General features: G+C 74.0%; 34 protein-coding genes, 3 tRNA genes and 2 pseudogenes. 15 read left to right on the top strand and 24 right to left on the bottom strand.

Annotated elements, in window-relative coordinates; all coding sequences use genetic code 11:
• The 3 genes from ACGF12_RS30260 to ACGF12_RS30250 all read right to left on the bottom strand — a co-directional run.
• A partial coding sequence (locus ACGF12_RS30260) for an AraC family transcriptional regulator (protein WP_393036903.1) occupies positions 1-671 on the bottom strand: 671 nt, incomplete at its 3' end.
• Positions 672-829: 158 nt separating this feature from the next.
• Positions 830-903: transfer RNA gene (locus ACGF12_RS30255), tRNA-Lys, on the bottom strand.
• A 70-nt stretch (positions 904-973) separates the two neighbouring features.
• On the bottom strand, positions 974-1,882 hold the full coding sequence (locus tag ACGF12_RS30250; RefSeq protein WP_393036900.1) for an NADP-dependent oxidoreductase: 909 nt from the start codon (positions 1,880-1,882) through the stop codon (positions 974-976).
• A 162-nt stretch (positions 1,883-2,044) separates the two neighbouring features.
• Between ACGF12_RS30250 and ACGF12_RS30245 the strand changes: the two genes are divergently transcribed.
• Entirely contained in the window at positions 2,045-3,628 is a 1,584-nt protein-coding gene (locus tag ACGF12_RS30245; protein WP_393036896.1) for a Na+/H+ antiporter, read from the top strand.
• 176 nt (positions 3,629-3,804) lie between these two features.
• Positions 3,805-5,466 (top strand): glucose-6-phosphate isomerase, encoded by a 1,662-nt coding sequence (gene pgi / locus ACGF12_RS30240; protein WP_393036893.1) that lies wholly within the window; start codon positions 3,805-3,807, stop codon positions 5,464-5,466.
• Between the two features lie 149 nt (positions 5,467-5,615).
• Here pgi and ACGF12_RS30235 read toward each other — a convergent pair.
• The 3 genes from ACGF12_RS30235 to ACGF12_RS30225 all read right to left on the bottom strand — a co-directional run bounded on the left by ACGF12_RS30235 (position 5,616) and on the right by ACGF12_RS30225 (position 6,787).
• A tRNA-Lys gene (locus tag ACGF12_RS30235) sits at positions 5,616-5,689 on the bottom strand.
• 68 nt (positions 5,690-5,757) lie between these two features.
• Positions 5,758-6,315, bottom strand: coding sequence for a bifunctional DNA primase/polymerase (locus ACGF12_RS30230; RefSeq protein ID WP_393036890.1), 558 nt, complete (start codon positions 6,313-6,315; stop codon positions 5,758-5,760).
• Between the two features lie 115 nt (positions 6,316-6,430).
• Positions 6,431-6,787 (bottom strand): hypothetical protein, encoded by a 357-nt coding sequence (locus ACGF12_RS30225; protein ID WP_393036887.1) that lies wholly within the window; start codon positions 6,785-6,787, stop codon positions 6,431-6,433.
• Between the two features lie 246 nt (positions 6,788-7,033).
• Here ACGF12_RS30225 and ACGF12_RS30220 point away from each other — a divergent pair, with 246 nt between their 5' ends.
• Positions 7,034-7,354 carry a hypothetical protein gene (locus ACGF12_RS30220; RefSeq protein WP_393036884.1) on the top strand — a complete coding sequence of 107 codons (321 nt, stop codon included), beginning with the start codon at positions 7,034-7,036 and terminating at the stop codon, positions 7,352-7,354.
• A gap of 4 nt (positions 7,355-7,358) precedes the next feature.
• Here the strand turns inward: ACGF12_RS30220 and ACGF12_RS30215 are convergent, their stop codons facing one another.
• The 3 genes from ACGF12_RS30215 to ACGF12_RS30205 form a co-directional block, all read right to left on the bottom strand.
• On the bottom strand, positions 7,359-8,732 hold the full coding sequence (locus ACGF12_RS30215) for an AAA family ATPase (protein ID WP_393036881.1): 1,374 nt from the start codon (positions 8,730-8,732) through the stop codon (positions 7,359-7,361).
• On the bottom strand, positions 8,732-10,330 hold the full coding sequence (locus ACGF12_RS30210) for a hypothetical protein (RefSeq protein ID WP_393036878.1): 1,599 nt from the start codon (positions 10,328-10,330) through the stop codon (positions 8,732-8,734). Before ACGF12_RS30210 ends, ACGF12_RS30215 begins: the two co-directional genes overlap by 1 nt.
• 67 nt (positions 10,331-10,397) lie before the next feature.
• Complete coding sequence (locus ACGF12_RS30205) at positions 10,398-11,642, bottom strand: hypothetical protein (RefSeq protein ID WP_393036875.1); 1,245 nt, start codon at positions 11,640-11,642, stop codon at positions 10,398-10,400.
• Between the two features lie 197 nt (positions 11,643-11,839).
• Here ACGF12_RS30205 and ACGF12_RS30200 point away from each other — a divergent pair, with 197 nt between their 5' ends.
• Positions 11,840-12,496 (top strand): histidine phosphatase family protein, encoded by a 657-nt coding sequence (locus tag ACGF12_RS30200; protein ID WP_393036872.1) that lies wholly within the window; start codon positions 11,840-11,842, stop codon positions 12,494-12,496.
• A 54-nt stretch (positions 12,497-12,550) separates the two neighbouring features.
• Here the strand turns inward: ACGF12_RS30200 and ACGF12_RS30195 are convergent, their stop codons facing one another.
• On the bottom strand, positions 12,551-14,197 hold the full coding sequence (locus ACGF12_RS30195; RefSeq protein ID WP_393036870.1) for a tetratricopeptide repeat protein: 1,647 nt from the start codon (positions 14,195-14,197) through the stop codon (positions 12,551-12,553).
• Positions 14,198-14,459: 262 nt separating this feature from the next.
• Between ACGF12_RS30195 and ACGF12_RS30190 the strand changes: the two genes are divergently transcribed.
• The 3 genes from ACGF12_RS30190 (at position 14,460) to ACGF12_RS30180 (ending at position 16,590) form a co-directional block, all read left to right on the top strand.
• Positions 14,460-14,975, top strand: coding sequence for a hypothetical protein (locus ACGF12_RS30190; RefSeq protein WP_393036867.1), 516 nt, complete (start codon positions 14,460-14,462; stop codon positions 14,973-14,975).
• 105 nt (positions 14,976-15,080) lie between these two features.
• Positions 15,081-15,986 carry a spermidine synthase gene (locus ACGF12_RS30185; RefSeq protein WP_393036864.1) on the top strand — a complete coding sequence of 302 codons (906 nt, stop codon included), beginning with the start codon at positions 15,081-15,083 and terminating at the stop codon, positions 15,984-15,986.
• Between the two features lie 136 nt (positions 15,987-16,122).
• Positions 16,123-16,590 carry a GNAT family N-acetyltransferase gene (locus tag ACGF12_RS30180; RefSeq protein ID WP_393036861.1) on the top strand — a complete coding sequence of 156 codons (468 nt, stop codon included), beginning with the start codon at positions 16,123-16,125 and terminating at the stop codon, positions 16,588-16,590.
• An 89-nt stretch (positions 16,591-16,679) separates the two neighbouring features.
• On the opposite strand, the gene ACGF12_RS30175 is transcribed toward ACGF12_RS30180, so the two are convergent.
• From ACGF12_RS30175 to ACGF12_RS30155, 5 genes and pseudogenes are all read right to left on the bottom strand, one after another.
• Positions 16,680-17,540 carry a hypothetical protein gene (locus tag ACGF12_RS30175; protein WP_393036858.1) on the bottom strand — a complete coding sequence of 287 codons (861 nt, stop codon included), beginning with the start codon at positions 17,538-17,540 and terminating at the stop codon, positions 16,680-16,682.
• 110 nt (positions 17,541-17,650) lie between these two features.
• Positions 17,651-18,097: a DUF4442 domain-containing protein gene (locus ACGF12_RS30170; protein WP_033353998.1), complete on the bottom strand. Its 447-nt coding sequence runs from the start codon at positions 18,095-18,097 to the stop codon at positions 17,651-17,653.
• A 145-nt stretch (positions 18,098-18,242) separates the two neighbouring features.
• A tRNA-His gene (locus tag ACGF12_RS30165) sits at positions 18,243-18,318 on the bottom strand.
• Positions 18,319-18,493: 175 nt separating this feature from the next.
• Entirely contained in the window at positions 18,494-19,096 is a 603-nt protein-coding gene (gene orn, locus ACGF12_RS30160; RefSeq protein WP_393036854.1) for an oligoribonuclease, read from the bottom strand.
• An 853-nt stretch (positions 19,097-19,949) separates the two neighbouring features.
• Positions 19,950-20,961: pseudogene (locus ACGF12_RS30155) on the bottom strand (helix-turn-helix domain-containing protein); the annotation flags it as partial.
• Between the two features lie 968 nt (positions 20,962-21,929).
• On the opposite strand from ACGF12_RS30155, the gene ACGF12_RS30150 reads away from it, so the two are divergent.
• Complete coding sequence (locus ACGF12_RS30150; RefSeq protein WP_393036851.1) at positions 21,930-22,730, top strand: GNAT family N-acetyltransferase; 801 nt, start codon at positions 21,930-21,932, stop codon at positions 22,728-22,730.
• A 111-nt stretch (positions 22,731-22,841) separates the two neighbouring features.
• Here the strand turns inward: ACGF12_RS30150 and ACGF12_RS30145 are convergent, their stop codons facing one another.
• A complete protein-coding gene (locus ACGF12_RS30145) occupies positions 22,842-24,071 on the bottom strand; it encodes an HAD family hydrolase (RefSeq protein WP_393036848.1) in 1,230 nt (409 codons plus the stop codon).
• A gap of 434 nt (positions 24,072-24,505) precedes the next feature.
• Positions 24,506-24,871 (bottom strand): hypothetical protein, encoded by a 366-nt coding sequence (locus ACGF12_RS30140; RefSeq protein WP_393036845.1) that lies wholly within the window; start codon positions 24,869-24,871, stop codon positions 24,506-24,508.
• A gap of 303 nt (positions 24,872-25,174) precedes the next feature.
• Between ACGF12_RS30140 and ACGF12_RS30135 the strand changes: the two are divergent.
• A pseudogene (locus tag ACGF12_RS30135) lies at positions 25,175-25,627 on the top strand (universal stress protein); the annotation flags it as partial.
• Between the two features lie 211 nt (positions 25,628-25,838).
• On the opposite strand, the gene ACGF12_RS30130 reads toward ACGF12_RS30135, so the two are convergent.
• From ACGF12_RS30130 to ACGF12_RS30115, 4 genes are all read right to left on the bottom strand, one after another.
• Positions 25,839-27,029: an acyl-CoA dehydrogenase family protein gene (locus tag ACGF12_RS30130; protein ID WP_393036843.1), complete on the bottom strand. Its 1,191-nt coding sequence runs from the start codon at positions 27,027-27,029 to the stop codon at positions 25,839-25,841.
• A gap of 168 nt (positions 27,030-27,197) precedes the next feature.
• Entirely contained in the window at positions 27,198-28,193 is a 996-nt protein-coding gene (locus ACGF12_RS30125; protein WP_393036840.1) for a hydroxymethylglutaryl-CoA lyase, read from the bottom strand.
• On the bottom strand, positions 28,190-30,460 hold the full coding sequence (locus ACGF12_RS30120) for a biotin carboxylase N-terminal domain-containing protein (protein WP_393036837.1): 2,271 nt from the start codon (positions 30,458-30,460) through the stop codon (positions 28,190-28,192). The genes ACGF12_RS30125 and ACGF12_RS30120 overlap by 4 nt, the downstream gene beginning before the upstream one ends.
• Before the next feature lie 171 nt (positions 30,461-30,631).
• Positions 30,632-32,344, bottom strand: a complete 1,713-nt coding sequence (locus ACGF12_RS30115; protein ID WP_393036834.1) for a carboxyl transferase domain-containing protein — start codon at positions 32,342-32,344, stop codon at positions 30,632-30,634.
• Between the two features lie 134 nt (positions 32,345-32,478).
• On the opposite strand from ACGF12_RS30115, the gene ACGF12_RS30110 reads away from it, so the two are divergent.
• Together ACGF12_RS30110 and ACGF12_RS30105 are read left to right on the top strand one after the other, a co-directional pair.
• Positions 32,479-33,132 carry a TetR/AcrR family transcriptional regulator gene (locus ACGF12_RS30110; RefSeq protein WP_393036831.1) on the top strand — a complete coding sequence of 218 codons (654 nt, stop codon included), beginning with the start codon at positions 32,479-32,481 and terminating at the stop codon, positions 33,130-33,132.
• A gap of 371 nt (positions 33,133-33,503) precedes the next feature.
• On the top strand, positions 33,504-37,529 hold the full coding sequence (locus tag ACGF12_RS30105; protein WP_393036828.1) for an ABC transporter ATP-binding protein: 4,026 nt from the start codon (positions 33,504-33,506) through the stop codon (positions 37,527-37,529).
• A gap of 105 nt (positions 37,530-37,634) precedes the next feature.
• Here ACGF12_RS30105 and ACGF12_RS30100 read toward each other — a convergent pair whose 3' ends face one another.
• Positions 37,635-38,591, bottom strand: a complete 957-nt coding sequence (locus tag ACGF12_RS30100; RefSeq protein ID WP_393036825.1) for an ATP-grasp domain-containing protein — start codon at positions 38,589-38,591, stop codon at positions 37,635-37,637.
• Between the two features lie 153 nt (positions 38,592-38,744).
• On the opposite strand from ACGF12_RS30100, the gene ACGF12_RS30095 reads away from it, so the two are divergent.
• Positions 38,745-39,278, top strand: coding sequence for an NUDIX hydrolase (locus ACGF12_RS30095; protein WP_393036822.1), 534 nt, complete (start codon positions 38,745-38,747; stop codon positions 39,276-39,278).
• 23 nt (positions 39,279-39,301) lie between these two features.
• On the opposite strand, the gene ACGF12_RS30090 is transcribed toward ACGF12_RS30095, so the two are convergent.
• Together ACGF12_RS30090 and ACGF12_RS30085 are read right to left on the bottom strand one after the other, a co-directional pair.
• Positions 39,302-40,570 carry a hypothetical protein gene (locus ACGF12_RS30090; protein WP_393036819.1) on the bottom strand — a complete coding sequence of 423 codons (1,269 nt, stop codon included), beginning with the start codon at positions 40,568-40,570 and terminating at the stop codon, positions 39,302-39,304.
• 127 nt (positions 40,571-40,697) lie between these two features.
• Positions 40,698-41,807 (bottom strand): ABC transporter substrate-binding protein, encoded by a 1,110-nt coding sequence (locus ACGF12_RS30085; RefSeq protein WP_393036816.1) that lies wholly within the window; start codon positions 41,805-41,807, stop codon positions 40,698-40,700.
• Between the two features lie 362 nt (positions 41,808-42,169).
• On the opposite strand from ACGF12_RS30085, the gene trpS reads away from it, so the two are divergent.
• The 3 genes from trpS (at position 42,170) to ACGF12_RS30070 (ending at position 45,138) form a co-directional block, all read left to right on the top strand.
• Positions 42,170-43,216, top strand: a complete 1,047-nt coding sequence (trpS, locus tag ACGF12_RS30080) for a tryptophan--tRNA ligase (RefSeq protein ID WP_393036813.1) — start codon at positions 42,170-42,172, stop codon at positions 43,214-43,216.
• A gap of 195 nt (positions 43,217-43,411) precedes the next feature.
• A complete protein-coding gene (locus ACGF12_RS30075; protein WP_393036810.1) occupies positions 43,412-44,362 on the top strand; it encodes an LD-carboxypeptidase in 951 nt (316 codons plus the stop codon).
• A gap of 101 nt (positions 44,363-44,463) precedes the next feature.
• Entirely contained in the window at positions 44,464-45,138 is a 675-nt protein-coding gene (locus tag ACGF12_RS30070; RefSeq protein ID WP_393036807.1) for a nucleoside/nucleotide kinase family protein, read from the top strand.
• The last annotated feature ends 369 nt before the right edge of the window (positions 45,139-45,507 follow it).

The raw sequence follows: 45,507 nt of genomic DNA, 5'->3' as shown, positions 1-45,507 counted from the left end.
CGATCTCCACGGCCAGGCCGAGCGCGGTCAGGGTGCCCACTCCGCGCAGGCACGACAGCCGGGCGACCACGGGCGCCCACGCGTCCTGGCGGGCGCAGGAAGACCACCAGGTGACGGGCGATCAGCAGCGCGGCGTCCCGGCCGAGGTCCTCCTCGACCAGGGCCAGTGCCAGGTCGATCCCGGCGGTGACCCCGGCCGAGGTGGCGATGTGCCCGTCTCGGACGTGGATCGGGTCCGGGACCACCTCGACGTCCGGGAACCGCCGGGCCAGTGCCTCGCAGTACGCCCAGTGCGTGGTCGCCCGGCGGCCGGCCAGCAGTCCTGCCTCGGCGAGCAGGAAGGCGCCGGTGCACACCGACACCACCCGCTCGGCCCGACCGGCCAGCTCCCGGATCCGCGCCACCAGCGCGCCGTCCGGCCGTTCGGTGCCCTCCCCGCCGGGGACCAGCAGGGTGTGCACCGGCCCGACGTCGGCCAGGTCGGCGTCCGGCAGCAGCCGCAGCCCGCTGCAGCCGCGCACCGGTCCGCCGCCGAGGGAGGCGGTGGTCACCCGGTACGCGCCCGGCTGCCCGGCGGCCGCGCCCGCTCCCGCGAACACCTCCACGGGGCCGGTCACGTCCAGGCTCTGCACGCCCTCGTAGAGGACGACGACCACGCTGCGCGCTCTCATGCGGCCAGCCTGTCAGCGGGCCGAGGTGGCAGCAATGACCGGTTTCCCACCTTTCCTGCCACCGCGCGTGGGGCCCGCCCCTTCGGCTCGGAGGCGAGTAGCGGCCGCCGAAACGCCGGAAGGCCCTTCGCTCTCGCGAAGGGCCTTCCGGCTGTCTGTGCGCCGCCAGGGACTCGAACCCCGGACCCGCTGATTAAGAGTCAGCTGCTCTAACCAACTGAGCTAGCGGCGCTTGCTGACGTGGAGAACATTACCTGGTCAGCGGCCGAAACACACAATCGGCCCGGACGGCCCCCGCCCGCTCAGGCGGTCAGTACCACCTTGCCCCGGACGTGCCCGGTGGCGACCAGCCGGTGGGCCTGCGCGGCCTTCTCCAGCGGCAGCGCCTCGGCGACCTCCAGCCGCAGCCCGCCCGCCTCCCACAGCCGTACCAGCTCGGCCAGCCGCTCGGCCGTCCGCGGCGCCCGCAGCCCCCGCACGCCCAGCCGCTCGGCCTCCGGGTAGTCGACCACGGTGCCGATCCGGTCCTTGTCGGTGACCAGTTCGACCGAGGCCGCCAGCGCGCCCCGTCCGGCCGCGTCGAAGGCCGCGGTCACCCCCTGCGGCGCCGCCGCCCGGACCCGCTCGGCCAGCCCCTCGCCGTACGCGACCGGGATCGCGCCCAGCTCGCGCAGGTACTCGTGGTTGCGCTCGCTCGCGGTGCCGATGACGGTGGCGCCCCAGGCCCGGGCGAGCTGGACGGCGACGGTGCCGACCCCGCCGGAGGCGCCGTGCACCAGCAGGGTGTCGCCGGGGCCGACCCCGAGCTGGGCGAGCGCCATGTGCGCGGTCTGGCCGGAGGCGGAGAGCGAGCCGGCCTGCTCCCAGGGCATCGCGGCGGGCTTGGCCACCAGCTGGGCGGCGTCCACCGTGACCAGCTCGGCCTGGCAGCCCAGCACCCGGAAGCCCAGCACCTCGTCGCCGACCCGCCAGCCCCCGGTGCCCGGGCCCAGCCGGTCCACCACTCCGGCGAACTCGTTGCCGAGCGTGAACGGCGGCTCGAGCGCCAGTCCCGGCGGCCGGAACCCCTCCCGGATCGCGAGGTCCACCGGCTGCACCCCGGCGGCGTGGACCCGCACCCGGACCTCGCCCGGTCCGGGCTCCGGGTCGGGCACCCGGGTGACCCGCAGGACCTCGGGACCGCCGGACCGCACCACGGTGACCGCCTTCACGGGGACACTCCTCTCGCCAGCTCGCCGTTCGAACGTCCCCGATCTTCGAACGTGAAGTCCGCTTGAGGTCAAGCCATCGTTCGGCGCGCCTTCACGTATGGGCGCATTGTCAGATTTATCCTGGTCGGCGCTCAGCCGTCCGCCGTCGAGAGGAACCGCCCCGTGGGCCAGCTGCCCCTGTTCTTCCTGGTGCTGCTCGCTTCCGTGGTGACCATGCCACTCGCCCGCAGGACGGGGGTGCCGCAACCGGTCCTGATGACCCTGCTCGGCATCGCGATGGCGCTCGTCCCGCAGATCCCGGACGTCTCGCTCGAACCCGAGCTGATCCTCCCGCTGGTCCTGCCGCCGCTGATCTTCGCCGTCGCCCGGCGCTCCTCGGTCCGCTACTTCAAGGCCAACATCCGCTCGATCCTGCTGCTGGCCGTCGCCCTCGTCGTGGTCACCACGATCGCGGTCGCCGGCACGGTGCACTGGCTGCTGCCGGCGCTGCCGCTGGCCGCCGCCATCGCGGTGGGTGCGCTGGTCTCCCCGCCCGACCCGGTCGCCGCCGTCGCGGTGGCCGGCAGTGTCGGCCTGCCCCGGCGCCTGGTGGCGATCCTGGAGAGCGAGGGCCTGTTCAACGACGTCACCGCGATCGTCATCTACTCGCTGGCCATCGAGGCCATGGTCAGCGGCGACTTCTCGGTCGGCAACGCGGCGCTGCGCTTCGTCCTGTCCGCCGTGCTCGCCGTGGTCGTGGGCGTCGCCCTCGGCTGGATGAACGCCAAGCTCGCCGAACGCCTGGACGACCCGACCCAGCAGGTCGCGCTCAACCTGCTCGTGCCCTTCGCCGCCTACGCCCTCGCCGAGGAGATCCACGGCTCCGGCGTGCTCGCCGTCGTGGTCTGCGCGCTCTACCTCGCCGAACGGGCGTCCGACGCCGACGCCGTGTCCTACCGGCTGGTCGGCAACGCCTTCTGGGAGGTCGTCGAGATCCTGATCACCGGCGTCGCCTTCGGCCTGATCGGCCTGGAGCTGGCCACGGTGCTCAAGGAGGCCGGCAAGGGCTGGACCGGCTTCATCGGCGACGCCGCCGTGGTCATCGCGGTGGTCGTGGTGGTCCGGCTGCTCTGGCTGCTGCCGGCCGGCTGGGTGTCCCGGAAGCTGCGCCGCGGCGACGACGAGGACACCCCGTTCAGCTGGAAGGAGAGCGTGATCCTCTGGTGGTCCGGCATGCGCGGCGTGGCCACCGTCGCCCTGGCCCTCGCCATCCCGCTCACCCTGCACTCCGGCGCGGACTTCCCCGAGCGCGGCCGACTGGTCTTCATCGCCTTCAGCGTGGTGCTGTTCACCCTGCTGGTCCAGGGCCTGAGCCTGCCCTGGCTGGCCAAGCGGCTGGAGCTGGACATCGACCAGGACAAGCACGAGCAGGCCGTGCGTCAGCTCTGGTGGCGGGCCGCCAGGGCCGGGCTCAGCCGGCTCGGCGAACTGGAGGAGCAGGACAAGCTGCCCGCCGAGGTCGCCGACCGGCTGCGGGACCGTCAGCACGACCGGCTGGCCCGGCTCTGCCCGGAGGAGTACGCCGAGGAGGACGCCGCCGAGGCCAAGCTGCGCCTCGCCCAGTGGCGGGCCGCCCGGGACGTCGAACAGGAGATGATCGCCGCCTCCCGGCGCGAGATGCTCGTCGCCCGCAGCGAACTCGGCGCCGACCCGGAGCTGGTCGACCAGGTGCTGCGCGGGCTGGACCTGAGGACGGAACGGAAGTGACGGGCAGTCCGCGCGCGCCGGGCGGAATGTGCGCGACCGCCCCCGGGGTTGCATAGGCTGATCCCGGGCAGGCCGTCAACGGAGTCGGCGCACCACCAGTACCCGCACGACCTCGCGAAGAACCCTCACGCCTGGCCCTGCCGGTTTCTGCACCCAGATGAATCGAGGACCCACCGATGTCGGAGACCCGCGCCGACGCCCGCACCCCGCTCGACCGCACCCCGCAGTGGGCCGCCCTGGCCAAGCACCGGGACGAGCTCGGCGAGACCCACCTGCGCGAGCTGTTCGCCGCCGACCCGGAGCGCGGCAGCCGCTACACCCTGCAGGTCGGCGACCTGCACGTGGACTACGCCAAGCAGCTGGTCACCGACGAGACGCTGGAGCTGCTGCGCGAGCTCGCCGCCGCCACCGGCGTCGCCGAGCTGCGGGACGCCATGTTCCGCGGCGAGAAGATCAACAACACCGAGCAGCGCGCCGTCCTGCACACCGCGCTGCGCGCCCCGCGGGACGCCGTCGTCGAGGTCGACGGCGTCAACGTCGTCCCCGGCGTGCACGCCGTCCTGGACAAGATGGCCGCCTTCGCCGACCGGGTCCGCAGCGGCGAGTGGAAGGGCCACACCGGCAAGCCGATCCGCGCCGTCGTCAACATCGGCATCGGCGGCTCCGACCTCGGCCCCGCGATGGCCTACGAGGTGCTCCGCTCGTACGCCAAGCGCGACCTGGACGTCCGCTTCGTCTCCAACGTGGACGGCGCCGACCTGCACGAGGCGGTCCGCGACCTCGACCCGGCCGAGACGCTGTTCATCGTGGCCTCGAAGACCTTCACCACCATCGAGACCATCACCAACGCGATCTCCGCCCGCGACTGGCTGCTCACCGGCCTGGGCGCCGGCACCGAGGCGGTGGCCAAGCACTTCGTGGCGCTGTCCACCAACGCCCAGGGCGTGCAGGACTTCGGCATCGACACCGCCAACATGTTCGAGTTCTGGGACTGGGTCGGCGGCCGCTACTCCTACGACTCGGCGATCGGCCTCTCGCTGATGATCGCCATCGGCCCGGACGCCTTCCGCGAGATGCTGGACGGCTTCCACCTGGTCGACGAGCACTTCCGCACCGCCCCGGCGGAGCAGAACGTCCCGCTGCTGCTCGGTCTGCTCGGGGTCTGGTACGGCGCGTTCTTCGACGCCCAGGCGCACGCGGTGCTGCCGTACTCGCACTACCTGTCCAAGTTCACCGCCTACCTGCAGCAGCTGGACATGGAGTCCAACGGCAAGTCGGTGACCCGCGACGGCACCCCGGTCAACTGGCAGACCGGCCCGGTGGTCTGGGGCACCCCCGGCACCAACGGCCAGCACGCCTACTACCAGCTGCTCCACCAGGGCACCAAGGTGATCCCGGCCGACTTCATCGGCTTCGCCCGGCCGGTCGCCGACCTGCTGCCGGGCCTGGTCGCCCAGCACGACCTGCTGCTGGCCAACTTCTTCGCCCAGACCCAGGCGCTGGCCTTCGGCAAGACCCCGGAGGAGGTCGCCGCCGAGGGCGTGCCGGCCGATCTGGTCCCGCACAAGACCTTCCGGGGCAACCACCCGACCACCACCATCCTGGCCGGCGAGCTGACCCCGTCCGTGCTCGGCCAGCTGGTCGCGCTGTACGAGCACAAGGTGTTCGTCCAGGGCGCGATCTGGAACATCGACTCCTTCGACCAGTGGGGCGTCGAGCTGGGCAAGGTGCTCGCCAAGCGGATCGAGCCGGTGCTGCTCACCGGCGAGGGCGGCGAGCAGTTGGACAGCTCCACCGCGGCGCTGGTCGCCCGCTACCGCGCGCTGCGCGGCCGCTGAGCCCCGGCCGGGCCGTCCGCTCCGGCGGGCGGCCCGGCCCGCCGGCTCTCGCACCGGACGCGTCGGACGCGTCGGACGCACCGGAAACGTCTTGCGACGGGAAACGCCGGAAGGCCCCTTGCTTTCGCAAGGGGCCTTCCGGCTGTCTGTGCGCCGCCAGGGACTCGAACCCCGGACCCGCTGATTAAGAGTCAGCTGCTCTAACCAACTGAGCTAGCGGCGCCTGCTGACAGAGAAGACTCTAGCAGCGGCCGGCGGCCGAGCCAAAATCGAATACCGGTCGCTCTCCGTTCACCCTCCGGTCACGACGGCGGGCTCCGCCGGGGCGGGCGCGCCGGGCTCGCGCGCCGCCCGTACGCAGGCCCAGAGGACCACCGAGGCGCCGGGCAGCCAGGGCTCCCGCTCCTCCGGGGCGACGATCCAGCGGCCGGAGCCCCGGCCGGAGGACTCCGGGCCGTGCACCATCCGCTGGAGCGGCGGCACGGTCACCGCGTCGCCCCTGCCGTGGCACAGCAGTGGCGGCACGTCCCGGGCCCACTCCTCCCAGGCCAGCAGCCGACGCAGCCGGGGTGCCGCGCCGGGCCGGACGAACAGCAGGATGCGCCCCCGGTAGCTCGCGACCGGTCCGCAGCCCGGGCCGGAGGCCCGCAGCTCGTCCAGCACCCGGCGGCCGAACAGCGACGGCATGCTGATCACGTCGAAGGCCCGTCCGCAGGGCAGTACCGAGGGCGCCCACGGACGGGACTCCCAGAGGGCGCGCATGCTGCGCGGGTACTCGCTGGCGGAGGCGAGCCAGGCCTCTCCGGCCACGGTGAGGTACTCCACCGACTGATACGTCCAGATGTCCACGCCCAGCAGCCTGTGCCGTGCGCGGCCCCGGTGTGGCGGAAAGCGCCGTTTGCCGGACAGGGTCGCGGGGCGCCGCGTACCCTTCCGCTTCTGGCATATGCCAGGGGTCAGCCGGTCAGTCCTCGTGGCGTCGCGGCTGGAGCAGGTCGCGGCCGTACTCGATCATCTTGCCGGCGTAGTCGGGGGTCCAGTCCGCCCGCTCGGCGATCTCGGTGTTCGACAGCGCGTCGAACCGGCGCGGGTCGGCCAGCTGCGCGGCGGCGACCGCCTGGAAGTCGGTGGCCCGCTCGGCGGCCGCCCGGAAGGCCAGGGCCAGTTCGGTGGAGCGGCGCAGCAGCTCCGCGGGGTCGTCGATGGACTCCAGGTCGAAGAAACGTTCCGGCTCCGGTTCGGCGGACTGCGGCTCGAACAGCAGCTGCGCGGGGCGCTTGCGCCGGGTGGGCTCGGGCGCCTCGGCGGGGGAGTCGGGCATGGACGGACACCTCCGGGGTCTCGGGGGGAGGGGGCGGACGGTCTGCTGCGGGCCGCACCGCCCGGTTGTGGCCGTCGTCCATTGTCTCGCGGCGGCGGCCGGTAACGGAACGGTGCGCGTGCGGGCGCTATTCCCCCGCGCGCGCCGGGGGCGTACCTCGGGCGCCGTGTATCCGCCGGGTATCCGGATCGGATGCGAACCGGTTGTTCCCGGCACAGGAGTCGCCCACCGAATCGGGAGTACCCCATGCGCGCACCGAAGGCCCTGTCCGCCTCCGTCCTGTTCGCCGCCGCCGTCCTCGCCCCGGCCCTACCGGGGACCCCGGTGGCGCCCGCCTTCGCCGCCGAGACGGCGAAAGTGGTCGCCGGCCCGCCCAGCGCCCCCGGCGGCGTCTCGACCGCGACCTGCCCGGCCGGCACCCACCTGACCGGCGGCGGCTACCGGCTCCAGCCCGATGCGGCCGGCCCGGTGCGCGCCAACGGGCCGACCGCCGACGCGGCCGGCTGGAGCGCCCAGGCGGAGCGCGGCTCGGTGGTGGCCTTCGCGGTGTGCGAGACCGAGGACTGACGAGCTACCGCAGGTGGACCCGGTGGCCGCTGAGGTGCTGGAGGACCTGGTGGTTGGCCTCCCAGCCGTCCGGGAAGGCCACCGGGACGCCCAACTGGACCGGCTCGGTGGACGGGTGTTCGTCCAGCAGCTCGGCGATCCCGGCCCGGGCCACCACGATGCAGGCATGCCGGTGCCGGGAGGCGAGCACGCAGAGCCGGCCGGTCTCCAGGTGGAAGGCGGTCGCGTCCGGGCGTCCGGAGAGCGGGTGCAGCACCACCGTGACGTCGTACTCCCGGCCCTGGAGCCGGTTGGCGGTGTCCACGGTGACGGCCGGACCGGCCGCGCCGTCCACCGGCACGCCCGCCCTGAGCAGGGCCGCCCGCACCGCCGCCGCCTGGTCCCGGTGGGCGGTGCCGACGGCGATCCGGTCCGCGGTGAGCGGGGCCTCGCCCTGCTCGGAGTGGGCGGTCAGGCCGCGCTCCAGCAGCCGCCGGACGGTGGCCGCCACGGCCGCCACCGCCTGCGGGTCGGTCCGTACGGTGTGCCGGGCGGGCAGTTCCAGCAGTGCCCAGCCGTGCTCGGCCGCCCGGTCGATCACGGCGTCCAGCGCCGAGCCGTCGGGGCGGACCGCGGCGGTCAGCCGGCGGTCGTCCGGGCCGGTGCCGGAACGGAACGGCGTGTACGGGTAGAACGCCCGCGAGATCAGCGGCGCCGCGCTGGCGGGCAGCCGCCAGGAGACCGGCAGCCGGTGCGGCTCGATCTGCGGGTTGTGCGCCAGCATGGTGACCACGGCGCTGCTGGACGGGTCGTAGGACAGGCCCGCCCACTGCTCGGTGCCGACCACGGTGAACGGGTCCAGCTGGCCCGGATCGCCGACGAACAGCGCCCGCTCGAACAGCCGGGCCACCGCGAGCAGGGCGTCCGAGCGCATCTGGTACGCCTCGTCGACGATCGCGTGCCGCCACGGCGCCTCGGCCCGGACCCACTGCCACTTGGCGGACGTGGAGATCACCACGTCCTGCTCGACCAGGTCGGCGACCTTGTCGGAGGGCGTGACGTTGGCGTGCCTGAGCACCTCCGGGCCGGGCCTGGAGTCCGCCGCGTGCAACCGGCCGATCGTCAACTCCGGGGCCTTCTCGGCCAGCCGGCCGACCAGGTCGTCCACCTGCCCGTTGGTCTGGGCGACGATCATCAACCGCTCGCCGGCCGCCACCAGCTCCCGGGCGGCCCGCACCACCAGGGTGGACTTCCCGGCGCCGGGCGGGGAGTCCACCACCACACCGCGCGGGGCGCCGGCCAGTGGGTGGACGGTGGCCGTCAGGATGCGGGCCACGGCGGCGTCGGCGGCCGCGCCCGGGGACTGCTCGGGACCCGACTCGGGGGCCGGTTCGGCCATCACTCCCACTCCTCGGAGGCGGACGGGGCGGTTACGGGCGCGGCGCCGGGCGGGCCGCCGTGGGTCCACGGGGTGTCGTCCGGCTCGGGCAGCGGCGCGGACTGGCGGACCGTCAACTCGAACAGGGTGAAGGTGACCGGCTCGCCGGGCTCGGGCAGGCTGCCCGGCTCCGGTTCCTTCTTGCGGCCCATGCCGGACAGCACCCGCAGGGTGATGGTGCCCTCGGCGGGCTCGACCGCGACGATCTCGGCCTTCTGCGTCGACGGGCCGTGCACCCGGTGCACCTCCCGGCCGAGGTCCGCGTGCGGGCGGTCGGCGGTGCGCAGGGTGAGCAGCGGGCGGGGCTTGGGGGAGCGGCCGGTGGTGTCCCAGTCCGGTACCACCGCGGTCACCACCCCGCTGAACGCCTCGCCGGACAGCCGGTGTTCGGCCATCGCCAGCGGGTCGTCCAGCGCCTCCTGGACGTCGAGGCGGGCCTGCTCGCGCTCGCGCTGGGCGAGCTTGCGGGCGGCGGTGACGGCGTCGTCCTGCCGGGGCTGCGGGGGCTCGCCGGCCGCGAGGCGGTCCCGGTGGCCGGTGTAGGACCAGCGGTCGCCGGTCCAGCGCTCCTCCAGGTGGCCGGCCGGCGGCAGGGCGCGCAGCAGGTCCAGGCCCCGCCAGACGTCCCGCCAGGTGGGCAGCAGGACGGCGGTCAGCACCTCCGTCAGCTGGTCGACCGCCGAGCGGACGGCCGCCCGGGCGCGCTCAGCGGCGGCCTCGTCCCGCTGCTCGGCGCTGTGTCGTAGGGCAGTGGTGGCGGTGTCGTAGCGGGCGATCGCCGGGGCGAGCACGAACTCGTCGAAGCGCGGGTCGGTGGCCGGACCGGCCGGCGGGTGCAGCAGCTGGCCGTGCTCGTCCCGGCCGCTCTCGGCCAGCTCGGCCGCCCGCGCACCGGTCAGCCCCGGCGGCGGGTCGTGCCAGGCCAGCCGGGCGGCCAGGTGCTGGTCCTCCAGGTGGCTCTGTCCGGTGGCCCAGTGCCGGGCGAGCAGGCCGGTCATCGGCAGCAGCAGGCTGGAGCCGGGCACCTGGGCGCGGTCGGTCAGATGGGTCAGCCAGCGGCCGAGCAGCGGCACCCGCAGCGGCGCCGGGTAGGGGCCGGGCTCGGCGTCCTCGACGGTGCGGCGGAACCGGGTGGAGCGGCCGATCAGGGCGAGGTGGTGCACGCCGGCGCCGTTGGGCACGATCAGCTGCGGCGCGTCGGAGCACAGCTCGCGGAATACCTGGGTCTTCTCGCCGGTCTCCGGGTCCTTCTCGGAGCCCTCGATCTGCTCGACGTCGTCGGCGAAGGACTCCAGGTACGGCAGCAGGTCGGCGGCCAGCTCGGCCAGGAAGTCGAAGCGCAGGGTGCGGTTGAGTGGCTGCGGCACCAGGTGCAGCCGGGGCGCGTCCCGGTCGGTGCCCAGCATCACGGCCAGCGGCGCACCGGACTCACCGGCGGCGGTCAGCGGGATCAGCACCATCGGGCGCTCGGACAGGTGCCGATGCCGGACGGTGGCCAGCGGTTCGGCCCGCCCACTGCGGACGGCCTCCAGCCGGGCGAGGGTGGTCAACAAGCTCATGCGCCCGTGCACCTCTCGACGATTCGCTCTCCCCCAGCCTTCGGCCGGGGGTACCCCCATCGCTCGCTCATGCGCCCACACCCAGTGCTTCCGCGCGCAGGGCGGCCGCGTAGGCCAGGCGCTCGGCCGCGTCGTCCACGGCGTCGTCGCCGTCGTCCGTGCCGCCGCTGTCCGTGCCGCCGCCGTTCGAGCCGCCGCCGTTCGAGCCGGAGGCGGCGGCCAGTGCCTCGGTGACCGTGCGGATGCTGCCCAGCTCGCCGCGCACGCCCCGGCCGAGCTGCTCGACCCGGTCGCCGCAGCGGGCCTGGGCACGGCAGTGGAAGCCGAGTTCGCAGGAGGAGAGGCAGTCCGGGCTGTACGCGGCGGGCACCGACTCGACCGCGGCGGTCAGCTGCTCGGAGGTCCGGGCCGGGGCGCCGTTCCGGTCGGCGGCCAGGTCGAAGTCGGTGCCCGGTGGCAGGGTGTCCAGCAACCGGTCGATGCCGGTCATCCGGCTCAGCTGGCGGCGGGTGACGGCCAGCTCGCGGCGGACGTCGACGGCGACCGCGGTCGGCCGGTTGCCGAAGTCCTTCGGGCAGACCAGCAGCACGCTGGTGCGGGGGCTGCCCGGCAGCCGCTGCTCGGTGTACGGGTCGTCGGTCGGCGCCTGCCCGGCGGCCGTGGCGGCGGTCCGCTGGAGCGCCAGCACGTACACGGCGGCCTGGCGGGCGGCGGCGCCGACCTTGGCAGGGTCCGCGCTGCCGTCCAGCACCGGGAAGGACTTGATCTCGACCACCGTGCACCGCCCGCCGTGCACCACCAGCGCGTCCGGCTCCAGATAGGCGGTGCTGCCCGCCACCTCCAGGCGCAGCATCGGGTGGTCCAGCAGCGTCCAGGCCTCCGGCTCGGCGGCGGCCAGGGCCAGCGCCTCGGCCGTCCGGTCGGCGCGGACGGCCGGGCCGGAGCGGTGCAGCAGGTCGGGCACCAGCAGCGGGGCGCGGTCGTCCGCGGGGACGCCGAGGTGGGCGCGCAGCGGCTCCAGCAGCACGGAGTAGTCGTCCGCCTTGAGCCGGGACTCGAAGATCACGCCGCGGGCGATCGCGAACGGGGACTGGCCGAAGGGGGCGGGGCGGCCGAGCCGGGCGGCCAGCGCGGACTTGTCGACCCCGGCCGCGTCCAGCACGGCGCGGCGGTGACAGCCCGGATTGGCGGCGAGCGCGGCGAGGGCGCGGGCGTTCAGACTGCGTTGCGGGGCCGGTCCGCGCAGCTCGGCGAGCCGCAGGGCGAGCGGCTCAGCGGGCCCGCTGAGCGGGACGTTCGTCGAGACGTTCATGGTGCCGTTCAGTGTCGCATCCGGGTCCGACACTGCGGTGCGGACCGGCTGGTTCCGGCCGGTTCCGGCCGGAACCGGCGGGCACCACGGCCCGCGATCGTGGTCGCCGTCCGGGTGGGGGATCATGGAGCCCGGTGCTCAAGGGTGAGACCGACCGTTGACCGCCCCGCTGACCGCCCCGCTGCGAGGAGCCCCCCATGCCCGCCCGAATCGTGCTGGTCCGCCACGGTGAGACCGAGTGGTCGGCCACCGGCCAACACACCGGCCGCACCGACATCCCGCTGACCGAGGAGGGCCGCGCGATGGCCCGGGCGCTCGGCGCCCGGCTCGCCAAGGCCCCCTGGAACGGACTGCCGGACGCGCTCGTCTACACCAGCCCGCTCGGCCGCGCCAAGGAGACCTGCGAACTGGCCGGCTTCGGCGACCGCGCGGTGGAGCGCCCGGAGCTCATGGAGTGGGACTACGGCCAGTACGAGGGCCGCACCGGCGCGGACATCCGGGCCACCGACCACCCCGGCTGGCTGATCTGGCGCGACGGGGTGCCCGGCGGCGAGAAGCTCTCCGAGGTGGCCGCCCGGGTGGACGCCTTCCTCGCCGGCCTCCACGAGGAGCACGGCGTCCCGGATTCGGACACCACGGTCATGCACTGCGCCGATCGGGACGTCGTCCTGTTCGCGCACGGCCACGTGCTGCGCATCCTGACCGCCCGCTGGCTGGGCCTGCCGCCCGAGTTCGCCCAGCGGTTCAAGCTCGGTACGGCGGCGCTGTGCGTGCTGTCCTGGGAGTACGGCGCCCCGGCGGTGGAGGTGTGGAACGACCTGTCCCACCTGGAGGAGCTGAACTCCGGCCACTGACTCCGGCCACTGACTCCGGCCACTGACTCCGGTCGGCGGCCCGGCCGCGGCTGCTCAGGCCGCCGCGGCCTGGTCGTACCCGGCCAGGAAGCAGCGGACCTCGGGCACCGCGGCGTGCCGGCGCAGCCGGCCGGCGGTGTCCGCCAGCATGCTGCGGATCCGGGCCGAGCGGACCTCGCCGAACAGTGCGACGGCGGCCGAGCCGTGGTGCGCCGCCCCCGCCAAGTCCCCCCGGCTGAGCCGGTCGTGGGCCAGCTCGGCGGTGTACAGCACCCGGTTGCGTACGAAGTGCGGCTCCTGCAGCGCTATGGCCAGCGCGGCCTGCTCGCTGGCGCGGTCCCAGTCGCCGAGCGCGGACCAGCACTGCGACTGCAGGCCGACGAACTCCGCCTCGCCGAAGAAGGACATCCACTCCGGGTCGCCCTCGGACGGCCCCCGGTCGAACAGCGCGTACGCCCGGCTGATCGCGCGTTCGCAGGAGGATCGGTCCCGCAGCACGGCCCAGGCGCCGGCCTCGCGCATGACCAGCAGGGCGAGCAGCCGGTCGGAGTCCAACTGCCGGGCGGCGGACTGCCCGGCCTGTGCGGCACGCAGTGCCTCGCGGGGGCGTCCGGCGTCCCGGGCGAGGAAGGCGCTGTTGCAGAAGACGTGCGCCTCCAGGGCGGGGTCCCCGGCCATCCGGGCGGTGGCGAGCGCCTCGGCGTAGAACGAGCGGGCGTCCGCGAGACGGTTCGAGTCGTGTGCCAACCAGCCTACGGAGATGGCGAGTTCACCCGCTCCGGCCTGGAGCCTGCGCTCTGTCTCGGCGGTGTACTCGCCCTCGTTGAGCAGCACGTAGGCGGTGCGCAGCGACTGTCCGGCGAGGTCGTACAGGGCGTCCGCGCCGTGCGCGTCGTCGGCCAGTCTGATCTCCCGGACGGCCTGTTCGACGCCGAGCACCTCGGCGGCGCCGACCTTGCGCGGCGGCGGTACCGGCCCGGGGCGGCCGGGCACCACCGGGTCCAGGTCGAGCAGTGATGGTGCGGTGAACTCCGCACCGGGGACGGCACCGGGGACGGCACCGGGGACGGCGCCGGGGACGGAGCCTTGGCCGTCCGCCGGGCCGAAGCCGGCACCGGCTGCGGGAGCGGCAGCGGCCGGGCGGTCGATGCCGATCACGGTGGCCAGCGCGGTCGAGCCGCCGGCCAGGAACGTACGGCGACGCACGTCGTCGTTCTCCTCGTCGAGATAGGGCGATCCATCGGGCCCCCTGGGCACCGCGCCGGCCCTCGGCCACGGGGGCCCGTCCGGCGCGGCTGGATCCGCGTACGGCGAGGCAGCGTACGGGAGTTGGGTGGAGAGCGGTGAGCGCGGGGAGGGCAGGGGCGGGAACGGCGGGTGGAGCGGGGGCACCCCGGCCGCACCGCCGCTCCCCGCCTGGCGGCGGCGGACGGTGGTGCGGGGGGCGAAGCCGAGGTCGGTGAGCGTGCGGTCCGGCCACATGTGCCGGAAGACCCGCTCGTAGGCGTAGTTGGGGCAGCGGATCTCACCGGACTCGACCCGTCCGACGTAGCGGGCGTCGCAGGACACGTGCTCGCCGATCTCGCGGGCGGCCCGGCGGACGGCCATGGCGAACTCGCCGGGTGAGCGGTCGCCGCGCAGTGCGCGCATCGCGGTGTTGGGGGACGGTCGGTTCGGCTCGGCCGGTGGGGTGGCTGCCATGGCGCCGAGAGTACTCGGAGTCACCGATCGGCCACAGTCGGTTTGCGGGATATATGCCGTCAATATGGGGCAAAGCAGGCGTTCTTGCGGGATATCCGCCATGAAATGCCATGCCTTGCTGTAATGCGCCCCGTGGCCTCGGGTACCACCGCGGCGTTGTCCTGATACGTGGAAGCCCAGGCCGTCCCCCCGGCCCGTCCCCGCCCCGGCGCCCCACCCGCGGGCGACTGGGCTTCCGACCCGACGAGGTACAGGAGGGCCCATGATGGCCACCGGACTGCCGCAGTACCGACCCGTCGTCGGGGGTGTGCTCGCCGGCGCCGCCCCCGCCCTGCTCCCCGACCCCGCCGACGAGCGGTTCCCCGGCCGGGGCCCGGTCGACGGCGGCCGCGGCTCCTGCGGCGGCCTGCGCCGGGACGCCGCCGTCCCTGAGGAGGGCACCCTGGTCGCCGGTTGCGACACCGTGACGGTCGCCTTGCGGCACGGCCTGGAGGCCGTCGACATCCTGCGGCTGCGCCGCGCCTGCGGAGCCGTCCTCCAGAGCCGCAACGGCAGCACCGTCTCCTTCCTCGTCCCGGCCGGCACCTGGGAGACCTGGCACCTGCCCGGCAGCTCCTGTACGGCCGGCGCCCTGGTGCCCGGCGCCACCGACCCGCGCTGGGTGATCCCACCCTCCGGCGCCGGCCGCGCGGCCCGCCCCACCGACGCCTGGGTGCTCCGCTCCGCCCTCTGCGAGGCCGCCTGCACGCTCACCGCGGGCGGCCTCGGCCCGTTCTAGCGGGCGTGCCGCGAGGATTCCGCCGGGCCCGAAACCCTCCGGCCGGATCCCCACAGCACGCCCCTGACCTGTGGGTGTCCCCTCTCGGCGGCGATAATGGCCGCCATGGGACGAAGCAGCAGAGCCGCGCGCACCCCGGAGCCGGAAGCCACCACCGGGCCGGGCGGGCGCACCCACGCCCAGGGCCCGCTCAGCCGTCCCGTCGGCTCCGGCCTGGCCGAACTGCGTCCCGACCGCGACCGTCCCGCCGCCTGGACCCTGCTGATCGACGGTGCCCCGCAGTCCCTGGTCGACCTCGCCGACCCGACCCACCTCGGCTTCGAGTACCAGCGCCGGCTCGGCCACCTGATCGACCTGGCCGCCCCGCCCGGCCGCCCGCTGACCGTCCTGCACCTGGGCGGCGGCGCCCTCACCCTGGCCCGCTACGTGGCGGCCACCCGGCCGCGCTCCCGCCAGCAGGTCGCCGAGATCGACACCGAGCTCACCGAACTCGTCCGCGCCGAGCTCCCGTTGGAGCGCGGCTGGCAGATCAAGGTGCGCGGCGCGGACGCCCGCAGCGTGCTGGAGCGCACCCCCGAGGCCAGCGTCGACCTGGTCATCACCGACGTCTTCTCCGGCGCCCGCACCCCGGCCCACTGCACCACCGTCGAGTTCGCCACGCTCGCCGCCCGCGCCCTCGTCCCCGGGGGCTGGTACACCGCCAACATCGCCGACGGCGCCGCCCTGCCCTTCGCCCGTTCCCAGGTCGCCACCCTCGCCGCGGTCTTCCCCGAACTCTGCCTGGTCGCCGACCCCGCCGTCCTGCGTGGCAAGCGCTTCGGCAACCTCATCCTCGCCGCCGCCCACACCCCCCTGCCCGTCCCCGACCTCACCCGCCGCGTCGCCTCCGACTCCTCCCACGGCCGCGTCGAACACGGCCGCGCCCTCAGCGACTTCACCGCGGGGGCCGTTCCCGCCACGGACGCCACCGCCGCGCCGTCCCCGGCCCCGCCGCCGGGCGTCTTCCGCTGACGGCCGCGCTCGCCGCGGCCCGCCTCGGCGCGGTAAATCCGTTTGAGGGCGACCGAGTTACGCCGGACAATGGCCCTGTTGCCCGACCGCCCTGTTGCCCTGCCGCCCTGTCCTGCCGCCGACCCGAGGGGGCGCCATGCTCATACGACCCGCCCGCTCGGACGAGGCCGAGCTGCTCACCGGCATCGCCCTGCGAGCCAAGGCGTACTGGGGCTACGACGAGGCGTTCATGGCCGCCTGCCGGGAGGAGCTGACCGTGGACGCCGCCGTGATCGAGCGGGCGTCGACGTTCACGGTGGTGGCCGAGGACGACGGCCGGGTGCGGGGGTTCGCCGTACTGGCCGCCGCTCCGCCGTCCGGGGAGCTGGCCATGCTCTTCGTCGAGCCCGACCGGATCGGCCGCGGCATCGGCCGGGCGCTGTTCCGGCACGTCCGAGACGTTGCCCGGGCTCGCGGCCTGCGCCGCCTCATCATCGACTCCGACCCGCACGCCGAGCCGTTCTACCTGGCGATGGGTGCCACCCGCATCGGCAGCACGCCGTCCCTCTCGATCCCCGGGCGTGAACTCCCGCTGATGGAACTGGAGCTGAACCCCGGGGTCTAGGCCGTGTCTTGGGCCGTGTCTTGCGCTGTGTTCTGGGTCGTTTCCTGGGCTGCGCCCCGGACCGTGTCGCGGGTCGCGTCGTGAGCCGTTCAGTGCCCGCGCGGCAGTCCGCGGTGCTTGCACATGGCCGCGCCGGTGAGCAGCAGTCCGGCGGCGATGGGGGCGAGCACCGCGGTGGCCGTCGCGGAGCCGTCGGCCACGGCCGTTACGGCCGCCGTGTCGGCGAGGGCGAGCGCCTCGGGCGTCTCGCTGTCCGTCGGTGCGGCGGGCGGCGAGGAGGGGGCCGCGACGCCTGCCGCACCGACGGGTTCCACCGTGCTCAGTCCTTCAAGGGCCGTGGCCTCCCGCACCGCGGGAGTCTCCGCCGTCTCGGGCCGTGGCCGGGGCGCCTGCCGGGGAGCGCGCGGCTGGGGCGCGGTGGGCGGTTCGGCGGGCTCGTCCTCGCGGGAGGTGCGGGTCTCGGCCGGGCGGGCCCGGGTGGGGGCGGCGTCGAGCAGTCCGGAGGCGAGCGCGAAGGCGTCGGGGACGGCGGCGCGCTGCCCGGGCAGGGGGAGCCCGCCGGCCCGGATGCGCTCCTGGAGTACGCCACCGACCCCGCTGGTGGTCGCGTACAGCGGCGCGTCGCTGGTCGGTTCCCCGACGCGCCCGGGGGAGTGGGCGGCTTCCGGGGCCGTCGGCCGCCCCGGTTCCGGGGGGCGGGCGGCTGACTGCCCGTCGAGTGCGGGGACGCCGTGTACGGCTCGGCGGACGGCGGGCTGGGCCTGCCCGGGCAGCGGCTCGGCGGAGGCCGCGTACACGCCGGGTGCGCCGACGCCCCAGAGCTGTGCGAGCAGGGCCCCTCCGACGGCGACGGTGCGCGGGTGGGGCAGCCACCGGGCGAGCGCCCGCCGCGCTCCGGCGACGCCGCGCCGGGCGGGTTCCTGGGGCTTGGTCGCGTGATTGGCTCGCACGTGAGTTGAGAACGAGCGGACGGCCGGTGAGGTCACGCTCGCCGTCACGGACAGTCATCGCGCACGTGGCCCCGGGGCGGTCCGCCCGGGGGCCACCGACCGCGCGGCGGTCAGGAGTTGGGACGCAGGGTCCAGGTGACCGTCATCACACCGGTGACGGCGCCGTCGGCGCGGGTGATCTCGACGGTGACGGGGAACTCGGGGCGGCCGCCGGCATCCAGCTCGGCGACGACCTCGGTGGCCGGGCGGCCGAGCACGGCGGTGGCGGTGACCTCGCCCATGGCGAGCTTCTTGTACGCGATCTCGGCGTTCACGGCGAGCGGCACGGCCCGGGACAGCTGGTCCCCGAAGGCGGCGAGCACGATGCAGCCGCTGGCGGACTCGGCGAGCGTGAACATCGCGCCGGCGTGCGGGCCGCCGACGTGGTTGTGGTACGCGGGCTGGTCGGGCAGCCGGAGCACGGCGCGCTCCGGGGTGGTCTCCAGGTACTCGAGCTTCAGGGTGTGCGCCATCGGCACGGTGGCGTCGAGCATCTGGCCGATCGAAGGAGTGGTCATGACGACGATGTTACTAGCCGGTAGATTCTCGCGGCAGGGGCCGGTCGGAAAAGCCGACCGGAAAAGCCGGACCGGCGTGCACAACTGAGGCAACGCGAAAACGCCCGAGGGGCCGACCTCTTGAAGAGATCGGCCCCTCGGGCTCTGGGGTGAGTGACGGGACTCGAACCCGCGGCCACCTGGACCACAACCAGGTGCTCTACCAACTGAGCTACACCCACCATCTGTCCGGCTCGTTCCCGCTCTCGCGTTCCCGTTCCGACAGGAAGAACTCTACAGGATCCGAGAGGGTGCTCGCGCCAGGGTTTCGTTCCGGCGGACGCGGGCACCCCCTCCGCCCTTCCGAGGGCCGTCCGGGCGCCCCCGCCGCGCCGGTCGCGCCGGGGGCTCGCCGGGTCAGCCTGCCGGGGCCTGGTACTTCTCGGCGATGGCGCGGGCGGTCTCGGCGTCCGGACCGGGCTGCGGCACGAACACCGCCTCGCGGTAGTACCGCAGTTCGTCGATGCTCTCGCGGATGTCGGCGAGCGCCCGGTGGTTCCCACCCTTCTGCGGGCTGTTGTAGTACGCCTTGGGGTACCAGCGGCGGGCCAGCTCCTTGATCGAGGAGACGTCCACGATCCGGTAGTGCAGGTGCTTCTCCAGGGCCGGCATGTCCCGGGCCAGGAAGCCGCGGTCGGTGGCCACCGAGTTGCCGCACAGCGGCGTCTTCCCGGCCTCCGGCACGTGCTGGCGCACGTACGCGAGGACGAGCTCCTCGGCCTCGGCCAGGGTCACGCCCTGCTCCAGCTCCTCCAGCAGGCCGGAGGAGGTGTGCATCTCGCGCACCACCTCGGGCATGTTCGCCAGCGCCTCCGCCGGCGGGCGGATGATGACGTCCACGCCCTCGCCGAGGATGTTCAGCTCGGAGTCCGTCACCAACACCGCGACCTCGACCAGGGCGTCCCGGTCGAGGTCGAGGCCGGTCATTTCACAGTCGATCCATACCAAACGGTCATTCACACAACTCACCCTACGGCGCGATCACGCGCCGCGGGCACCGGTGGAGCCGAGAGGGGTGCCGGAGCGACGCCCTCGGCCTGGTGCTCCTCCGCCCCGCCGTGCGGCCCGCGGCCCTCCGGGTGCTCGCCCTCCCGGCCGGTGCGGACCGCATGCCCGTCCCGTCCGGGACGGGCCTCGCGCGCCGCCCGTCCGCCGTCCGCCGCCCCGGCCCGGCCCGCCTGGGTGCGGACCTGTGGCGCCCGGGCCTGCCGGCCCCGGAGCTCGCCCGCCCCGGCCGCCGGCTGCCCGGCGGCGGCCGGCACCCGGCCGCCCGGCACACCGTGCGCGCGACCGCCCGCACCCGGCTCGTCGCCGGGCCGCTCGACCGCGCTTCGGTGCCCCTGGCCCTGGCCGCGCGCCCCCGGCTGGGGGTGGCCGTCCTCGGCCGCCGCGTGCTCGGCGGTGCGCGACGGACGCCCCGCACCCGGCCCGGCCTGCGGCGGCACCAGCGGCGGCCGCACCGGACCGCGCGCCGCACCCTGCTGCCCGGGGTGCGGCTGCTGCGCGGCCTGCTGGTGCGGGTACGGCTGGCCCGCGCGGGCGTGGAAACCCTGGGCGGCCGGCGTCCCGGCCTGCCCCGGACCGTACGGACCGGCATGGCCGTGCGGCACCGGCTGGCCGTGTGCCCCCGCCTGGCCGACCGGCACCTGCGCCCCGGGCCCCGCCGGGAACGGGTGGGCCGGCTGCGCACCGGGCGCCGCCCCGCCGAACAGCGCCCCGCCCGCCGAGGCGGCCGCGGTGGCCGCCGGGTGCGGCAGTGCGCCGGGCAGCCGCAGGTCGCCGCCGAGCGCCCCGGCCGTGGCGGGCGACTGCTGCCCGGGCCGACGGGCCCGGTAGCTGGTCCGGTACGCGGCCGGCGAGACCCCGAGCTGACGGCGGAAGTGCCCGCGCAGTGCCACCGGCGAACGGAACCCGCACCGGCGCGCGACGTCGTCCACCGACAGCTCCGAGGTCTCCAGCAGCCGCTGGGCCTGGAGCACCCGTTGGGTGATCAGCCACTGCAGCGGCGCACTGCCGGTGAGCGTGCGGAAACGGCGGTCGAAGGTGCGGCGGCTCATGTATGCGCGGGCGGCCAGCACCTCGACGTCGAACTGCTGGTTGAGGTTCTCCAGCGCCCAGGTGACCACCTCGGCCAGCGGGTCGTTGCCGATCTCCTCCGGTAAAGACTGATCGATGTACTGGGCCTGTCCTCCGCCACTGCGGCGGCTGGGCACCACCAGTCGGCGGGCCAGCGCGTTGGCCGCCTCGGCGCCGTGGTCGCTGCGCACCACGTGCAGGCACAGGTCGATCCCGGCGGCGGTGCCGGCCGAGGTGAGCACGTCGCCGTCGTCCACGAAGAGCTCGCGCGGGTCGACGTGCACCCGGGGGTAGCGCTTGGCCAGGGTCGGCGCGTACATCCAGTGGGTGGTCGCCGGGCGGCCGTCCAGCAGGCCGGCGGCGGCGAGCACGAAGGCGCCGGTGCACAGGCCGATGATCCGCGCGCCCTCGTGGTGGGCCTTGCGCAGGGCGGTGATCGCCTCGACCGGCGGGGGCTGGGAGATCGAGCGCCAGGCCGGTACGACGATCGTGCCGGCCCGGGCGAGGGCCTCCAGGCCGTACGGCGCGGAGAGGGTCAGGCCGCCGGTGGTCGCGAGCGGGCCCTCCTCCCCGGCGCAGACCAGCAGTCGGTAGCGGGGGACCCCGGCGTCCTGGCGGTCCACGCCGAAGACGGAGAGCGGGATGGAGCTCTCGAAGATCGGGGCGCCGCCGAAGATCAGCACCGCGACGGTCTCCCTGCGGCGTCGGCCGGACAGCTTGCGCGGGGCGCCGGCCGTCAGCGGGCCCACCGGGGAGCCGTTGGCGCCCGGTCCGCCGCCGTGGCCCAGCGGGCCGTGGCCGGGGGCGGTGCCCAGAGCCAGGCCGCCGAGCGGGCCGCCGACGCCGTTCGCGCCCGGGGTCGAGCCGCCGGCGGGGTAGGCCGGGTGGCCGTTGTAGCCGGAGTACTCGCCGGTGAAGGGCTGGGCGGGGCTGCCGTAGGACTGCGGCGGGCTGACGGGGCCTCGGCTGACGGGTTGTCCGCCGTAGATCGGGCTACCGCCCTGGGGCGACTGGACCCCGTAGGGGGCCGGTCCGCCGTGGGACTGGCCGCCGTGGCCACCGTGGGCTTGGCCGCCGTACGCCGGACCGCAGTGCTCGGCCGGGGCGGGGCCGGCGGCGGACGGCGCCGGGGGATAGGGGGAGTGCGAGGCGGGGCCCGAGATGCTCGGGGTGCCGGAGGTACGGGTGGTGGCGGCGGTCGCGGAGGTGCCGGTGCTTCTCGCGGGCCGACCCGCGGTGCCGGTCGGCGCCTGGCCGCTGTCAGGACCCGCGTCGCTCCTGCTCACCCTGCTCAAGGCGCTCAAGCCCCCTCGGTGGTGTGGTGTGGGTGGTGCGGCACTGCTAGCCAAGATCGAAATCTATCGGGTGGACCATTGCCGTTGTGACAAGTTCACCATCCGACGCTATGTCGACATGGCAATTTGGCGTGATGCATTCGATCACGAAGCGTGGCACCCGTCGACCCTTCTGGGAAGAGGGCCGGGGCAACGGTGGCTGGTTGTCGCGGGGCGGTTCCTGGGGCGTCAGGCTTCCGGGCACTCGGCCGGCGGGTCTGGGCTGCGGATTTGCCGAAGGGGGAGAGAGCGGCGCGAAATTGACTGAAAATCGGCGGTGCACGTGAGGGCGCACGTGCGCAGGCCGTGCGCCTCCCAGGCTTCATCCGGCCAGTGTCGGGGCGGTCGAACCGGGGCCGGGGTGGCCGGGCTACGGTCCTGCAATGAACACCAACAGCCGGCTCGAACAGGCCAACGACAATGCAGCCGCTTTCTGGCTCGCCCAAGCCGGCGCGCACGGCTGGCAGTCCCGCGTCCAACCGGAGCTGACGGCGGTCCGCTGTGCGCGCACCCCGGACGACTCGCAGCGTTTCGTGGTTACCCGTCCGTACGCCGAACCCGGCGTTGTGGAAAAGGAGTTGGCGGAGCTCCTGGACGAGTGGGAGACCATCCGTTTCACCCTGGAGGACCCGTACGGCGGGCTCGACCTGTCCCGCTTCGGGGCCACCCGGATGCCGATCATGCCGGTGATGGCGCGTGAGCCCGGTCCGGTGGAGGGCGTGCCGACCGAGCTGCCCGCCGTCTCCCCGGCGCGCGGCGGCGGCTCCCTGCCGGTGGATGAGGCGTTGGACGGCGACACCTTCGCGCAGGTCGAGCGGGTCATCGTGGACGGCTTCCCGCTGCCCGCCCGTCAGCCCTGGACCCGCAACGAGGCGCTCCCGGAGCAGTTGTTGCGCCAACCCGGCTGCCGGGCCTGGCTGGGCCGGGTCGACGGCGCCCCGGCGGGTGCCTGCCTCAGTTACGACGACGGCCGGGCCACCGGGGTGTACTGGGTCGCCACCCTGCCTGACCAGCGCGGCCAGGGGGTGGCCCGCGCCGTGCTGCGGACCGCCCTGGCCCACGCGCACCCGGACCGTCCGGCCACCCTGGTCGCCACCTCGGTCGGCGAACCGCTCTACCGCACCCTCGGGTTCACCGAACTGGCTCCGACCTGCTGGTGGACCCGTACCTCGCTGGGCGGCTGACCAGGGCCTTCGACGCGGGGCGCGGCGGTGCGGTGCGGTGCGGTGCGGTGCGGCGGTGCGGTGTCCGGTTTCGAACGGGGCCCTTTGTGTGAGCGGAACCCGGCCTCGGTGCTACTGGGCGGCCGCCGCCGCGACCGTGGCCGTGACCGGCGCCGAGGCGAAGACGGTCTGGGCGGGTGCGGCGCCGTCGACCGCCGCGCGAGTGTCATCGACCGCCGCACGAAGGGGCGTTGGGCGCACCATCGGAACGGCCCGACCGCCCTCCGCGCCCGGTTCCACCCCGGCGCCCGGCCCCGCGCCCGGTCCTGCGCCCGCCCCGATCCTGGACTCCGCCTGCACTCCCGCGCCCGGGCGGCCGTCGGCGATGACGGCAAACTCACCTGATCGGTTTCGGACACCGGCCCCTGTTCCCGAGCCCGAGGTGCTGACCGTCCCGGCGTTCACGGCAACGGGCGCACTGGGGCCCTCCGGGGCGGTCCCCGTCGGGTGTGCGCCGGACCGCGCGCCGAGCAGCGCCGTCGCGCGCGCCGGGCCCCGCACAGCGGCCCCGACGGCCTGCCGGCGCACCGGCCCGCCGACCTGGACGCCCGACCGAGTTTCCGAGCGGGCGTCCGCTCGGACCTCCGAGCGGACGTTCGGCCGGGTGTCCGAGTGGGCGTCCGGGCGGGCCGAGGGCGCGTTGCGCGCCGCCAGCACGAGGCCGACAGCCTCCGGCAGACCGGCCGCCTTCAGCGTCGGCCGGTAGCCGCTCTCCGCCCACGGCCGGTCGTGGTGCAGCCAGACGCTGCGCAGCCCGGCCAGTTCGGCGCCGGCGATGTCGGCGGGCGCGTGGTCCCCGACCATCCAGGTGTGCGCCGTCCAGTCCCCGGTCGGCCGGACGCCGCACCGCTGGGCGGCTATCTCGAAGATCAGCGGATCCGGCTTGACACAGTCGGCCTCCTCCGAGATCACCCAGCCGTCGACCAGAGGCCCCAGCCCGGTCCGCCGGATCTTCTCCAACTGCGGCCGGGTGCCGCCGTTGGAGACGATCCCGAGTGTCCACCCCGCCGCCCTTGCCGCCCGCAGTGCCTCGATGTTCCGGGGCGGGCAGTGGATGTGCGAGTTGATGCCGCGTCGGAAGTGCGCGAGCAGGAACTCGACGGAGGCGTCCAAGCCGTAGCGGCGCCGGACGGCGGACAGTACGGTGCTGCGCGGCACGTAGCCGCCCCCGTCGAGGGTGACGAACCAGTCGAGGTCGCCGGGCGGCAGGTGGTGTTCGGACAGGAAGTCCTGCGCCCAGGCCCGGAAGGCGGCGTCCCGGGGTAGTAGCGTGTTGTCGAGGTCGAACAGGAGCAGGGCCATGTCGAGCATGGTGCCAGCGCCCGTGCCTATGCACTTGGCAAATGCCAGACCGCGTCGCGAAGCCGTACGAAGTGGCCGAAACGGGCCTGGCACGTGATGGACGGAGGGCGTCCGGACGGGTCGACGGGGCCGGTTTGGGCTCCTGGGGCGTAACGGTTCGCGACATCCCGCAACGGATCGTCGCCAATCCATGACAGTCCGGTCACGGTGTCCGGTGGGCCTGTTGCGCCTTCCGGTCCGCTCAGTCAAGCTCCAGGGAACCTCTTTTCCGGAGGGGCGCGATCGCCTGCGGGCAGGGCGCACTGTTTCGGCGTGCGCATCCCCCTTTCGCGGGAACAACATCGTTCCAGGGCTTCGCCGCTGGGCTGGGCCCCATGCCCGTCGTACTCTGAAAGGAACAGGTCACATACGGTGCTGCTCGGCGTAGATCGACGTCATCCCGTTGGCGGGCCTGCCACCCGGGCAGCGTTGTCCTCTCCTGTCGGCCCCTCTCCCTTGAAGAGCCGTGAGCCATGGCTGTTTCTGAGCCTTCCCGACCGGTCGAACCCGATGCGCCCCGCAGTGCGGGCGCAGGGCCCGGGGGAGACGGCGCCCGCACGAACCTCGACCCGGTCGACGGGCGCCGAGACGAGCGCGCCGACGGAGGCGCGGACGGGCGCGCCGAAGGGCGCCTCGAAGGGGGCCTGGGTGAGGGCGCCGAAGACCATGGCGACGACGGTGCCGGTGGCCGTGCCGAGGGGCCTGCCGGCCCACATGTCGAGCGCGCCGAGCGCGCTGAGCCGGCTGAGTCCGCCGGCCACCTGCCGAGCGACGCCCGGGAGGCTTCGGACGCCCCGGACCGCGTTCCGGCCGATGCACCCGGCGACGAGGTCCGGCCCGCAGTCGCGAGCGCTGAGCGGGGTGAACCCCGAGGCCTCGCGCGCGCTCTGCGCAGACTCACCCGCCGTGGCAGCCTCGCCCGGCGAGACCGCCCGGGGCCCCGCCAGCGCCGTGGCGAGCCCCCGCGTGGTCCTGTGGAGCCCCCGGTGACGGGCCGCCCCGGACCGGGCGCCGAGCGTCCGGAGACGGTTCCCGGCGCCACCGGCGGGCACACCGAGCCGTCGGCACAGGAAGCGCCCGGACGCTCCCTGGACCCGGTGTTCCAGCACGGTGTCGTGGTCGGTTTCGACGGCTCGCTGTCGAGCGAGCGGGCCCTCGCCTACGCGGTCGGTATGGCCCGCCGATCGCAATGCGGCCTGGTGATCGTGCATGTCGCCAACCGCCTGCCGGCCACGGTTTGGGCGGGCTGCGAGCCGCCCGTCTTCGTCGATCTCCCCGACCACCGGACCGAGGTCCTCGGCCTGGAGCTCGCCTGCGCGGACTTCCTCACCGGGGTGCCGTGGATCCTGATCGAGCGGGGCGGCGACATCTGCCACGAGATCGAGGAGGTCGGCCGCGAGTACGCCGCCGACGCGATCGTCGTCGGCACGACGCACGGCCTGCTCGGCAAGCTCTTCGGCTCGGTCTCCGGACGGCTGGCGCGGCGGGCCAACCGCCCGGTGATCGTGATCCCTTGAGGACTTCCCGAGGAGCCCTGCGGAGCCGCTACAGACCCCCGCGCGGACTTTCGCGGGCTCTCGCGGACGTTCTCCCCTTCTCGCCTTTGCGGGTCGTCGCCTGATACCCCCTGATGCCTCCTCCACCATCGGCCACTCCTCAACACCATTTGCGGAGCGGTGTGTTGGCCCGGTGGACTCGGCTCAGGAGGTGACCATCAGGAAGTGATCGTCACGACGTGACGCCGAGCTCCCGGGCGATGAGCATGCGCTGAACCTCAGACGTGCCCTCCCCGATCTCGAGAATCTTGCAGTCGCGCCAGAAGCGGGCGACCGGGAACTCGTTCATGAAGCCGTACCCGCCGTGGATCTGGGTCGCCTCGCGGGCGTTGTCGACGGCAGCCTCGGACGAGTACAGCTTCGCGATCGCGGCCTCCTTCTTGAACGGTTCGCCGTGCAGCAGCCGGGAGGCGGCGTCCCGCCAGGCCAGGCGGGAGGTGTGGGCGCGCAGCTCCATGTCGGCAAGCTTGAACTGGATGGCCTGGTTGGCGCCGATCGGCCGGCCGAAGGCCCGGCGCTCGCCGGCGTACTTGACGGACTCGTCCACGCACCCCTGGGCCAGGCCGGTGGCCAGGGCCGCGATCGCGATGCGGCCCTCGTCGAGGATCCGCAGGAACTGGGCGTAACCTCGGCCACGCTCGCCCAGCAGGTTGGCCGCGGGGACGCGGCAGTCGGTAAAGGACAATTCGCGGGTGTCGGATGCGTTCCACCCGACCTTCGAGTACTTCTTCGAGACCTGGAACCCCGGGGTCCCGGTGGGCACGATGATGGAGGAGATCTCCCGTACAGGCGAGCGGAATTCGCCCTCTTCACTCGAACGAGCGAGCGGTTCGGTGAGCGCGGTGACGGTGACCAGTCCGGTGATGTCGGTGCCGGAGTTGGTGATGAAGCACTTGGTCCCGTTGATGACCCACTCGTCGGTGGTCTCGTCGTACCGCGCGGTCGTGCGGGTGGCGCCGGCGTCCGACCCGCCCTCCGGCTCGGTGAGGCCGAAGGCGCCGAGGAGCTCGCCGGAGGTCAGCCGGGGCAGCCACTCGCGCTTCTGCTCCTCGGTGCCGAACCGGTAGATCGGCATCGCGCCGAGCGAGACGGCGGCCTCCAGGGTGATCGCGACCGAGGAGTCGACGCGGGCGAGTTCCTCCAGCGCGAGGCCGAGCGCGAAGTAGTCGCCGCCCATGCCGCCGTACTCCTCCGGGAAGGGCAGGCCGAACAGGCCCATCCGCCCCATCTCCCGGACGATCTCGTAGGGGAACTCCTCCCGCTCGTAGAACTCGCCGATCTTCGGCGCCACCACGTCCTGGGCGAACTCGGCGACGGTGCGCCGCAGTTCCTCGTACTCGCTGCTGAGCCGGTGGTCGAGCATCTGATCCTCCTGGTGCCCGGCCGGGGTGGCCGCGGGCGTGAACGGGATGACCGCCGCCCGTCTGATGGTGTGACGGTCGCACGGTGTGGTTGAGGGATGAACGTGGTCCGTGGGGGGCGCCGGCCGGGCCGAACGGGCGGCCGGTGCCCGTCGATCGGGCCGGGCGGGTCAGCCCCGGGCGGCGCCGAGCAGCGCCTGGACGGTGCGGGACGGGCTCGGGCGGCCGAGGCGCTCGGCCATCCAGCCGCTGGTCGCGACCAGCGCGCGCAGGTCGACGCCGGTCCGGATGCCGAGCCCGTGCAGCATCCACACCAGGTCCTCGGTGGCCAGGTTGCCGGTGGCGCTCTTCGCGTACGGGCAGCCGCCCAGGCCGCCGGCCGAGGCGTCCACCGTGGTGACGCCCTCGCGCAGCGCCGCCAGGGTGTTGCTGAGCGCCTGGCCGTAGGTGTCGTGGAAGTGCACGGCGAGCCGGTCGGCCGTCACGCCGGCCTTCGCGAAGCCGGTCAGCAGGGCGCTGACCTGCCCGGGGGTGGCCACGCCGATGGTGTCGCCGAGGCTCAGCTCCGCGCAGCCCATCTCCAGCAGCTGCACGCCGTACCGGACCACCTGCTCGACCGGGACGGGCCCCTCCCAGGGGTCGCCGAAGCACATCGAGAGGTAGCCGCGGACCGCGACCCCGGCCTCGGCGGCCCCGGTCACGACCGGGCGGAACATCGCCATGGCCTCGTCCGCCGAGCGGTTGAGGTTGCGCCGGGCGAAGGTCTCGGTGGCGCTGGCGAAGACCGCGATGTCGGCGGAGTGGTGGGCGAGCGCCCGGTCGAGGCCGCGCTCGTTGGGCACCAGCACCGGCAGCCGCAGGCCGGGGTGACGCTCCGGCAGGTCGGCGAGCCGGGGCATCAGCTCCTCGGCGTCGGCGAGCTGGGGTACCCATTTCGGGTGAACGAAGCTGGTGGCCTCGACGGTCCGCAGCCCCGCGGCCGCGAGCCGGGCGATGAACTCCGCCTTGACCTCGACGGGCACCAGCGAGCTCTCGTTCTGCAGGCCGTCGCGCGGGCCGACCTCGTGGATCCGGACCTCCTCGGGCAGGCCGGGGGCTCGGACCGGGTCGGGCAGGCCCAGGTCGAGGGCGTCGGGGTCGTGGGCGACGGACTCCTGGGTGGTCACGACAGCACCTCCGCGGGCTCGGCGGCCTCCTCGGCCGGGGTGACCACGACCAGCAGGTCCTCCATCGCGACGGTGGCGCCGGCGGCGGCCCGCAGCTCGGCCACCACGCCGTCGTGCGGGGCGGCGATCACGTGTTCCATCTTCATGGCCTCCAGCACGAGCAGGGGCTGGCCCTTGCGGACGGTCTCGCCCGCCGTGGTCTTCACGACGGTGACGGTGCCGGGCATCGGGGCGGTCAGGGCGCCGTGGTGCGCGCCGGCCCCGGCGGCGCTCTCGACGGCCGGGTCGTAGGCGTGCAGCGGCCAGGCGTCGCCCTCGATGCCGAGCCAGGTCACCGGTCCGGCCGCCAGGCCGGGGGTGGTGTCGGTGGCCAGCGCGAAGGCGGTCTGCAGGCCGTCGACGGTCAGGTGCAGCCGCTCGCCGGCCAGGGTGGCGCGGGCGCGGTGGACAGGCCCGGCGTCGAGTCGGAGCTCCACCTCGCGGGTGAGCCCGGCGGAATTGTCAGTGGCGTCGGCTACGTTGCCCGCAGTGATCGAACGGATGCGCACCGACACCGGGTCCTGGCCGAGGGCACGGAGTCGGTGGGTGGTCCAGGCGGGGGCGCCGCCCAGGCGCCAGCCGGAGGGAAGGGAGAACGGGTCGGTCCAGCCGCCGGGGTCGGCGGCCGGGGTGAGTTCCAGGTGCCGTGCCAGCGCAGCCGCGTAGTAGAGGAGGTGGGCCGGTGTCGGCGGTTCGGCCGTTGGGGCGTCGGTTCCGTCTACGGGGCGGGTGGCGTCCGCGGCCCCGGTCGTGGCGGTCGCGTTCGACGGGACCGCGTTCGACGGGGAGTACGGCGCGGCCAGCAGGGCCGGCTGCTGCTGGGCCGTCTGTTCCACCAGGCCGGTGTCCAGTCGGCCGGCGACGACGTCGGGGTGGGCGAGCAGTCGGCGCAGGAAGCCGGTGTTGGTGGTGACACCCAGGATGCGGGTGTCGGCCAGCGCGGCGCGGAGCCGGCGCAGCGCGGTCGGGCGGTCGGGCCCGTACGCGATGACCTTGGCGAGCATGGGGTCGTAGGCGCTGGTGACGACGGTTCCGGGGGCGACCCCGGAGTCGACGCGGATGCCCTCGCCCCGGGGCTCGTCCAGGGTGAGGATGCGGCCGCCGGTGGGCAGGAAGTCGCGCTCCGGGTCCTCGGCGCAGATCCGGGCCTCGATGGCGTGGCCCAGGAAGGAGATGTCGGACTGGGTGAAAGTGAGCGGTTCGCCGGCTGCGACGCGCAGCTGCCACTCGACCAGGTCGAGTCGGGCTGAGTCGGGGCCGACGGCGACGGCGAGTTCGGTGACGGGGTGTTCCACCTGGAGACGGGTGTTCATCTCCATGAAGAAGAAGTCCCGCACCCCCTCAGCGGCGGAGGCGGGGGCGTCAGGGTCGATGCCGGGGACGATGAACTCCACGGTGCCGGCCCCGGTGTAGCCGCAGGACTCCGCGGCGCGGACGGCCGCGGTGCCCATCGCGGCGCGGGTCTCGGCATTGAGGAGAACGGAGGGAGCCTCTTCGATCAGCTTCTGGTGGCGGCGCTGCAGGCTGCACTCGCGCTCGCCGAGGTGGACTGTGGTGCCGCGGGCGTCGGCCAGCACCTGCACCTCGATGTGGCGCGGCCGGTCGATCCAGCGCTCCAGCAGCAGGGTGTCGTCGCCGAAGGCGGTGCGGGCGACGCGGCGGGCAGCGGCGATCTCGGTGGGCAGGTCGGCGCGGTCCCGCACCAGGCGCATGCCCTTGCCACCGCCTCCGGCGGAGGGCTTGAGCAGCACGGGGTAGCCGATCTCGTCGGCAGCGGCGACGAGCTCCTCGTCGGTGGGCGCGCTGGCCTGGCTGCCGGGGACCACCGGGACACCGGCGGCCCGCACGGCCTCCTTGGCGTTGATCTTGTCACCCATCAGCTCGACCGCACCGGGAGGCGGTCCGATGAAGACGAGGCCCGCGTCGGCGCAGGCGCGGGCGAAGGCGGGGTTCTCGGCGAGGAAGCCGTAGCCGGGGTGGACGGCCTGGGCGCCGGTGCGGCGGGCGGCGGCGAGGATCTGGTCGGTCCGCAGGTAGGTCTCGGCGGCCGAGCTGTCGCTGCGGTCGACCGGGCCGAGGCGGACCGCGACGTCGGCCTCGCGGACGTGCGGGGCGTCGGCGTCCGCGTCGCTGAACACGGCGACCGAGCGGACACCGAGCCGCCGCAGGGTGCGGATCACCCGCAGGGCGATCTCGCCGCGGTTGGCGACCAGAACTGTGTCGAACATGGGAGGCGATCCTCCGGGTCGAGGGGAGCCGTACGAAGGAGGTGGCGGTGGGCGGTCGGGGCGCCGGCCCGGAGGGTGGGCCGGCGCCGTGGGAGTCACACCCGGAAGAGCGGGGTCACATCGGGAGGCGCATCACGAGGGTCACACCACGAAGGGGCGCGGTGCGAGGCGTCACATGCGGAAGACGCCGTACGGCGCGGGCGGTGCCAGCGGGGCGTTGGCGCAGGCGGTGAGGGCGAGGCCGACGACGGTGCGGGTGTCCATCGGGTCGATCACGCCGTCGTCCCAGAGCCGGGCAGTGGCGTAGTAGGCGTTGCCCTGGCGCTCGTACTGCTCGCGGACGGGGCGCTTGAACTCCTCCTCCGCCTCGGCCGGCCACTCCTCGCCGTGCGCCTCCAACTGGTCGCGGCGGACGGTGGCGAGGACGGAGGCCGCCTGCTCGCCGCCCATCACGGAGATCTTGGCGCCCGGCCACATCCACAGGAAGCGAGGTGAGTACGCCCGGCCGCACATCGAGTAGTTGCCGGCTCCGTACGAGCCGCCGATCACCACGGTCAGCTTCGGGACGCGGGTGCAGGCGACGGCGTTGACCATCTTGGCGCCGTGCTTGGCGATGCCGCCTGCCTCGTACTGCCGGCCGACCATGAAGCCGGTGATGTTCTGCAGGAAGAGGAGGGGGATGCCGCGCTGGTCGCACAACTCGATGAAGTGGGCGCCCTTGAGTGCCGACTCGGAGAACAGCACGCCGTTGTTGGCGACGATGCCGACGGGGTGGCCGTGGATCCGGGCGAAGCCGGTGACCAGGGTCGCGCCGTACTCGGCCTTGAACTCGGCGAAGCGGCTGCCGTCGACCAGTCGGGCGATCACCTCGCGCACGTCGTAGGGCGTGCGCGGGTCGACCGGGACGGCCCCGTACAGGCCCGCCGGGTCGACGGCCGGCGGCTCGACCGGAGTGAGCGGCCACGGCTTGGCCGCGCGCGGGCCGAGCCCGGACACGATGGTGCGGACGATGGAGAGGGCGTGGGCGTCGTCCTCGGCCAGGTGGTCCGTCACGCCCGAGGTGCGGGAGTGGAGGTCGCCGCCGCCCAGTTCCTCGGCGGTGACCACCTCGCCGGTGGCGGCCTTCACCAGCGGCGGCCCGCCCAGGAAGATCGTGCCCTGGTTGCGGACGATCACGGCCTGGTCGCTCATCGCCGGGACGTACGCGCCGCCGGCCGTGCAGGAGCCGAGCACGGCGGCGATCTGCGGGATGCCCGCGGCGGAGAGCCGGGCCTGGTTGTAGAAGATCCGGCCGAAGTGGTCGCGGTCCGGGAAGACCTCGTCCTGCATCGGGAGGAAGGCGCCGCCGGAGTCCACCAGGTAGACGCAGGGGAGCCGGTTCTCCAGCGCGACCTCCTGGGCGCGCAGGTGCTTCTTCACCGTCATCGGGTAGTAGGTGCCGCCCTTGACGGTGGCGTCGTTGGCGACCACCACCACCTCGCGTCCGGCGACCCGGCCGATGCCGGCGATCACCCCGGCTGCGGGCGCGGCCCCGTCGTACATCCCGTCGGCGGCCAGCGGGGCCAGCTCCAGGAAGGGCGAGGCCGGGTCGAGCAGGGTGTCCACCCGGTCGCGCGGGAGGAGCTTGCCGCGCGCCGTGTGCCGGGCGCGGGCCTTGGCGCCGCCGCCCAGGGCCGCCGCGTCGAGCTTGGCGCGCAGTTCGGCGACCAGTGCATGGTGCGCCTCGGTGTTGGCTCGGTAGGCCGCGGAGCCCGGGTCGACGGAGGTGCCGAGCCGGGGAGCCGGAGCGGCGGCTCCCGGCGATACGGCACCCGGTGCCGCCGACGTGCCGTTCGCCGCGCTGAGCCGGACGCCGGAGAGGGCGCCGGTGGTTGAGATGACCATTCCCAAGAGCTCCCTTGCCCTCGGCAGCAGGTGGGCGGGCCGGATGCCGGTGCGCCCGTGGTTCCCACGTTAATTAACGTTAACTTACGCGCCCAGGTTAACGGTCGATAACCCGACTGTCTACGATGGGCAGCATGCCGAACGTCCCCGCAACCTCCGCGCTCCCACGCCGCGACCAGATCCGCCGGGAGGCCGCGCGACTGTTCGCCGCCCGTGGCTTCCTCGGCGTGGGCGTGGACGAGATCGGCAAGGCCGTCGGCATCAGCGGCCCCGGGCTCTACCGCCACTTCGCCGGCAAGGACGCGATGCTCGCCGATCTGCTGATCGGCATCAGTGAGCGCCTGCTGGAGGAGGGGCGGCGACGGGCGGGCGGCGGCGACGGCCCGTCCGCCGCGCTGGACGCGCTGATCAGCGGCCACGTCGACTTCGCCCTGAACGACCGCGACCTGATCACCCTGCACGACCGCGAGTTGCTGAACCTCAAGGAGGAGGACCGCCGCACCGTTCGGCGGCTGCAGCGCGGCTACGTCGAGCTGTGGGTGGACGTGGTCCGACAGGCCTACCCGCCGCTCGCCGGCCCCAGCGCCGAGCCGGTGGCGCGGGCCGCCGTGCACGCGGTCTTCGGCCTGATCAACTCGACCCCGCACAGCCTCGGCCCGAACCCGGCCCAGGGTGAGCGCGCCGGCCTGCGGCGCGACGGCATGGCCGCGCTGCTGCACACCCTCGCCCATGGAGCCTTCGCGGCCGCCGCCGACTCGGCGGCTGCCGGCGCGTCCGGGCGGGCCTGATGTCCGGGCGGGCCTGACGCCCGAGCGCCCCGGCGTCCGAGTGTCCCGGCGTCCAAGCGCTCCCGCGCCGGAGCGCTCCGGCCTCCGGGGCCCAGAGGTCGAAGCGCACCGCCCGCCCCCGGCCCTAGGTCCAAAGGAGGGCGCCTGCCCGCCCCCGGGTCGCTGGGCACCCGTCGGGCCGTCGGCGACCCTGGAGGGGCGACGGACTCACGAACAGCAACTGTGTTCGATCGGGAATCAGCGCAGGCCGCAGGCTGTTGCCCAGTCCGCCGGACCGGACGATCCGGGCCGCCCCGAAGCCCACTCCGGCCGCCCCGCGCGGCCGGAAATGCCATGGCGGCCACCCGACGAAATGGTTAGCATCCCTAAATATGCCCGAGACTCACGGATCCACGGTGGAGCAATCCCCGAGCGGCCCGGCGGCCCCCGAGCCGCCCGCGGACACGCTCGTCGAGCAGCAGACCGAGCCGCCCGCCGACGCGCCCGCCGAGACGAGCGGCTGGCTGCGCCGACTGATCGGCTACAGCTGGCGGTCCCGGCGCAGCCTGCTGCTCGCCTTCGGCGCCTCGCTCGTCGGCATGGCCGTCACCGCGCTGGTGCCGCTGGTCACCAAGCTGATCATCGATGACGTCATCGTCGCCCACACCCGCTCGCTGACCCCGTGGGCGGTGGCGCTGCTGCTCGCCGCCGTCGTGGTCTTCGGCTGCACCCAGGTCCGTCGCTACTACGGCGGTCAGCTCGCCCTCGATGTCCAGCACGACATGCGCAGCGACCTGTTCCGCTCACTCGGTCGGCTCGACGGCCACCGCCAGGACCGCCTGGACACCGGCCAGGTGGTCGGGCGCGCGACCTCCGACCTCCAGCTGATCAACGGCCTGCTCTCGATGCTGCCGATGATGACCGGCTACCTGCTGATGTTCGTCATGTCGCTGGCCGTGATGCTCTGGCTGTCAGCGCCGCTCACCCTGATCGCCCTGGTCATGGCCCCCGCGCTGTGGTGGGTCAGCGTGCTCAGCCGCAAGCGACTGTTCCCCGCCACCTGGGCCGCCCAGCAGGAGGCGGCCGCCGTAGCGGGCGTGGTGGACGGCGCGATAGGCGGCGTCCGGGTGGTCAAGGGCTTCGGTCAGGAGGCGCAGGAGCGGGACAAGCTGGAGCAGGCCTCCCACAACCTGTTCGCCGCCCGGCTCCGGTCGATACGCCTCAACGCCCGCTACAACCCGGCGATGCAGGCGATCCCGGCCCTCGCCCAGGTCGCGGTGCTGGCCTTCGGCGGTTGGCTGGCCGTCGACGGACAGGTCTCGCTCGGAACCTTCGTCGCCTTCTCCACCTACGTCGCGCAGATGACCGGCCCGGTGCGGATGCTGACCATGGTCATCACGGTCGGCCAGCAGGCCCGGGCGGGCGTCGAGCGCGTCCTGCAGCTGATCGACGAGCGCCCGCTGGTCCAGGAGCGCCCGGACGCTCTCACCCTGGACCTCACCCGCGACAGCACCCCGGACAGCAGCCCCGACCGGACCTGGAAGGACGGGGCCCGGAAGGCCGGGACGCGGAAGGCCGGCAATCGGGAGACCGGAGGCCGGGAGGCCGGAACCCCGACCGGCACCACCGTCGGCCCGCGCACCCCCGAGGTCGCCCTGGAGTTCGACCAGGTCGAATTCCGTTACGACCCCGAGCACCCCGCCCCCGTGCTGCACGGCCTCAGCCTGCAGCTGGCCCCCGGCGAGACCCTCGCCCTGGTCGGCGCCTCCGGCTCCGGCAAGTCGACGGTGGCCCAGCTGGTGCCCCGCTTCTACGACCCGGCCGCGGGCGCCGTCCGCCTCTACGGCCACGACCTGCGCGACCTCACCCTGGACTCGGTCCGCGCGGCGGTCGGCATCGTCCCCGAGGAGAGCTTCCTCTTCTCGGAGTCGGTCCGCACCAACATCGCGTACGGCCGCCCGGACGCCACCGACGAGCAGATCGTCGCCGCCGCCCGCGCCGCCCAGGCCGACGAGTTCGTGCGCGCGCTGCCGGACGGCTACGAGACCAAGGTCGGCGAGCAGGGCCTGACCCTCTCCGGCGGCCAGCGCCAGCGCATCGCCCTGGCCCGGGCGATCCTCACCGACCCCGGGATCCTGCTGCTGGACGACGCCACCTCGGCGGTGGACCCGCAGGTCGAGGCCGAGATCCACGATGCGCTGCGCTCGGTGATGACCGGCCGCACCACCCTGCTGATCGCCCACCGCCGCTCGACCCTCCAGCTCGCCGACCGGATCGCCGTCCTGGACCGCGGCCGGCTGCTGGACATCGGTACCCACGAGGAACTCGAAGCCCGATGTCCCCGGTACCGGGCCCTGATCACCGACCCCGAGGCCGGCCGCACCCCCCAGCCCGCGCCCCAGCCCGCGCCCCGGCCCCAGCTCGAACCCCAGCCCGACCAGCCTGACCACCCCGACCGCGCCGAACAGGACGGCCGGAACGCGCAGGACGGCCAGAGCGGCCCGGCCGAGCAGAGCCCCGCTCCCGTGGCCGCCACCCCCGCCCTGGCCAAGGCGGCCCGCACCGCCGACCCCGACCTGATGGCCAAGGTCGCCGCCCTCCCGCCGGCCGCCGACACCCCCGCCGTCCCCCGCGCCGAGGCAGAGGCCGGCGACCCCGACTTCACCCTCGGCCGCATGCTGCGCCCCTTCCGCACCCCGCTGGCCCTGGCCTTCCTGCTGGTCGCCCTGGACGCGGCCGCCGGTCTGGTGCTGCCGGTGCTGATCCGGCACGGTATCGACGAGGGCGTCCGCAAGGGCCTGATGGCCGGCGTCGCGGTGGCCTCGATCACCGCGCTGGTCGTGGTCCTGCTGGACTGGGTGGTGCAGAGCGCCGAGAACCGGGTCAGCGGCCGCACCGGCGAGCGCGTGCTCTACATCCTTCGGCTCAAGATCTTCGCCCACCTCAACCGGCTCGGCCTGGACTACTACGAGCGCGAGCTGACCGGCCGGATCATGACCCGGATGACCACCGACCTGGACTCGCTGACGTCCTTCCTGCAGACCGGCATGGTCACCGCCGTGGTCAGCCTGCTGACCTTCGCCGGGATCTTCGTCGCCCTGCTGATCATCGACGCCGGCCTGGCCCTGGTGGTCTTCGCCGTGCTGCCGTTGCTGGTGATCGCCACCCTGGTGTTCCGCAAGAAGTCCAAGGACCAGTACGAGCGCTCCCGTGACCTGATCAGCACGGTCAACGCCGACCTGCAGGAGAACGTGGCCGGCATGCGGATCGTCCAGGCCTTCCGTCGGCTGGACACCAACACCGACCGTTTCGTGGCCCGGGGCGTCGCCTACCGCGAGGCCAGGGTCCGCGCACAGTTCTACATCTCGCTGTACTTCCCGTTCGTCCAGTTCCTCTCCAGCGTGGCCGCCGCCCTGGTGCTGATCGTCGGCGCCGCCCGGGTCGACGCCGGGACGCTGACGGTCGGGGCGCTGGTCGCGTACCTGCTCTACATCGACCTGTTCTTCGCCCCGGTCAACCAGCTGTCCCAGGTGTTCGACGGCTACCAGCAGGCCTCGGTGGGCCTCGGTCGGATCCGCGAGCTGCTGCGCACCCCGACCACCACCGCCGAGGCCGCCGATCCGGTTCCGGTGCCCGAGGGGCTGCGCGGCGAGATCTCCTTCGAGGGCGTCGGTTTCGCCTACAACGGTGGCGCGGACGGTGCCCCGGAGGTGCTGAGCGGCGTGGACCTGCACGTGCCCGCCGGTCAGACGGTGGCGCTGGTCGGTGAGACCGGTGCCGGCAAGTCGACGCTGGTCAAGCTGGTCGCCCGGTTCTACGACGCGACGGCCGGCACGGTCCGGGTGGACGGTGTCGACCTCACCCGCTACGACCTGGCGCAGTACCGCCATCGGCTGGGCGTGGTGCCGCAGGAGGCGTACCTGTTCGCGGGCACGGTCCGCGAGGCGATCGCGTACGGCCGGCCGGACGCCTCGGCAGCCGAGGTGGAGGCGGCGGCTCGGGCGGTCGGCGCGCACGACATGATCGTCCGGCTGTCGGGCGGTTACGACCACGAGGTCGCGGGCCGTGGGCGGAACCTTTCGGCGGGCCAGCGCCAGCTGATCGCCCTGGCCCGGGCCGAACTGGTCGACCCGGACATCCTGCTGCTGGACGAGGCCACCGCGGCGCTCGACCTGGCCACCGAGGCGGTGGTCAACCAGGCCGCCGACCGGCTCAGCGGCGGTCGCACCACCCTGGTCATCGCGCACCGCCTGACCACCGCCGAGCGTGCCGACCGGGTGGTCGTGCTGGACCACGGCCGGGTGGTCGAGGACGGCACCCACACCGAACTGCTCGCCCGGGGCGGCGCGTACGCCCGGCTCTGGCAGGCGTTCATCGCGGACGGCCACCCGGCGGCCGAGGCGGTCGCCGCCGGGTAGGCCGTCGGGCCCCGGCCGAAAGCCGCCCGGCCCCGAAGCAGTTCGAACCGAAAGTGGTTCGAAGCGAAAGTGGTTCGAAGCGAAAGCCGCCTGACGGCGAAGCCGTCAGGCGGCGATCAGCGAGGCCAGCAGCCCCGAGGCGTCGATCCCGCGCGGCAGGTCGCTGACCTGCCCGTCCCCGACCTCGACGACTCGCCAGCCGGAGCCGTCGGCCCGGCTGGCGAGGTCGGTGGTGACGAAGCGGCAGCCGAGTCTGCGCACCAGCGCGGGAACGTCGGTCAGGTCGGGCTCGACCTCCTGGTGCGGGGCGTCCGGGTGCGGCCCGACCAGGATCGGCCGGCCGTCCAGCCACCACACCCGGGCCTCCACGGCCCGCCGGTCCGCACCGTCCGCGTGGTCAGGTCCACCGTTCGCGCGGTCCGACCCGCCGTCCGCCTGGCCTGCCCCGCCGCCCGCGCGCTCGAACTCCTCGTACCGCCGCAGCACCACCCCGCCGGTCAGGAACTCGCCCTGGAGTTCGACGAACCGCCCGACCACCCGGCCGACGGCCGCCAGGTCGGCCAGCTCCGGCACGTAGCAGGCCTCGTGCCATTCGTGCTTGCGCGACTTCACATAGTCCTTGACGATCGCCGGCCCGCTCCCGCCGAGCCGGGCCGCGGCCGCGGCCAGTTCCTCCGGTCCGGGCGCCGCCGCCCCGGCGGTCGGGATCCAGACGCTGGGCGGGGTCGCCCCCTCGAACGCGCCGTACCAGCCGGGCAGTTCGTGTGCCGCCGCGTAACCGGGCGCGCTGGTCAGCGGGTTGCCGCCGCGGTCGGTGAGTGCGCTGGCGAACTCGGCGTACCGGGCGGAGGGGAGCATCCAACCCCGGTACCAGAGCGGGCCGCTGTCGTGGGGCACCCGCCGGACCGCCTCCTCGGCGTGCCCGGCGAGCAGCGCGTCGTGGTCGACCAGGTGGTGCTCGCCGCCCAACTCCCGCAGCATCCTGGCCTCCCAGGTGAAGTGCGGGTCGGGCCGGCGCGGGTTGAGCGGATCGGCGGGGAAGAGGATCGCGGGTACGGACATGGCGGCCAGAGTACGGCCGGCGGGCCCGCCCAGGCGCGCGCCTCGGCGCCGATCGGCGCCCGATCGGCGCAGGGCGTGGTCCAGCGGTTCAAGTGCGGGGCCAGGCCGATGAATCCGCTCGACGCCCTGGTCGAGCGCTGTCAGAGTGTCCCGATGCGAAATCTGCTGCGACCCCGTAAACGCGTTCCCCGGCAGGCCGCCCGGACGGTGGTGCTGGACGAGACCGGCTCGGTGTTCCTGCTCCGTTCGGACAACGACGAGGTCGGCGTCCACTGGACCATGCCGGGCGGTGGACTGGAGCGGGGCGAGAGCCCGTTGGCCGGTGCCCGGCGCGAGCTGTGGGAGGAGACCGGCTGGACCGACCTCGAACCCGGCCCGTTGCTCTGCACCCGGGAGCACGACTTCACCTGGCACGGCACCCCGGTCCGCCAGCACGAGCACATCTACCTCACCAGCGGACCGCACCGCGGCCCGGTCGGCGACGTCAGCGCGGTGCACGCCGAGGATCGGATCCTCGGCTGGCGCTGGTGGACCCCGGCCGACCTCGCCGACGAGAACGCCGACGCGCTCTGGCCGCCCCGGCTCCCGGAGCTGCTGGAGACGGTCCGCGCGGGCTGGGCGGTCGACGGACTCCCTCCGGTACCCGTCGACCTCGGCTACGTCCCGAACGCCCCGGTCGCCCGTTAGCCCGACCGGGCTGACCGGCTCCGCTACCCGCGCCCGCCGCGCCGACCCCGCCCGGCGGCGGGGCCGGACTCCCAGCCGTGCAGGTCCAGCTCCCGGTCGTGCAGGGCCCAGGGGTTCATCATCACCGTCAGCTGGGCATCGGCCAGTTGTTCGACGGTGAGCCCGGTCTCGGCGAGCAGCTGCTCGGTCGACACCGAGACGGCGATGGCGGGGCGCCAGGAGGGCAGCACGATCAGGCTGGTGCCGCGTCCGACCCGGATCGGCTCCGCCGCCGCCCGGACCGGCGTCCGTTCCTCCGAGCGGCCGACGGCGTCGGGCTGGCCCGGGCTGCCGCCGATCAGGATGCCGAGCGGGGGTTCGGTCCGGGACACACCGGCCCCTGCTCCGGTTCCGGTCCGGGCTCCGGACGAATCCCCGAAGGAAGTCCCGAAGGAAGTCCCGAAGAAAGCGTCGGACGAAGCCCCGGACGGAGCTCCGAACGCGCCCTCCACCGCAGCGGCCGGGGGCGCGTGATCGGCCACCGCCCCCGTTGCACCGGTCGGTTCACCCACCCACCCCGAACCGCGCGGCTCAGTGCCCGCCGGGTCGGTCACGGCCGTCTCCCGTGCGGCCGCCTCCTGCCCGGTCCGGTCGGCCTGCGGGTGCATCCGGCGCAGTCGGCGCGAGGGCGACGGCCGCCGGGAGCCGAAGCTCCGTACCTCCTCGCGGGCCGAACGCGGGGCGGGCGCGGGCCGGTTGGCCTCCGCAGGCGTCGCCGGCTGCTGCTGGAGCCGTACGAACCCCGGCCCGGTGTCGCCCGCGGGGGCGTCCTGCCCGGCGGGGTCGTCCCCGGCCTCCTCGCCGAGCAGTGCCCGCACCTCCTCGACGGGCCGTCGGCAGGCGGCCGCCAGCTCGGTCAGCGAGCGCCCCTCGGCGCGCGCGGCCCGCAGCCGGTCGGCGAAGGCGGCCCGCAGCCGCGCCGTCGTCGGATCGCCTTCCGCCGCGGCCGGGGCGGCGGTCGCGGCGAGGTACGCCTCGGTGTCCTCCGCGGTGCGCGGCCGCGGCACCGAGTCGTGGCGGGCGGTGCAGCCCTGCCGGGTCGCGCCGGTCGGGGCCGCGCCGCCCTCGGCCGCCGCGGCGATCGAGCAGATCAGCGTGGAACGCGGGTCCGGCACGGCCGGCACGGCCGGGGCGGCCGGGGCCGTCGTGACGGCCGTGCCGGTCGGTACGGCGGCCGGCGGTGAGGAGCCGGCGCCGTCCGCGGGCGGGCCGGGCAGGGCGGGGTCGGTGGCGGCGGGATGGTGCGAGGTCATCGGCGGGCCCTTCGGGGGACGGTCTCGACGATCCTCCCGCACCGCGCGACCAGCTCCAAGCGTCAATCCCGGGCGTGTGCGCGCGACCACCGAGAGATCATCGCCGCCCCCTACCGGGCGTATCGGCTCAACTGCCGGGCGCGACGAAGCCCTTGAGGTCGGCGAGTGCCGCGTTCGCCGCCGTGACGCCGAGCCCGAGGAACCAGGTCTCGTCCGAAACCGGCCGGGCCTGACCGGACTTGACCGCGCCGAGGGTCTTCCAGAGCGCGCCGCCGAGCACCGCGTCCTGGCTGGTCGAGCCGGGGCTGCCGTACACGCCGTAGACGATCCAGTCGGCGTCGGCCTTGTCGATCTGCTCCGGGCTGACCTCCACCGCGAGTTCCTTGACCTGCTCGATCTTCGGCTGCGGCAGCGGAACGTCGGTCAGGATGGTGCCGATGAAGGACAGCTCGGCGTAGAGCCTGGTGCGGCCCGGCATGAAGCGCAGCGGAGTGACGGTGGGCCGCTTGTCGCCGAGCTCGGCGCCGATCGCGGCGGCGGCCGCCCGGTACGCGTCGAGCTGTGCCTTGGCCTCGGCCTCCAGGCCGAACGGGCTGGCGTTGAGCAGGAAGTTCTGCTTCCAGGGGTAGCCGGGGCGCAGCGAGAAGACGGTCGGCGCGATCTTGGACAGCTGTGCGTACTGGTCCTGGGCACGTAGCTGGCTGCCGAGGATCAGGTCGGGCTTGAGCGCGGCGATCGCCTCCAGGTTGAGGCTGTTGATGGTGCCGACGGCGGCGGGGTTGCCGGCCTTGTCCTTGAGGTAGGGCGGCAGGGACTTGGAGGCGTCGGTGTGGACGACGCCGACCGGCTGGATGCCGAGCGAGACGACGTTGTCCAGCTCGCCGGTGTCCAGCACCACGACCCGGATGGGCTTGGCCGGGATGACGGTCTCGCCCATCGCGTGCTTGACGGTGCGCGGGTAGACGCCGGGGGCGGCGTCGGTGCCGAAGCCCGTCATCTTCTCGATCACGGTGGCGTAGTCGTCGCCGCCCTGCTTGACCGACTTCTGGTCCGGCGACGAGCCGCTGCCCGGGCGCGTGCCGCTGCCGCCGGTCCCGCCAGATTCGCCGGAGCCGCCGCAGGCGGTGAGCAGCCCGCCGAGGCCGAGCACGACGGCGCCGGTGACCCCGGCGGTGAGGAAGCGGCGGCGGGTGGGGGTGTGGGGGACGAGGGTCGGGCCGTCGGAGTCGGGGGCCACGCGACGCTCCTTCACGGGTCGGGACAAGTCGGTCATGGTTAGGTGAGGCAAACCTATCCTGCCGCTCGCCGTGACCCTGGTAGGCGGAGCTTGTCGGGGGGTCAAAAGCCATCGTGCCGGCAGAGGCCGGTGCCGTCGGGGCGGGGGCTGATACCGGCAAAAGCCGGTGCCGCCGAGGAAGTGCCGCTATCGTTGAACGCATGAAGCGCTTCACGGGCCTGTGCTGGTGGCCGTCCTAGGACGGCCACCTCATTCGCCTGACCAGGGCCGTCCGGGATGGACGGCCCTGCTGCGTTTCCCCTGCGGGACGGGCCCCTCGCCCCGGACGGCCGACACCACCGCCGTACCGAGGGAGAACCCCGATGACCACCGCCACCGCCGTGTCCGACCTGACCGCCTCGGACCCGATCGCCGACCCGGCCGCCCACCGCGTCCTCACCGGTGACCGCCCCACCGGCCCGCTCCACCTCGGCCACTACTTCGGCACCCTGCAGAACCGCGTCCGCCTCCAGGACCGGGGCGTCGAGATGTTCGTGCTGGTCGCCGACTACCAGGTCATCACCGACCGAGACCTCGCCGACCGGCTCGCCGAGCACACCGAGAACCTCGTCCTCGAATACCTCGCGGCCGGCCTCGACCCCGACCGCGCCACGATCTTCGCGCACAGCGCCGTCCCCGCCCTCAACCAGCTGCTGCTGCCCTTCCTCAGCTTGGTCAGCGTCGCCGAACTGAGCCGCAACCCCACCGTCAAGGACGAGATCGCCCACTCCAGCCAGGCAGCCGTCAACGGACTGATGTTCACCTACCCCGTCCACCAGGCCGCCGACATCCTGTTCTGCAAAGCCGACCTCGTCCCGGTCGGCCAGGACCAGCTGCCCCACCTCGAAGTCGCCCGCACCATCGCCCGCCGCTTCAACGAGCGCTACCCGCACACCGACGGCAGCACCGTCTTCCCCCGGCCCAAGGCGCTGCTCTCCGACGCTCCGATGCTGCTCGGCACCGACGGCGGCAAGATGAGCAAGAGCCGCGGCAACGCCGTGTCCCTCGGCGCGACCGAGGACGAGACCGCCCGGATCATCCGCGGCGCCAAGACCGACGTCGAACGCCGCATCAGTTACGACCCGGCGAACCGCCCCGAGGTGTCCAGCCTGGTCCTGCTCGCCGCACTCTGCCAGGAACGAACCCCCGAGGCGATCGCCGAGGAGATCGGCGACGGCGGCGCCGCCGCGCTCAAGCGCACCGTCACCGAGTCGGTCAACGAGTACTTCCGCCCGCTGCGTGCCCGCCGCGCCGAACTCGCCACCGACCGCGGCCACCTGCGGCAGGTCCTGCGCGACGGCGCGGCGCGGGCCAACGCCATCGCCGACGCCACCCTCGCCGAGGTGCGGGAGGTGATGGGGGCGATCTGAAGAGTCCTCAGCCGACCGGTCCGGGGCTGCCCGACCCGAGGGGTCCCCGACCCGGGTGGTCTCCGACCTGCGGAGTCCTCGGGCCGTCGACCGGTGGACATCGGCCGGTCGAGGCGGGGGCATATCGTCACCGGGCGGCCTCGACCTCACCCGAGGCCGCCCGCAGCCCCACTCCTTCCCCGAAAGGCCCGGCCCATGGACCAGAACCCGACCACCCCCGGTCAGGGACTGACCCGCCCGCCGCACCTGCGCCCCGGCGACCACATCGCCGTCGTCGCCCCCAGCGGCCCGATCGACCCCGCGCGACTCACCGCCGGCTGCGAGATCCTCCGCTCCTGGGGCCTGCGCGTCACCGTCGCCCCGCACGTCCTCGACACCCACCCCACCCTCGGCTACCTCGCCGGTACGGACGCCGACCGCGCCGCCGACCTCCAGGACGCTTGGCTCGACCCCACCGTCGACGCCGTCATCTGCGCCCGTGGCGGCTACGGCGTACACCGCATCGTCGACCTGATCGACTGGACCGCGATGCGCGCGGCGCGACCCAAGCCCTTCATCGGCTTCAGCGACGTCAGCTCCCTGCACGAGGCCTTCGCCCAGCGGCTCGGCCTCGTCACCCTGTACGGGCCGTTGGCCGCCGGCGCCTCCTTCGTGGACGACGGCCCCACCGCGGAACACCTGCGCCGGACCCTCTTCGACCCCGCCTCCACCACCGTCCTCACCTCGTCCACCGCCACCGCGCTCGTCCCCGGCCGAGCCCGCGGCGTCACTGCCGGAGGATGCGTCCACGTCCTCGCCGCCGAGCGCGGCACGCCCGCCGCCCGCCCCTCCTATGCGGGCAGCATCCTGATCCTCGAAGACGTGAACGAGCACCCGTACCAGCTCGACCGCCTGCTCACCCAGTTCCTCCGCTCCGGCGCCCTCGACGGCGTGGCCGGCATAGCCCTCGGCTCCTGGGAGGGCTGCGGACGCCCCGAACGCGTCCGGGACGTGATGCTCGACCGCCTCGGCGGCCTCGGTGTGCCGGTGGTCTGGGAACTGGGCTTCGGCCACTGCCCGTCCACCCTCACCGTCCCGCTCGGCGTCCCCGCACTGCTGGATGCCGACGCCGGCACCCTCACGCTGGATCTGCCGGCCCTGTCCTGAACCGTCCTTCCCACAAGCCGTCCTCTCCTCAGCTGTCCTCTTCCTTGGCCGTCCTCTCCTCAGCCGTCCATCGGGCCCGGACGGGTGAGTAGGGTGCGGCCATGAACGAGGACCGCCTCACCGCCCTTGCCCTCGGATTCCTCCGCGGCCCGGGCAGCAACGCCCGCACAATCCTCGGACTTGCCGGTCCGCCCGGCGCCGGCAAGTCCACCCTGGCGCGCCACCTGGTCGCCGAGGTCGAACGCGTAGAAGGCCCCGGCACCGCGGCGTACGTCCCGCTCGACGGCTTCCACCTCTCCACCGCCCAGCTCGACCGGCTCGGCCTGACCCACCGCAAGGGCGCCCCGGCCACCTTCGACGCCCACGGTTACCTCGCCCTGTTGCGCCGCATCGCCGCCGACCGCTTCCAGGACATCTACGTCCCCGACTTCGACCGCACCCTGGACGAGCCGGTCGCCGCCCGCCACCTCGTGCGTCCGCACACCCGCCTGGTCATCACCGAGGGCAACTACCTCGCGTCCGGTGACACCCCCTGGCCGGACGCCCGCCGACTGCTGCGGGAGCTCTGGTACGTCCACACCGACGATGCCGTCCGCGAGGAGCGACTGCTGCGCCGCCACCGCGACGGCGGCCGGGACGAGGCCACCGCCCGCCAGTGGGTCGCGGGCAACGACCATCCCAATGGCGAGTACGTGAAGCCGGGCCGTGTGCTCTGCACCCGGACCGTCCCCGGGACCGGTTTGCCTGAGGCGCCAGAGAGGGGTAGTGTTCTCTAGTCGCTCGGCAGGGAGCACCGGACACGCATCGGCGCGGACGGTCCCGGGGCGGCCAATCCTCTGAAACACCTTTCCGGTTCGTGCCGGTCGTTTTCGCGTTCTCGCGGTGCGGCTCGGTGCTCATTCGGCGCACGCGTTTTATTGGATTGCGGTCGATTCGCTTTTCGGAGCGGGGATCGGCTAGAGTTTGAAACGTCGAACGGGGCGTCAAATCCCGGAAGACACCGGCGAGTTGGATGAGCGAAGCCCCGGAAACGGAGCGGAAAGCATCTGGTAAGCTGGAAACACGAAAGAACGAAGCGCCCGGAGGGCCCGCTGGAAGGCGGTCCGAAGGAAGCGTCCGTTCCTTGAGAACTCAACAGCGTGCCA

This window comes from Kitasatospora sp. NPDC048296, assembly GCF_043201815.1.
Taxonomy (GTDB): Bacteria; Actinomycetota; Actinomycetes; order Streptomycetales; family Streptomycetaceae; genus Kitasatospora.
This window is presented reverse-complemented; position numbering and strand designations above follow the sequence as displayed.

What these genes read in the sequence shown, in the direction of transcription:
- ACGF12_RS30205 (WP_393036875.1), bottom strand. Translation starts at nt 11,642, where the DNA reads ATGAACGTCTCGACGAACGTCCCGCTCAGCGGGCCCGCTGAGCCGCTC.
- ACGF12_RS30150 (WP_393036851.1), top strand. Translation starts at nt 21,930, where the DNA reads ATGAACACCAACAGCCGGCTCGAACAGGCCAACGACAATGCAGCCGCT.
- ACGF12_RS30215 (WP_393036881.1), bottom strand. Translation starts at nt 8,732, where the DNA reads ATGGCCGAACCGGCCCCCGAGTCGGGTCCCGAGCAGTCCCCGGGCGCG.
- ACGF12_RS30170 (WP_033353998.1), bottom strand. Translation starts at nt 18,097, where the DNA reads ATGACCACTCCTTCGATCGGCCAGATGCTCGACGCCACCGTGCCGATG.
- ACGF12_RS30210 (WP_393036878.1), bottom strand. Translation starts at nt 10,330, where the DNA reads ATGAGCTTGTTGACCACCCTCGCCCGGCTGGAGGCCGTCCGCAGTGGG.
- ACGF12_RS30070 (WP_393036807.1), top strand. Translation starts at nt 44,464, where the DNA reads ATGAACGAGGACCGCCTCACCGCCCTTGCCCTCGGATTCCTCCGCGGC.
- ACGF12_RS30115 (WP_393036834.1), bottom strand. Translation starts at nt 32,344, where the DNA reads ATGGTCATCTCAACCACCGGCGCCCTCTCCGGCGTCCGGCTCAGCGCG.
- ACGF12_RS30180 (WP_393036861.1), top strand. Translation starts at nt 16,123, where the DNA reads ATGCTCATACGACCCGCCCGCTCGGACGAGGCCGAGCTGCTCACCGGC.
- ACGF12_RS30100 (WP_393036825.1), bottom strand. Translation starts at nt 38,591, where the DNA reads ATGTCCGTACCCGCGATCCTCTTCCCCGCCGATCCGCTCAACCCGCGC.
- ACGF12_RS30120 (WP_393036837.1), bottom strand. Translation starts at nt 30,460, where the DNA reads ATGTTCGACACAGTTCTGGTCGCCAACCGCGGCGAGATCGCCCTGCGG.
- ACGF12_RS30105 (WP_393036828.1), top strand. Translation starts at nt 33,504, where the DNA reads ATGCCCGAGACTCACGGATCCACGGTGGAGCAATCCCCGAGCGGCCCG.
- ACGF12_RS30145 (WP_393036848.1), bottom strand. Translation starts at nt 24,071, where the DNA reads ATGGCCCTGCTCCTGTTCGACCTCGACAACACGCTACTACCCCGGGAC.
- ACGF12_RS30095 (WP_393036822.1), top strand. Translation starts at nt 38,745, where the DNA reads ATGCGAAATCTGCTGCGACCCCGTAAACGCGTTCCCCGGCAGGCCGCC.
- ACGF12_RS30110 (WP_393036831.1), top strand. Translation starts at nt 32,479, where the DNA reads ATGCCGAACGTCCCCGCAACCTCCGCGCTCCCACGCCGCGACCAGATC.
- ACGF12_RS30190 (WP_393036867.1), top strand. Translation starts at nt 14,460, where the DNA reads ATGATGGCCACCGGACTGCCGCAGTACCGACCCGTCGTCGGGGGTGTG.
- trpS (WP_393036813.1), top strand. Translation starts at nt 42,170, where the DNA reads ATGACCACCGCCACCGCCGTGTCCGACCTGACCGCCTCGGACCCGATC.
- ACGF12_RS30200 (WP_393036872.1), top strand. Translation starts at nt 11,840, where the DNA reads ATGCCCGCCCGAATCGTGCTGGTCCGCCACGGTGAGACCGAGTGGTCG.
- ACGF12_RS30075 (WP_393036810.1), top strand. Translation starts at nt 43,412, where the DNA reads ATGGACCAGAACCCGACCACCCCCGGTCAGGGACTGACCCGCCCGCCG.
- ACGF12_RS30130 (WP_393036843.1), bottom strand. Translation starts at nt 27,029, where the DNA reads ATGCTCGACCACCGGCTCAGCAGCGAGTACGAGGAACTGCGGCGCACC.
- pgi (WP_393036893.1), top strand. Translation starts at nt 3,805, where the DNA reads ATGTCGGAGACCCGCGCCGACGCCCGCACCCCGCTCGACCGCACCCCG.
- ACGF12_RS30225 (WP_393036887.1), bottom strand. Translation starts at nt 6,787, where the DNA reads ATGCCCGACTCCCCCGCCGAGGCGCCCGAGCCCACCCGGCGCAAGCGC.
- ACGF12_RS30195 (WP_393036870.1), bottom strand. Translation starts at nt 14,197, where the DNA reads ATGGCAGCCACCCCACCGGCCGAGCCGAACCGACCGTCCCCCAACACC.
- ACGF12_RS30185 (WP_393036864.1), top strand. Translation starts at nt 15,081, where the DNA reads ATGGGACGAAGCAGCAGAGCCGCGCGCACCCCGGAGCCGGAAGCCACC.
- ACGF12_RS30220 (WP_393036884.1), top strand. Translation starts at nt 7,034, where the DNA reads ATGCGCGCACCGAAGGCCCTGTCCGCCTCCGTCCTGTTCGCCGCCGCC.
- ACGF12_RS30090 (WP_393036819.1), bottom strand. Translation starts at nt 40,570, where the DNA reads ATGACCTCGCACCATCCCGCCGCCACCGACCCCGCCCTGCCCGGCCCG.